The sequence below is a fragment of the Mesorhizobium sp. M2A.F.Ca.ET.042.01.1.1 genome (assembly GCF_003997405.1).
In the GTDB taxonomy this organism is placed as follows: Bacteria; Pseudomonadota; Alphaproteobacteria; order Rhizobiales; family Rhizobiaceae; genus Mesorhizobium.
The window spans coordinates 1-42,020 of sequence record NZ_RZRX01000020.1 but is presented as its reverse complement, the minus strand read 5'-3'; the positions used below and the strand labels follow the sequence as shown (position 1 = coordinate 42,020).

Here is a 42,020-nt window from a genome sequence, read left to right as displayed (position 1 = left end):
GCTTCGAGCTGATGACTGAACGTGCCGAGACCTTGGCCGCGTTGATTTCGCTGGAGAACGGCAAGGCCCTGCGCGACGCGCGCGGCGAAATTGCCTATGCTGCCGAGTTCTTCCGCTGGAACGCGGAGGAAGCGGTTCGCATCAGCGGCGAGTTCGGCCTTGCGCCGTCCGGCGCGAACCGGATCGTGGTCGACTACCAGCCCATCGGCATTTGCGTTCTGATCACGCCGTGGAATTTCCCGGCGGCGATGGCCACGCGCAAGATCGCGCCGGCGCTTGCCGCCGGCTGCACGGTCATCCTGAAGCCGGCCAGCGAGACGCCGCTGACGGCCTACGCGCTTGCGGCTCTCTATGAGGAGGCCGGCGTGCCGCCGGGCGTCGTCAACGTCATCACCACTTCGAATCCAGGGCCGGTGACTGCGGCCATGCTGGCCGACGCGCGGGTGCGCAAGCTCTCCTTCACCGGCTCGACCGGCATCGGCCGCGTGCTTCTTGCCGAGGCGGCGAAACACGTCATTTCCTGCTCGATGGAGCTTGGCGGCAATGCGCCATTCATCGTGCTCGACGACGCCGACCTGGAAGCGGCGCTCGACGGCGCGATGATCGCCAAGATGCGCAACGCCGGAGAGGCCTGCACGGCGGCCAACAGGCTCTACGTCCAGGCGGGCATCCATGACGCATTCGCCGAAGGCCTGCGCAAACGCATGGCGGCGCTCGCCATCGGCCCGGGCACGGATTCGGAAACCGAATGCGGGCCGATGATCACCAGGAAGGCCGTGGACAAGATCGACCGGCTCGTCCAGGACGCGGTCGCGCGCGGCGCGAAGATTCTGTGCGGCGGCGCGGTCGCCGAGGGCCGAGGATTTTTCTATCCGCCCACGGTGCTGAGCGACGTGCCGGCCGACGCCGCCATGGCCCATGAGGAGATATTCGGTCCCGTGGCACCAATCAGTCGCTTCGAGGACGAGGCCGAGGTCATCGCAAAGGCGAACGCTACCGAATACGGCCTTGCCGCCTATATCTACACGCGCGATCTTGCGAAAGGCATGCGCATGGCGTCGAAGATCGAGTCCGGCATGATCGCGCTCAATCGCGGCCTGATGTCGGACCCTGCCGCGCCCTTCGGCGGCGTCAAGCAGAGCGGGCTTGGGCGCGAGGGCGGCCAGAAACACGGCATCGCCGAGTTCATGGAGGCGAAATACATCGCCGTGACGATCTGATGAGACAGATGGCGAAAGATCCATTCCGTATTCGCGACCATGTCCCCGAGTTCGACGACATCGTCGCCGAGATCGTCCGGCGCAGCGCCGAGACCAGGGCCAAGGTCCTGATGGCCGCCGACGTGCCTTACGGACCGGACGGCACGGAAACCGTCGACCTGTTCTTCCCGCAGGGCAAACGCGATCGCCTGCCGGTGCACATGTTCATTCATGGCGGCTACTGGCGCATGTTCTCCAAGCGCGACTATTCCTACGTAGCGGACACCGTCACCAACGCCGGAGCGATTGCCGTCATCGCGGATTACGCACTGATGCCGAGCGTGAGAATGGCGACGATCGTCGATCAAATACGCCGCGCGAGGCAATGGATACATGACCACATCGCGAGCTATGGCGGCGATCCCGACCACCTGACGGTAAGCGGCCATTCCGCGGGGGCGCATCTCGCGACAATGCTCTTTGACGACAACACCCGGCCTTCAGGCATCAAAGGCGCGCTCCTGCTCGGCGGTATCTACGATCTAAGACCGTTGCAGGAGTCGTTTCTCGCGGCCGAGATCGCGATCACCGACGACGAGGTTGAGCGGTTCTCGCCGATAAATCATCGCTTCGATCCGGGCGTGGCGGTCGAGATATCGGTCGGCGCCGAGGAAACGCCGCCCTTCCACAGCCAGGCCGCCACGCTTGCGGAGCGTTTCGAAGGGCAAGGGCTTGCCGTCTCGCGCACGAGCCTTGCAGGGGCCAACCACATGAGCAGCGTCCGCGACGTTGGCATCGCCGGCACCGGGGCCGCATCATCCCTGGCTCGCCTGCTGGGCGTATGAAGGCCATATCGCCTCCAGCGATAAGAGAGCTTCACGAACGTGATCCGTCAACGTTATGACGCGTCCTGCTCGAGAACTTCCATGGACGGCGAAATCCGGATCGAAAGGTGCGCGATCGCAGTAGGCCATTATGATGGAGGAGGAAGCAGCGACCAGAGCGCGCTCTTCGCGCGTTCGTCCCTACCATCCGTCCGCACCACAATAGGGAGCACAATTTGTGAGGCAAATCGCAAGCAGATGCGTAGCTTACGATCGAACCTTCCAATTTAAATCGAAAAATCAGTTACTTACGCGAGAGGGCGGTGGTACCGTTGGCTGGGCTCGAACCAGCGACCCCCAGATCCACAATCTGGTGCTCTAACCAACTGAGCTACAACGGCACATTCCAGGCGAGCGCTATCCAGAAATTCCGAGGATGCGCTCCATCGTTGGCGATGCGTCCAATACGGGCTATCGGATTCTAATTCAAGGCCCTTAATAAGGCAAAGGACGGGTTGTCCTCATCGCACCTTTCATAAGGCAAAAGAAAAGGCCGGCGGGAGGAGGTGCCGGCCTTTTCCTGTTACGAGCCAGCGGGAGGAGGTGCTGGCTGGTCACCCCGGAAACAGAGGGAGGAGGTTCCGCTTCCGGGTATCTGGTTACTCAACTCTATCGCATAACTATTTGTCTGACGAAATGCGACGTTTTGATGCAGCGCAGGGTTGTGCGCCAAAATTAGGCAGCCTTGACGTCCTTGATCGCCTTCTCGAAGGCGCTCTTGACCGGCTTGGAGACATCCTCGACCGCCTTGGTGGCGACGGCCTGGAACTCCTTGGCCTGCTCCACGGCCAATTCGGCGCGCTTGCGCAGGAAAGCGGTCTGCAGCTCGACGACTTCCGAAAGGGTCTTGGCGCCGACCAGGGCTTCAAGGTGCGAGAAGCCGGCTTCGGCATTGGCGCGCAGCGCGGCGATGGCCTTGAGCGAAACGTCACTGGAGACGGCCTTGGCGGTCTCGTAGGTCGACTCCAGAACCTTCTGGGTCTCCTCGGCCCCGGTCTTCAGCTTGGCATAGGCCTCCTTCGACTGCTCGACGCCCTTCTCGGCGAAGGCGCGGATCTGGTCGGTGGCCTTGGAAGCGTCGAAGCTCGGGAATTCAACGTTTTCGATGGTCTCGGCAGCGGTCTTAGAGGTGGTCTTGGACATTTTCCAACCTTTCGGGATAGCGGCTTTGACAGAAAGCCGTCTCGTTCATGTATGGTGGCAATATAGAGGTTCTTTTGTGCATTGCAACATGTTTGTTGCACCGCACCATAGAATCTTCCCTCACGTCAACCGTAACGTCAGCCGCTGGGCCGTTAACCAAGAGCCCAGAGATTTCGACCTATGCAAGCCAGGGCTTGTGGACCTTCGGACCGCGGGCTTTTATTAACAAAGCGTTAACTGAAATGCCCGCTCCGGAGGGTTGCCCAGCGCATGCCGCCTGAAAACTACTCCTTCCTCGACGTCGCCGTGCTCGATGCGGTGCGTCAGCGCTTTGCCACTGGCGACGCCCTGGCCATTTTGTCGGCCGACCTCGAGCAGGTGATCTGGGCGAACGGACCGGGGGCGTCGGTGTTCGGCTATCCGGATATCGAGGCCATCATCGGCGCATCGGCGCGGCTGCCGCTGATCGCCAGGCGGCAGATCATGGCGACCAGCGGCTTTCCCAAGATTGGCAGCGACCGTGCCATCACGGTGAGGTTGGCCACGGGCATGGTGAGCCGGGCCGTGGGCTTCCTGGCCAGCGCCGTAACGATGCCGGACGGCGAGAAGGCAATCATGCTGGCGGTGCCGGCGGCGCAGACCGGCTCACGCAGCGCCGGTGAAATCGCCGGCCGCGCCATCGGCGGTTTTACCGAGGCCGGGCATTTCATCGCCTTCGTCGACGCGCAAGGCAGCGTCGAAGCGGCCTCGGACGGCTTCGCGGCGCTCGGCATCGAGCCGCGGACCCTGGCTGCGCTGGTTGCGGATGTGGCAAGCAGCGGCGACCGTGTCGTCAAGCGCCTTGTGCCTGGCAGTGGCACTTCCTACCCGGCCGGTTTCGCGCGGCTCACGGACACACGGCATCTGCTGGTGGTGATCGATGAAGACCAGCTCGACGGCGACCAAGGGGAACAGCCGACCACCGGCCATCGGCCCGATGATGAGCAAGTCGCGGCGCCAAGCACCGTTGCGGCCGCGCTGTCGGGTGAAAGCCTGGCCGTCGAGCCCGAACCCCGGCCGGTCCAGGACAACAGCCCCGCGCCGGCCGTGACGGCTGGCGAACAGGCCGAGCTGGTCCCGGAGCCCTCTGAAGGCGATGCACAGACTGACGCTGGAAGCCGGACCAATCATCACGTGAATGCCGCCGAGCCCAGCCAACAGGACGCCGGCGCCGGCCAGCACGACCGTTGGTATTTCAACGCCGGCGACGATGACGCCGGGCAGGCTCAACCGGCAGCGCCGGCGCAGGATGAGCCGAAGCAAGCCGTCGCGGCCGAAGGCCTCCGGCCGGGTGCTGACGAGACGGCCGCGCGCGAAACCGTCATGCCGTCGCAGCCAGCCCTGCCCCGCGGCATCGACCGTTCGGCGCCACCCCTGCGCTTCGTCTGGCGCACCAACGCCGACGGCAAATTCAGCGCGTTGTCGCCCGAATTCGCAGACATCGTCGGCCAGCCCGCCGCCGATGTGATCGGCCGCCGCTTCAAGGACGTCGCCACCATCTTCGGCCTCGACACCTCGGGCGAGATCGCCGGTCTGCTCGAGCGGCGCGACACCTGGTCAGGCCGATCGGTGCTGTGGCCGGTGGCCGGAACCGATCTGAAGATACCGGTCGATCTGGCGGCGCTGCCCGTCTATGGCCGCAGCCGCGCCTTCGAGGGTTTTCGCGGCTTCGGTGTCGCGCGCGCGGCCGACGCCGTGGTCGATCCCGAAGCGCTCGGCATGGCGCTGGTGCCTAATGCCGCGCCTGCCGGGAGCGAGCCGTCGGTCGAGCAGCCAGCCGCGGAGCAGGCGCAGCCGGAACAGCCAAAGCCCGCAGATCCGTTCCAGGGCGAAGTGCCGGCGCTGAGCATCGTGCCGAAGCCGGAGCGGCGCTTCGCCGACAAGGTGATAAGGCTGGCCGAGCACCGCCAGCCGACCAGCGACAAGCAGCCGGGGAGCGACACGCCCGCAAGTCAGAAGAGCCTGTCGATCCTCGAGCGCAGCGCCTTCCGCGAGATCGGCGAGCGGCTGCGCAAGGACAATTCCCTGCCTGCCGAGCCGGGCGCCGCCGAAGCCGGCAAGCAGACCGATGCGGTTGTTGCCGGCAAGGACGAGGCAACAGCGAACGAGCCCGCCGTCGCAACGAAGGCCGAGGCAAACCAGCCAACGGCGCTTGAAGGGTCGGCGCACGAGAACCCCGCGCAGGAAGCGACGCCGGCACCCGCGCCGGAAGCCTCGGAAACCGTCGACGCGAAGGCCGATGCGGAGACCGCGGAAGCACAGACCGAGGCGGAAGACCAGGAAGACCTGGCGAGGCTCGACGGTATCGATGACGCCGCTGCGACGGGCGACGCCGGCAAGACGGTGACGTCGGCCGCTTCCGGCTCGCTGCTCAGCTACGCCGATGGTGAGAAATCCGGGGAAGAAGCCGGCGTCGAACCTGCTTCCGAGGACAACCGAGCAGCGGCCACCCGGCAGGCGGCCGAGCGTGCCGATTCCGAGGCGCGGCAGCCGGTCGAACGGCCAGCGACCGAGCCGGTCGCCGAAAAGCCGGCGCGCGATGCGACGGCGGATGATGACAGCAGGACCGCCGACGATTTCCGCGATGCGCAAGACAGCGAGGATTGGGCCGGCTCCGACGCCGACGCGGCGACGGCCGCGGAAGAACCGGTAACGCCGGCGCGGCCACGCCCGGACGTGCCGCCGCTGAAACTCGCAGGCTTTGTGCCCTCCGCCTTTTCGACCGGAGAGGAAGCCAAGGCGCCCGATACGTCCATCCTCGCCAGGCTGCCGGTGCCGCTGCTCATCCATTCGGGTGACGAGCTCCATTACGCCAATGACGCCTTCCTCGAGCTCACCGGCTACGATGTGTTGGAAGATCTCGCGGATGCGGGCGGCCTGGGCGCGTTGTTTGCCGATCCCTATGCCGAGGATGCCGCCGCGGACGAAAGCGACCACTCGCTGAAGCTCAAGAGCCGCCAGGGCCAGGAATTTCCCATCGAAGCCCTGCTTCGTTCGGTGCCATGGCGGGGCGGCAAGGCGCTGATGCTGGTGGTGCGGCGCTCCGGCGAGGACGATGCCGCGCATTTCACCGCCGCCAATGACGAGCCGGCGCTGCAGCCGGACGTGCCGGAATTGAAATCGCGCATCGCCGAGATGCGCACCATCATCGACACCGCCACGGACGGCGTCGTGCTGATCGGCCGCGACGGCAACATCCGCTCGATCAGCCGGCCGGCGGAAGCCCTTTTCGGCTTCGACAGCGACGAGGTCGCCGGCAAGCCCTTTGCCTCGCTGTTCGCCATCGAAAGCCAGCGCGCGGCGCGCGACTATCTCGCGGGCCTTTCGGAGCCGGGCGTGGCGAGTGTCTTGAATGACGGCCGCGAGGTCATCGGCCGCGAGGCGCAGGGACGTTTCATCCCGCTGTTCATGACCATCGGCAGGCTGCCGAACGACAGCGGCTTCTGCGCCGTGGTGCGCGACATCACGCAATGGAAGCGGGCCGAGGAAGACCTGACCCAGGCACGCGCGGTTGCCGAGCGCGCGTCCTCGCAGAAGACGGATTTCCTGGCCCGCATCAGCCATGAGATCCGCACGCCGCTCAACGCCATCATCGGCTTTTCCGAGCTGATGGTGGACGAGAAATTCGGTCCGATCGCCAACGACCGCTATCGCGACTACCTGCGCGACATCAACCGGTCAGGCAATCATGTGCTCGACCTCGTCAACGACCTGCTCGATATCTCGAAGATCGAGGCCGGCCAGCAGGAGATGGATTACGAGGCGGTGTCGCTCAACGACACGCTGGCCGAGACGGTGGCGATGATGCAGCCGCAGGCCAATCGTGAGCGCGTCATCATCCGGTCCAGCTTCGCCTCGCGGCTGCCGGAAGTGGTGGCGGATTTGCGAAGCGTGCGCCAGATCGCCCTCAACATCCTGTCCAACGCCATCCGCTACACCCAAGCCGGCGGCCAGGTGATCGTCTCGACCGCTTATGAAGCTTCAGGCGATGTCGTCATGCGCGTGCGCGATACCGGAATCGGCATGACCCCGGCCGAGATCGAGCAGGCGCTGAAGCCGTTCAAGCAGATCAATGCGCTGAAGCGCGGACGCGGCGACGGCACTGGCCTCGGCCTGCCTCTCACCAAGGCCATGGTGGAAGCGAACCGCGCCCGCTTCGCCATCACCTCGACGCCGGGCGAAGGAACCCTGGTCGAGGTCGCCTTCCCCTCGACCCGCGTGCTCGCCGAATAAGATCGTCCTCGGTTCCGGCCAAAGAAAAAGGCGTCCGGGAGGACGCCTTGAGAAATGGGATGCTGTCACAACGGGGGCTTGAGCTGAACCTCAGGGGACGAGGAACGGGATTTCTCCCTCAAGTTACACGCGACTATCGGGGTCGTCCCTTAACAAGTCCTTACCGGACCGCGGAAAAATTTACGAATGTGTACCACCCGTGAAATCTAGGTAAATTCGCCGTACCGATTTCGTTAACCATGCCACCCGTCAGCCCGCCAGCTGCGGCAGGTCGCGGAACAGCTCCAGCGCTTCCGGGTTTGCCAGCGCCTCCTTGTTCTTCACGGCACGGCCGTGAACCACGTCGCGCACCGCGAGCTCGGTGATCTTGCCGGACTTGGTGCGCGGGATGTCGGCGACAGCGACGATCCTGGCCGGCACGTGACGCGGGCTGGCGCCGGTGCGGATCCTGGCGCGGATGCGCTTTTCCAGATCCTCGTCCAGGCCAACGCCGGCGGCCAGCCGCACGAACAGCACGACACGGACATCATTGTCGAAATCCTGGCCAATGCAGAGCGCCTCGAGGATTTCCGGCATCTGTTCGACCTGGTTGTAGATCTCGGCCGTGCCGATCCGGACCCCGCCCGGATTGAGCGTCGCATCCGAACGGCCGTGGATGATCATGCCGCCATGCGCCGTCCATTCGGCGAAATCGCCATGGCACCAGACATTGTCGAAGCGCTCGAAATAAGCGGCGTGATACTTCTTGCCCTCGGGGTCATTCCAGAAGCCGATCGGCATCGAAGGGAAGGCTTTCGTGCAGACAAGCTCGCCCTTCTCCTGCCGGACAGGCTTGCCGTCGTCGTCCCAGACATCGACCGCCAGGCCGAGACCAGGTCCCTGGATTTCCCCGGTCCAGACAGGCTCGGTGGGAACGCCGAGCACGAAACAGGACACGATGTCGGTGCCACCCGAGATCGAGGCCAGATGCACGTCCTTCTTGATGCCGTCATAGACGAAGCGGAAATCCTCCGGCGACAGCGGCGAGCCGGTGGAGGAGATCGTGCGCACGCTGGACAGATCGTGGCTCGCGATCGGCTTGAGCCCTGCCTTGCGAACGGAATCGATGAACTTCGCCGAGGTGCCGAAATAGGTCATCTTCTCGGCGTCGGCGAAATCGAACAGCACATTGCCGTCGGGGTAGAAAGGCGAGCCGTCATAGAGCAAAAGCGAAGCGCCCGAGGCGAGACCCGAGACCAGCCAGTTCCACATCATCCAGCCGCAGGTGGTGAAATAGAACAGGCGATCGCCGTCGAGCAGGCCCGCGTGCAAACGGTGCTCCTTGACGTGCTGGATCAGCGTGCCGCCGGCCGAGTGCACGATGCATTTCGGGATGCCGGTCGTGCCCGAGGAAAACAGGATGTAGAGCGGATGCGCGAAAGGCAGCCGCTCGAAGCTGACCGTCCTGGCGGCGAATGGCGAGAGCGCTTCTTCGAGCGCCGTCGCCCCGTCGATGGTGGCGGCGACGTCGGCCGAGGTGCCTAGATAATCGACGATCAGCACCTTGCGCAGCGTGGTGAGCTTGGCCGCCACGGCGCGGATCTTGTCGGCCACCTCGATCGCCTTGCCGTTGTACCAATAGCCGTCCGGCGCGATGAACACGACCGGTTCGATCTGGCCGAAGCGGTCGAGCACGCCCTGCTCGCCGAAATCGGGAGAGCAGGACGACCAGACCGCGCCGATCGAGCTCGCCGCCAGCATCGCCGCGATCGTCTCGGGCATGTTCGGCATCATGGCGGCGATGCGGTCGCCGGCCTTGACGCCGAGCGACAGGAAAAGCTGCTGCAGCCGCGAGGTCAGAGCGTGAAGCTCGTTCCAGGAGAGCCGGCGCTCGACCTTGTCCTCGCCGCGAAAGACGATGGCCTCGCCGCCGCCGGTCTTCTGCAAAAGGTTCTCGGCGAAGTTCAACTTGGCGTCAGGAAAGAAAGCCGCGCCGGGCATCCGCTCGCCGTCGATGAGGCCCCGCTCGCCTTTGTCGCCGACAAGCCCGCAGAAATCCCAGACCAGGCTCCAGAAAGCTTCGCGATCCTCGGTCGACCAGCGGTGAAGGTCCGCATAGCTGGAGAAAGCCTCCCCGGCCTTCGCTGCCGCGGCCTTCATGAACGCGGTTAACGGCGCTGCGTCGATCCGCTCCTGCGTCGGGGTCCACAAAGGTGTGTCGGCGGCCATGATCGCTCCTCCCAAAGCGCGTCGCGAACGAGCCAGTTAAGCTCAACATCGCCTATGCCATCGTTCCAAAAACGGCGCGCAACCGTGGACCGGGGTCGTACGGTTCGCTTATGCATATTGCAGCGCAGCAGAGCAAGATTTTGTTCGCGCGACTCATGGCTGTCGCTGCGCAAATGCCATCGCAAGGCCATAAAGACTTGAAAAGCGTCGGCGCTCGGTTACACCCGTCGGGCGATTTGTCGGCAATAGAAGCATACGGGGCGAAATGCCATCATCTTTGATCCGGCGCGGGGTGTGGGCGATCGGCGTTGCCGTGCTCGTCATCGCGCTCGCGGTCGCGGCGTTGCCGCTGATTGCCTCGACCCGCATCGTGCGCGACCGCATCGCCTGGGAATTGAGCGCCTGGAGCGGCTTCAGGGTCACGATCGACGGCTCGCCGCGCATCGAGGTGTGGCCGAAGTTCCGGGCCGTTCTCAGCGACGTGACCCTGTCGCAATGGACAGAGACCGACGCGCCGCCGGTGGTCGAGGCCGATCGCGTGGAAGTCGATCTCTCGGCCATGGCCGCCCTGCAAGGCGACGTCGCCTTCTCGACCGCAAGGCTGGTGCGCCCGACGATCAGGGTGCAGCGCATGGCGAGCGGCTTCTATCTGCCACCCTTTCCGACCGGCGGGCGCATCACGCGCTCGATCGATACCGCGCGCGGTGTGGTCGCTGCCAACCCACAGAAGCCAGACCTCGGCAGATTGCCTTCCGATCCGTTCGGCACGGTCGAGTTCCGCGATGGCCGCGTCGTGACGACGGCCGATGGCAAGGACACCGAAATCCTGAGCAGCCTGAGCGGCCAGGTGAACTGGGAGGCGATGAACAGCGATGCATCGCTGACCGCGACCGGAATCTGGCGCGGCGAGACCGTGCAGCTCGATTTCTCCTCGGCGAAACCGCTGGTGCTGTTTGCCGGAGGCGCGGCGCCCGTCACCCTCTCCTTCAAGGCGGCACCAGCGACATTCTCCTTCGACGGAACGGCCTCGATGTCGGAAAATGCCTATCTGGACGGCCAGGCCAAGTTCGCCGCCCCGTCGCTGCGGCGCGTGCTGGAGTGGACGCAAGCCGGCCTCGCGCCGGGGGCCGCGATCGGTGCGGTCTCGGTCACCAGCAAGGTGAACGCCTCGGCGGGGCGCGCGAAATTCGAGAACACGACCGTCACCCTGAACAACAATCCGGGCATGGGAGCGCTGGATTTCTCCTTCGCCGAAGGGCGCCCGGTGATCGCCGGCACGCTCGCCTTCGATACGCTGGATCTGAGATCTTTTCTGTCGGCCTTCATGCCCGTCGCGCCCGCCGGCGAGGCCGGCCCAGGAGACATCGACACCAGCTTCGCCGACCGTATCAACCTCGACCTCAGGCTATCGGCGGCGCATGCCATGGCGGGACCGGTGCAGCTGGCCGACGTCGCCGCTACCGCGCAGGTCAAGAACGGCCTTGCCGTCTTCGACATATCCGACGCGTCGGCCTTCAACGGCACCATCCAGAGCAGCCTGCGCTTCGACCGCAAGCCGGAAGGCACGCAGGTGGAGCTGCGGCTCCTGGCGTCGGATGTGGATACGGGAGCCTTCGCCACGGCGGCGGGAATGACGCGGCTTACGCCCGCCGGCACCGGCACGGTGTCGGTCATCCTCAAGGGACCCGGCAAGGCCTGGAACTCGATTTTCGAGAATGCCGACGGATCGTTCTCGGCGACTTTCGGGCCGGGCACGCTCAACGGGCTCGACTTGCCGGCCTTCCTGAAGCGCAACCAGCAAGGCGGCTTCTTCGCGCTCGACGACGTCTCCAAAGGTTCGCTGCCGATCGATGGCGCCGAGATCAAGGCAAGCATCTCCAAGGGCGTGGCGCGACTCGACAAGGCCGAGATCAATGCGCAGAAATACAAGATCTGGCTGTCGGGTATTGCCTCCTATGCCGGACGCGGGCTGGCGCTCTCGGGCGGCGTGGTGCCCAGCGGACAGCCGGCACAGCAGCCCCAGCAGGCCAACGGTCAGGCAGCCAGTCCGCCTCCCGCTCAGCTGAACCAGTCGCTGTTCTTCGTCGGCGGCAACTGGAGCGCGCCGTTCATCTCGCCGATCGCTCCCGGCGTTTCGGGCCAGTAAGGCACGGCCCAAAGCGTCCCCGAACCCAACTGCTCAACCGCGTTGCGCGGCCTGCTCGTCGAGCTGGCGCTGGATCTCACGGCGCTTGTTGGCGATCGAGGCGATGATGACGCCGACAGCCACGACCGCGATCAGGATGGTGCAGGCAGCGTTGATTTCCGGCGTCACGCCGAGACGCACCTGGCTGTAGATCTTCATCGGCAGCGTGGTGGCGCCCGGACCCGAGGAGAAGCTCGCGATGACCAGATCGTCGAGCGAGAGCGTGAAAGCCAGCATCCAGCCGGAGATGATGGCCGGCAGGATGACGGGCAAGGTGATCTGGAAGAAGGTCTTCACCGGCGGCGCGCCGAGATCCATCGCCGCCTCCTCCAGCGAGCGATCGAACGAGACCAGCCGCGACTGCACGACGACGGCGACGAAGCACATGGTGAAGGTGATATGCGCGAGCGTGACCGTGAAGAAGCCGCGGTCGAGCCCGACGGCGACGAAGAGCAAGAGCAGCGACAGGCCCGTGATGACCTCCGGCATGACCAGCGGCGCGAAGACCATGCCCGAGAACAGCACCCGCCCTCTGAAGCGCGTGTAGCGCGTCAGCGTGATGGCGGCGAGCGTGCCGAGCACCGTCGCCACCGTCGCCGAGATGACGCCGACGCGCGCCGTCACCCAGGTGGCGTCCATCAGGCCCTGATTGTGGAACAGCGACACGTACCATTTGGTCGAGAAGCCGCCCCAGACGGTGACGAGCTTGGACTCGTTGAAGGAAAAGACGATCAAAAGCACGATCGGCAGATAGAGGAAGGCAAAGCCCAGCACGATCGAGGTGATGTTGAAGCGGCTCCAGGTCGAGTTCATCTGCCCTGCTCCTGTGCCTTTGCCTGCGCCTGCTGGAAGAACATGATCGGGATGGTCAGAACCAGAAGCAGGATGACGGCCACCGCCGAGGAGACCGGCCAGTCGCGGTTGGAGAAGAATTCGTTCCAGAGCGTCTTGCCGATCATCAGCGTCTGCGAGCCGCCGAGAAGGTCGGGAATGACGAACTCGCCGACGGCCGGGATGAACACCAGCAGGCAGCCGGCGACGACGCCGGGCAGCGACAGCGGGAAGGTAATCTTCCAGAAGGCGCCGATCGGCGGACAGCCAAGATCCTCCGCGGCCTCGACCAGCGAATAGTCCATCTTCTCAAGCGACGAATAGAGCGGCAGCACCATGAAGGGCAGGTAGGAATAGACGATGCCGATGAAGATCGCCGTGTAGGTGTTCAAGATCACCAGCGGCTGGCTGATGATGTGCAGCGACATCAGCAACTGATTGAGCAGCCCTTCGGGCTTGAGGATGCCGATCCAGGCGTAGACGCGGATCAGGAAGGAGGTCCAGAAGGGCAGGATCACCAGCATCAGCAAGGTCGGACGGATCGTCGCCGGGGCTCGTGCCATGCCATAGGCGATCGGATAGCCGACGATCAGGGTGAGCATCGTCGAGATCGCCGCGATGATCAGGCTCGTCACATAGGCGTTGAAATAGAGCGCATCCTGGGTGAGCCAGGTGTAGTTGTCGAAGTTGAGCTCGCGGAAGCCGGCGAGGAATCCCGAGATGCCGTCGCTGAAGTCTAGCACCGGCGTATAGGGTGGCATCGAGATCGCCGTCTGCGACAGCGATATCTTGAAGACGATGATGAACGGAATGAGGAAGAAGAACAGCAGCCAGAGATAGGGGATGATGATGACGAGGCGGTTGACGAAGCCTTTCGCCAGCCTCGCCGGCATTGTTGCGGTTTCCGTCGGTGGGGCGGCAGTCGCTGCGATATCGGTCATCTCAGCCTCCTACCTGGTCAACACGACGCCGGCATCAGGCCGGAAGGAGACCCAGGCGCGGTCGTTCCAGGTCAGCGGATCCTCGGTGACGCGCGAGGCGTTCAGCGCGCTCGCCCGCACGATCTGCCCGTCATCGAGCTTGATGTGATAGACGGTCATGTCGCCGAGATAGGCGACGTCATAGACCTCGCCTTCCAGCGCATTGACGGCATCAGCGGGCTTCTTCGAGGAGACCTTGATCTTTTCCGGCCGGATCGCGAAGACGATGTCGGAGCCGGCAGCGGCTTTGCCGCCATTGTCGACGACGATCTCAGCCCCGGTCGCGCCGGTGATGCGCGTCGCGTTTGCCGTATGCTCGGCAACCTTGCCCTCGAACATGTTCACGTTGCCGACGAAATGCGCCACGAAACGCGAGGTCGGCGCCTCATATATCTCGGCCGGCGTGGCGACCTGCATGACCTCGCCCTTGTCCATGATGGCGATGCGATCCGCCATGGTCATGGCTTCTTCCTGGTCGTGGGTGACGACGACGAAGGTGAGGCCGAGCTCCTGCTGCAGGTCCATCAGCTCGAACTGCGTTTCCTCGCGCAGCTTCTTGTCGAGCGCGCCGAGAGGTTCGTCAAGCAGCAGAACCTTCGGCCGCTTGGCGACCGAGCGGGCCAGCGCCACGCGCTGGCGCTGGCCGCCCGAGAGCTGGTGCGGCTTGCGCTTGGCGAACTGCTCGAGCTTGACCAGCTTCAGCATCTCGGCGACGCGCTTTTCGATATCGGGTCCCGGCATGCCTTCCTGCTTGAGGCCGAAGGCGATGTTCTTCTCCACCGTCATATGCGGGAACAGCGCGTAGGACTGGAACATCATGTTGACCGGCCGCTTGTAGGGCGGGATGCCGCGCAGGTCCTGCCCATCAAGCAGGATGCGGCCCGCCGTCGGCTCCTCGAAGCCGGCGAGCATCCTGAGCAGGGTCGACTTGCCGCAACCGGACGCGCCGAGCAGCGCGAAGAATTCGCGCTCGAAGATGGTCAGCGACAGATTGTTGACGGCGGTGAATTCACCGAACTTCTTGGTGACCTTGTCGAACTGGATATATGGCTTGGCGTTCGGGTCGTTCCATGGCGCGAAATCCCTGCGGATGCTGCCAAGCGATTTCATGATCCCCACTCCGTTACTTTTTGATTTCCCCAAAAGAAAGCGACCCCGGCAGTTGGCTGCCGGGGTCGTGTCTCAATGCCTACTGACCGGTGACGATCTTGGTCCAGGTGCGCGTGATGACGCGCTGTGTCTTTGGATCATATGGCTTAACGGTATAGAGCTTCTTGATCGTCTCGGCATCTGGATAGACCGAAGTATCTTCCAAGATCGCCTTGTCGATGAACTGCTGCGAAGCCTTGTTGCCGTTGGCGTAGAGCACGTAGTTCGACGACTTGGCGATGACTTCGGGAGTCATCATGTAGTTGATGAACTCGAGCGCTTCGGCGACATGCGGCGCGTCCGCCGGGATCGCCATCTGATCGAACCACATCTGGGCGCCTTCCTTCGGCACCGAATAGCCGATCTCGACGCCCTGCTTGGCTTCCTCGGCGCGGTTGCGCGCCTGGAAGACGTCGCCCGACCAGCCGATCGCCAGGCAGATGTCGCCATTGGCCAAGGCGTTGATGTATTCGGACGAATGGAACTTGCGGATGTAGGGGCGGACCTTGAGCAACGCTTCCTCGGCCTTGGCAATGTCATCCGGCGAGGTGCTGTTGGGATCGAGGCCGAGATATTTCAGCGCCGCCGGAATGATGTCGGCGGGAGAATCCAGCACATAGACGCCGCAATCCTTCAGCTTGGCCAGCTTGTCCGGATTGAAGAAAACATCCCAGCTGTCGATCTTGTCGGTGCCGAGCGCGGCCGTCACCTTCTTGACGTTATAGCCGAGGCCGACGGTGCCCCACATGTAGTTGACCGAATATTCGTTGCCCGGATCGTATTTGGCGGTGCGCTCGGAGATGACGTCCCACATGTTGGAGATGTTCGGCAGCTTCGACTTGTCGAGCTTCTGGAACACGCCCGCCTGGATCTGGCGCGCCAGGAAGTTCGCGCTCGGCACGACGACGTCGTAGCCGCTGCCGCCGGCCAGCAGCTTCGTTTCGAGGATCTCGTTGGAATCGAAGGTGTCGTAGACGACCTTGATGCCGGTCTTCTTGGTGAAGTCGTCGATGATCGAGCTGTCGATATAGTCCGACCAGTTGTAGACGTTGACAACGCGGTCCTCGGCATGGCCGCCCGCAGTGAAAAGCGTCAGAAATACCGACGTCGCCGAAAGCCAGAGCGCTTTACGGATCATGATGTTCTCCTTTGGTGAGTGTTCCCTTGCCGGCTCGTCGCGATATGGCGGCGCGGCATTGATTTCAGACTATTGGGCTTTCCGGAGGGCAACAAGCGCGACCTGTCGGCGCTGCGCCGGGTTGCCGGTCGGTGGTCAAAGACCTCCCGCAGGGTACCCCTGTAAGGTACCCGGGCGGCGTCAGCGGCGTTTGCCGTGGCGTGGGCAGAGATACGACGATGTGATCCGGCCCTGGTCAGGCCGGCAGAGACACTTGGCAAGATACGCCTGTCTTGTTGTTGCCGTGATCGCAGCCTGCCCGCCCGGCAGCGGGGTTGTCAATGGGGAAGGCTGCCTAAAGCGCGTCGCGCCGAGAGGGATTCAGGCGACGCGTTTTAAGTCTTGGTTTTGATGCATGTCGTTCTCTCAAAACCGCTGCACACTTCTGCGCGACATGCATTGGTCAATTGGGTGACGGCAGGCCGGTGATGCCGGGACGTGCCGGCCGCGCCTGACGTTTGAACTCCAGGCCGATATGGACGAGCAGCGCAGTGACCACGACCGTGCCGCCGATGATGGTGCGCACCGACGGCACCTCGGAATGGACGAGCCAGACCCAGATCGGCCCGAGAATCGGCTCGAAGGTGCCGAGCAGCGCCGCGATCGCCGCCGGCACCAGCCGGGCGCCCATGGCAAAAAAGGCGAGGCCGACGCCGAGATTGACGACGCCGAAGGCGAAGAGAAAGCCCATGTCGCGTGCGGACACCGCAAACTGCGAGGCCTGGGATGCCGCGAACGCACAAGCAAGCAACGCCGCGAGGCAATTGGCCGGCACCATGCGCACATGGGCAAAACGCCGGGTAATCACAGTCGCCACGGAAAACATCACCGCGATCAGCAGCGCAAGGCCGTCGCCGATCGGCGAGACGGCGCCGCCGAGGGATTCGGAGACCATGATCGCGACCCCGGCGATGACCGCGGCAATCGCGACCCAGGTCGCCGGCCTGACACGCTCGCGAAACAAAAGCCACGCAAGGAGCGCCGCCAGCAGCGGCACGCCAGCCTGCATCAGAAGGATATTGGCGACCGTGGTGTAGGCGAGCGCCACGACGAAGCTAGTGGATGCGGTGGCGAAGCAAAGGGCGACGCCAAGCCCGGGCAACCCCATATCGCGGAACAGCTTCAACGTGCCGCGCCAACCGTCGCGCCAGAGCATGAACGCGACGAGGAAGGCCACCGCCCAGAGCGAGCGCCAAAACACCACGGTCCAGCTGTCATTGATATGGATGAAGCGGGCGATGGTGCCGCCAAAACTCCACATCAGCGCCCAGAGGAAGACCAGCAGCATGCCGATCCGCTCCTCGCGCGGCGAGACGTCTGGCAGGGCGACGCGAGGCGATGCGGTATCGGTCATGGACATGAGTGTCAGCGAGTTATGTGCGCTATGGTGCACCAAAGACAACAGGAACTCTGCGTCTCAAACGACAGGACTGTGTCTCAATCGCGTAGCGCAAAGCAGAAAGCCGGGCGTGATCCAGCATTCACTGAAATGTGGGACAACGTCGCCGCGGTTTACTTCAGCACAGGTCGGACCTGCACCGACGCGCAGGTCCGGCGGCGTGTATCAACCCTGGAAATCGAAGGCGCTGAGGCCCGTCACCATCTCGTCAAGGCCGAGCGGGCGCGTCACCGGCGGCTCTGCGCGCGCCAGGCAGCCGGCGCGCTCGCAAAGCCTGCAGGCGGGGCCGACCGGAGTGGCGAAACCTTGCCCGGGCTTGCCGGAGGATCCGGCCGGCAGCGCCGCGCCATAGACGATCTCGTCGCGAAAGCCGATATCGCAACCAAGCAGGAGCGCGGTGCGGCGCGGCCGTTCGGAGAAGACGCCTTGCGGGCCTTCCAGCGTGCGGGCGATGCACAGGAACTCGGCGCCATCGGGCATTTCCACCGCCTCGACCAGGATCTGGCCCGGCTGCGAGAAGGCCGCGTGAATCGGAAGCTTGGGGCAGCCGCCGCCGAAGCGGCTTTGCGGATAACCCTGGCTGCCGGCCTTGCGGAAGCGGTTGCCGGCATTGTCGACTTCCAGCATGAAGAACGGCACGCCCGCCGCGCCCTGCCGCTGCAGCATGGTCAGGCGGTTGGCCGCCTGTTCGAAAGAGACGCCGAAGCGGGAACGCAGGACGTCGATGTCATAGCGGGCGCGAACGGCGGCGGCATGGAAAGCCTGATAGGGCATCATCAGGGCGTGCGCGGCATAGCGGCCGAGCTCGAAGCGGGCGAGCCGGCGGGCCTCGTCCGTGCCGAGCTTCAGCCCCTGGATCTCGCCCGCGACGGCCACCGACATGCGCATCAGGCTCGCCTCCATGGCGACTTCGCGCAGTTGATCGAAGGGCGACAGCCGCTCCGACAGGAACAGGCGCTGCGAATGGCGATCATAGCGGCGGCGCCAGTTGGGCATGGTGGCGACCGGCAGCACCTTGACGACGATACCGTGCTCGCGCCTCAACCAGGCCTTCAGCGCGCCGAACAGATCGTCGCCGGGCTCGAGGAGCGATGTGAAAGCCTCCGCCTCCTCCTCCAGCGCAGCAAAGTGGTTCGGACGGCGTTCGAACACTTCGTGGACTTCGTCGGCGGGCAGGCGCGCGCCGGACAGCGCGGTCGCCCTGCCCTCCTTGGCCAGCAGCTGGTTGAGGTCGGACAGGCGCTCGGCCTGCTCGCGATAGGCGCGAAAGAGTTTTATCATCGCGGCCGAAGCGTTCGGCGCCGTCTCGGCGAGGTCGATCAACTCCTGATCGCCTGGAAGTTCACCAGCCAGCAGCGGGTCGCCAAACACCTCCTTCAGTGCTGCGACCGATCCTCTGGCCTCACCTTGTAATTCGTGCGGATCCACCTTGTAGACAGAGGCCAGCTTAAGGATGAGTTGCACCGTCAGCGGCCGCTGGTTGCGCTCGATAAGGTTGAGGTAGGAAGGCGAGATGCCCAGCCCTTCGGCCATCGCCGTCTGGGTCAGCCCCCTGGCGTTGCGCAGCCGGCGCAGCCGAGGCCCGGCAAAGATCTTCTGGTCGGCCATCGCTTCCACCCTTGACAAGAATTTACAGGCGCATCGAACCCAGCGCCCGGTTTGCCGCTTTTACAATCATGACAAATTTACAGAGCGGACTTGTCAATGGCAACACAGCTTTTCCTATATTTTCGGCGCGAAATGGCGGTTTCTCTGGTCTATTTCGCGCTGCAATGTAAATGATGTCATACACAGACGTCGCGGGATATGGATTTGCGATGCGGCGCTGAAGCAGTTTTCAAACGATCCGGAGTGACCAATGACCGATTTTTACAACCTCATTCCCTCCGCGCCGGAAGGCCGCTTCGACGGCATCGAGCGCCCCTACTCGCCAGAGGATGTGAAGCGGCTGCGCGGCTCCGTGCAAATCCGCCAGACGCTGGCCGAGATGGGCGCGAACCGGCTGTGGAAGCTCATCCACGAGGAGGATTTCGTCAACGCGCTCGGCGCGATGTCCGGGAACCAGGCCATGCAGCAGGTTCGCGCCGGGCTGAAGGCGATCTATCTCTCGGGCTGGCAGGTGGCCGCGGACGCCAACACGGCTTCGGCCATGTATCCGGACCAGTCGCTTTATCCGGCCAATGCGGCGCCGGAACTCGTCAAGCGGATCAACCGTACCCTGCAGCGCGCCGACCAGATCGAGACATCCGAAGGCAACGGGCTGTCGGTAGAGACCTGGTTCGCGCCGATCGTCGCCGATGCCGAAGCCGGTTTCGGCGGTCCGCTCAATGCCTTCGAGATCATGAAGGCCTTCATCGAGGCGGGTGCCGCAGGCGTCCACTATGAGGACCAGCTGGCGTCGGAGAAGAAGTGCGGCCATCTCGGCGGCAAGGTGCTGATCCCGACGGCGGCGCATATCCGCAACCTCAACGCGGCGCGTCTGGCGGCCGACGTGATGGGCACGCCGACGCTGGTCGTGGCGCGCACGGACGCGGAAGCGGCGAAGCTCTTGACCTCCGATATCGACGAGCGCGACCGGGCTTTTGTCGACTACGACGCCGGCCGCACGGTCGAGGGCTTCTATTATGTGAGGAACGGCATCGAGCCTTGCATCGCGCGCGCCGTGGCCTATGCGCCGCATGCCGACCTGATCTGGTGCGAGACCTCGAAGCCGGATCTGGCGCAAGCCAGGAAGTTCGCCGAAGGCGTGCACAAGCATCATCCGGGCAAGCTGCTCGCCTACAATTGCTCGCCGTCGTTCAACTGGAAGAAGAACCTCGACGACGCAACGATCGCGAAGTTCCAGAAGGAGCTTGGCGCGATGGGCTACAAGTTCCAGTTCATCACGCTGGCCGGCTTCCACCAGTTGAACTTCGGCATGTTCGAGCTGGCGCGCGGCTACAAGGACCGCCAGATGGCGGCCTATTCGGAACTGCAGGAGGCCGAGTTCGCGGCGGAAGCCAACGGCTATACCGCGACCAAGCACCAGCGCGAGGTCGGCACCGGCTATTTCGACGCCGTGTCGATGGCGATCACCGGCGGCCAGTCTTCGACCACCGCCATGCATGAATCGACCGAGCACGCCCAGTTCAGGCCGGCGGCCGAGTAACGGATAACGACCAGAGGAAACGCCCGCAGGGCATCTACATCGAGGAGAAGACCAATGGCATCGATAAGCCGCGTCAAGGAAAGGGCGGAAGAGCAATCCAGCGCGATGAGCGTCGACCAGCAGGCGACGATCCGCATGCTTGCCAACGATCTGCACAGGCTCAACCAGTCGGTCATGAAGGCAGTCGAGGCCGGCGTCTCGGTGGAGCTGGTGCGCTCGGCCCGGCACCATGGCGGCGACGGCAACTGGGGTGACCTGCTGATCCCCGTCATCGTCACCCATCAGAGCCATACTTGACGTTACGTCAACAGTCTCGGCGACAGTCTCCCGCGCGTTATACGTTCGGGAGACTGTCGCATTTTTTCGATTTGTCTCGCCGCTGAGAGGCACGACTTGCGCTGAATTCAGGATTTTCTTGCTATATTCTCAGCCTCGACCGTTTCAGCTTGACACCGGCCGCGATCTCACTCAATTCTGCCTCAGGTTTCAACCCTGCATTGAACCAGAGTGCCTGCCCGCCGATGTGTCCCGCCGACCGTGACGACCACTCCGAAAGACATCCAAGACCGGCAGCCCGCGCCGGTGCGATGGCGGCGGACTTTTCGAAGGTGCTGGTCGTCGGAAAATCATCGATCAACAGGGTGGTGGTGTCGAAAATCGTCGAAAAATCGGGCCTGAAGCCGATCTCGGAATCGCCCGAGGCCGCCGAGAAGACACTGGCCGGCCAACTGCCCGGCGCGGTCATCCTCGACGGTGGCCCCGACAACAAGGATTGCGACCGGCTGATGTCGGCCATCGACGCGCTGCGGCGCGTCTCCGGCAAGCCGCTGCCCGCGGTTATCCTGCTCTCAACCAGGAATGGCACACCGGAGAGCCTTGGCCTGTCGAGCGCGGTCGATGCGGTCGTTGCCAAGCCGATCACGCCAGAGAGGCTGCAACCGGTGGTCGATCGTCTGACAGGGCGCGGCTAAGTTAGAGCGTTCAACCGGCCTTTGCGATAGCCTCGACAAGGCGCGGCAACTCGCCGAGATGAGCAATCTGGCGGAAACGCGGCGCCTCGACAGGCGCCTCGGCATATTCGACCGCCCAGGTCAATTCGTGCGGCACATGGATGCCCCAACCGCCGGCCTCGATGGCGGGAACCACGTCGGACTTGAGGGAATTGCCAACCATCATGCTGCTCTGCGGACCACGGCCATGGCGGCTGAAGATGCGGGCATAGTTGGCGGCCGTCTTGTCGCTGACAATCTCCACCGCGTCGAAGAGGTCACCCATCCCCGACTGGGCAAGCTTGCGTTCCTGATCGAAGAGGTCGCCCTTGGTGATCAGCACCAGATGATAGGAGCCCGACAGCGCCTCGACCGTCTCGCGCGCATGCGGCAGCGGCTCGATCGGGTGGCTGAGCATCTCGCGGCCGGCGGCCAGGATCTCGCCGATGATCGAACCAGGCACCTCACCACCGGTGATCTCGACCGCCGTCTCGATCATCGACAAGGTAAAACCCTTGATGCCGAAGCCGTAGAGGGCGAGGTTGCGCCTTTCCGCCTCGAGCAGCCTTGCCGCAATATGCTCATGGTCGCCGTGCTCCGCCAGCATTTCGGCAAAGCGCTTCTCGGTCATGCGGAAGAACTGCTCATTCTGCCACAGCGTGTCGTCGGCATCGAAGCCGATCGTGGTCAAATGAGAGGCGGGCCCGTTCTTCATGACGGCCGGTGTACCTGCTGTTGCGGCGCGCCGCCAGCCTGAAGACGGATGGGTGGTTGTCCCGCCTCCCCTTTCCTTTCCCCGTGGTGCCCGGCTATAGTCCGAAATCCGCAACACAATCTGGTGAATGATGCCGCCTGAGAAAAAGGAAGTCCGTCCGTCAAGCCGGGGGGGACGCGCCCGCACGCCTGCCTTCCTGAAAAACGAACGCGGTGTGAAGAACTGGAAGGAAGCCAGCGCCTGGCTGGAGTGGCGCGGCATCGAGGACATCGAATGCATCACGCCGGACCAGGCCGGTGTTGCCCGCGGCAAGATGATGCCGTCGAAGAAATTCACCTCCAACACCTCGCTGGCGCTGCCGTCAGCCGTGTTCATGACGACGATCTCCGGCGGCTACCCGGAAGACGGCAACGGCTTCCACTATCCCGAAGACGACGGCGACCTGAAGCTCTTGCCCGATCTCTCGACGCTGACCGTCGTGCCCTGGGAAGAAGACCCGACGGCCGCGGTGATCTGCGACCTCGTGCACCAGGACGGCCGCTCGGTCGAGTTCACGCCGCGCAACGTATTGAAGCGCGTGCTTGCGGCCTATGACGAGCGCGGGCTCAAACCGGTCGTGGCGCCCGAGATCGAATTCTATCTGGTGCGCAAGAATCCCGACCCGGACTATCCGCTGACGCCGCCCGTCGGGCGTTCGGGGCGGCCGATCGGCGGCGGCGCCGGCTATTCGATCGCCGGCGTCAACGAGTTCGACGAGTTGATCGACGACATCTACCATTTCTCGGAGCGGCAGGGCTTGGAGATCGACACGCTGATCCATGAGGAAGGCGCCGGCCAGCTCGAGATCAATCTGCGGCACGGCAACCCGATCGAGCTCGCCGACCAGGTGTTCATGTTCAAGCGCACCATCCGCGAGGCGGCGCTGAAGCACGAGATCTACGCCACCTTCATGGCAAAGCCGATCCAGGGACAGCCGGGCTCGGCCATGCATATCCACCAGTCTGTGGTCGACAAGAAGACCGGCAAGAACATCTTCTCGGCCGAGGACGGCTCCGAGACAGACGCTTTCTTCCACTTCATCGGCGGCATGCAAAAGCATGTGCCGAATGCGCTGGTGATGTTCGCGCCTTACGTCAATTCCTACCGCCGGCTGACGCAACAGGCCTCGGCTCCGGTCAACAACAAATGGGGCTACGACAACCGCACCACCGCCTTCCGCGTGCCGCGCTCGGATCCGGCCGCGCGGCGCGTCGAAAACCGCATCCCGTCGTCGGACGCCAACCCCTATCTGGCGTTGGCCGCGTCGCTGGCCTGCGGGCTGATCGGCATGATCAAAAACGTCAAGGCTGAGCCGCCGGTGCTGACCACGGCCAATGCCGACGAGATCGACCTGCCGCGCAGCCTGCTGGAAGCGGTCGACCTGTTCGAAGGCGATCAGGAGCTCGCGGCCATCCTCGGCACATCCTTCGCCGCCACCTACGCAGCGATCAAACGGGCCGAATTCGAGACCTTCATGGAAGTGATCAGCCCGTGGGAGCGGGAATATCTGCTGCTCAATGTGTGAGTGGCGACTTCGTCGCGTGAATGGTGAGTGGTGAATGGTGAGTAGTTTCATCTTGGATGGTTGAACGCGGCCAGCAGGCTTGTCCGAGCTATTCACCATTCACTATTCACCATTCACTGGTTTCCCATGCCCTACCAATCCCCCATCTCTCCCGGCCGGTCCTGGTATGAGGATACGGTCGGCCCTCGCCCCGAATATCCTTCGCTCGACGGCGACCGGACCTGCGACGTCGTCATCGTCGGCGGCGGCTTTACCGGCCTCTCGGCTGCAGCCCATCTGGCCAAGGCAGGCGCAAATGTCGTGCTGATCGAGGCCTATCGTTTCGGCGACGGCGCATCCGGGCGCAATGGGGGCCAGCTCGGCACCGGGCAGCGTGCCTGGGCGGAAGAGTTGGAGGCCGAATACGGGCTTTCCCGCGCCAAGGCGCTGTTCGACATGGCGGAAGAGGCCAAGGCGCATCTGCTGGACTTCGCGGCCACCAACGCGATCGACATCGACTATATGCCGGGCCAGCTTTCCGTGGCGCACAAGAAACGTTACGTCGACGACTACAAGCGCCACGCCGAGATCATGGCGACCCGCTTCGGCTATCCGCATTTAAGCTTCATGGACCAGGCGGAGACGGCGCAGCGGTTGGGCTCGTCGCGCTATTTCGGCGGCACCCGCGACATCGGCACCGGTCACATCCATCCGCTGAAGCTGGTGATCGGCACGGCGAAAGTGGCGGCGGCCGCCGGCGCGCATCTCTTCGAGCAGACGCCCACCACCGGCATCGTTTCCAGCGGCGGCAAGGTGAAGGTCACGACGCCCAGGGGCACGATCACGGCCGACAAATGCCTGATCGGGGTCAATGCCTATGGCGGCAATCTCGAGCCGGTGAGCGCGGCGCATATCATGCCGATCGGCTCTTTCATCGGCGCGACCGTGCCGCTCGGCGCTGCTTCCAAAGTGCTGCCGGGCGGCGAGTCCGTCGACGATTCCCGTTTCGTGGTGCGCTATTTCCGCAAGTCGAAAGACGGCCGGCTGTTGTTCGGCGGCCGCGAGGTCTATGCCGTCAACGATCCAAAGGACATCCATATCCACATCCGCAGGCAGATCGCCGAGCTCTACCCGGACCTCAAGGATGTCGAGATCACGCATGGCTGGGGCGGCTATGTCGGCATCACCATGCCGAGAAAGCCGTTCGTGCGCGAAGTGATGCCGAATGTGATCTCGATCGGCGGCTATTCCGGCCACGGCGTCATGCTGTCGAACTTCTTCGGCAAGCTCTATGCCGAGACCGTTGCCGGCAATCGCGAGCGCCTGAAACTGATCGAGGACCTGAATATCCCCGCCTTCCCGGGCGGCCGCCGCTTTCGCGCGCCGCTCTTGTTTCTGGCGCTCAGCTGGTTTGCGCTGCGCGACAGGATTTGAGGCTGGCGCCCGGTCGAGGCGCCGATTCGACGATGGCGGCTTCCACGATGCAGGTTGTGGAAGTCTTAACGGACGCGCAGAATTTCGCAATTTGGCTCACTCATGCCATAATCAGCAGTAAAAGATGCGATCATGGGCGAAAATTCCGGGGATTTCGCGGGCCTTGTCCGCTGTGATTTCGGGACCGATGCCGATCGATGCCAACCCTCGCGGCAATGATCGAAAGAACGTCGGCCCGCTTGTTGGAGGTGGTTTGAGTGAACGAGCCCTTCAGTTTCGGCACGCCGGAACGGCAGCGCTTCACAATGCAGTTCGGCTATAACGTACGGCCATCCTTCTGGCAGAAGGTGCAGTCGAACGCGCATCTGGTCATTGCAGCGGTGGGCACGGTCGCGCTGCTCGGCGTAGCCGCGGTGGCGCTCTGGTTGTGCATTCCGGGCAGCGGCCGGCAGGTTGCCGCTGCCAGCGCCGAGCAGACCGTGCCGACAATCCCGGTGAAGACCACGAAGATCGCTCCGGCGGCAGCGGCGGTGACCGTGGCCCCGGCACCACAGGCCGCGCGCAAGGCGGATGCGGTTTCGTCGGCAACAGCGGCCCGCGAAGCCAACATTCCGGCGCTGGCGTCGAACAGCCCCCGCTGGACGGCCCCCGACTCCAAATCCCCATCGGAGCCGGCAGAGGATCAACCAGCTCCATCGAAGCAGGCCGCCGAGCCTGGCGCTGCGCAATCAACCGACACGGCCTTCGCCGAACCAGCCGCGGAGAACGACGCCTCGGACGCACTGTCGCAGGTTGCCGCACCCGCACCGGCTGGCGAGACGGCCGCGAAGACGCCAGGCGACAAGATGGACGGCGCCCAGACCGCCGCCATTCCAGAGGCCAAGCCACAGGCTCCCGATGCCGATCCGCCGGCAACCGACAACGCGGCGCAGTCCAAACCGAAACCTCAAAAGGTCGGCGCGGCCGCCAACGGACGCATTTTGAGATCTGTCACCATGCGTTCCGGCCCGAAGAAGGGCGCTGCCGCAATCGCCACGGTGCCCGCCAAGGCCTCGGTGCAGGTGATGAGTTGCAAGCAGTGGTGCGAGATCGTCTATAACGGCAAGCACGGCTGGGTCTACAAGAGCTACGTCAAGACGGGCGCGTGAGGCCGTTGTGCCGGCGGCGCCCGCGGCCGAACCGCGACGCCCGTCAGCCGCCGAAGAGGTGACGAAGTCGCTGCCGCCAGCGATCATGCCTGCGCTTTTTGACGAACTCCCGATGCTCCTCGAACGGCACTTTGAAAAGGCCGCAAGTCTGGCAGCCTTCCTTCTTCCCGCAAGCGGGGATCCAGCATTTTACATCATGTGTCCAGGCGAGCGCCAAACGTTCCAGGTGAAGACTGGAAGAACTCTTGAGAAGGATGAGTTCGCCTGGCGCGGCAGTGCGCCTGAGATGATCGGAAACCTCTTTCGGCGTCCGCAGTTCGACGAACCGGCCGCTGTCGCGATCGGCCTGGCTGGCTTTCGAGCGATGGGCATGCTCCCCGACATAGATCACCTGGTCGGCAATCTCGCGCGCACTTTCATAGGCGCGCGCATATTTCGCGTTCGAGCCGCCAAAGTCCGACAGCTGGCCAAGCACGATCCGCTTTCGCCCAGCCGTTGATCTTGCCATCATGTCGAAGGCGAGCGACAGCGAATGCCAAGGGGCCTTGGCGGTGTCGACGACGAAATGCGGTCCTCCATCGACGACCAGGACGCGACAGCGGTTCGCCAACGGCTCGAATGCCGCGATCCTGGCCTCCACCATTCGCGCTGGTACGCCAAGCTCGAGCGCGGTCGCGGCCGCGGCAGCCGTCGGCAGCCAGAAATGCTCTCCCGGAAACTGCGTCTCGAGCTTCAACACCCCGGCCCGCCAATGAAGCGTGAAGCTGAGCGTGCGCGGATAGGCAGCGCTGATATCGGCGACGCGATAGTCGGCCGTTTCCGACTCGCCGAACGTGACGAGGCGATGCGCACCGCCGGATGCCATGGCCAATACATTGGGATCGTCGGCGTTCAGTATCGCCAGCCCGTCAGGCCCCAGCGCCTCGACCAAAGCGCGTTTTTCCCGAGCGACGTTCTCCAAGGCCTTGAAACTGGAAAAATGCTCAAGCTGCACCATAGTGACAACAGCCACATGCGGCTTGAGCAGCTGTGCCATGGGCCTGATCGTATCGACGCCGGAGGCGCCCGCCTCGAAGACGACATAGTCGACCTCGCCGTGCTTGTTCATGTGCCTGTAGAGTGTGCTGACCAGTGAATTTATCGTGTTGGCCAGAACCCGCGTGTAGGTCCGCCCGTGGCCGGCCAGAATGTGCCCGAGCAGGCTCACGGCGGTCGACTTTCCCGAGCTGCCGGTTACGCCGATGAAGGTGGCCTTGCTCCGCGCCCTTGCGCGCCTGGCCCGGTAGATCTTGAGGCGTTGCCCCAGGTCCTTGCGAATTCTCCGCAGTCCGGCATTCATGGCACCCGCCTCATCCAGGCACCGTTATGCCTTTCGCCGGATCGTCAAGTCAAACTCAAGCCGCACGTGATCGACTAGACACAGCGGCCGCCATCGACCTCCAGCGCCACGCCGGTGATGAAGGCGGCCTCGTCCGAAGCCAGCCACAGTGCCGCATTGGCGACGTCGAGCGGTGTCGAGAGCCGGCCGAGCGGAATCGAGGCGCGGAACTTCTCGCGTATCTCCGGCGTGTCGGCGCCCATGAATTTCTCCAGCATGCCGGTCTCTCCGGCAACCGGGCAAAGGCAGTTGACACGAATGTTCTTCGGCGCCAGTTCGACGGCCATCGACTTGGTGGCGGTGATCGCCCAGCCCTTGGAAGCATTGTACCAGGTCAGTCCCGGCCGCGGCCGAAGCCCTGCGGTCGAGGCCGTGGTCAGAATGACGCCGCCGCCCTGCCGATCCATGATCGGCACGACGGCGAGCGCCGCATGATAGATCGCCTTCATGTTGACGGCGGTGATCAGGTCGAAGGTTTCCTCGTCGACGCCCAGCATATCGCCGTTGCGGTGGGTGAAGCCGGCATTGTTGACCATGATGTCGATGCGGCCGAACGCGCTCTTGGCGGCGTAGACCATCTCGTCGAATTCGGAGCGCAGGGACACGTCGGTCTGGGTCCAGATCGCGTTGGCGCCGATCTCGTCGGCCACCCGCTCCGCGCCCTTGGCGTTGAGATCGGCGACGACCACGCGCGCCCCCTCTTCGGCAAAGCGCCTGGCCATGCCCTCGCCGAAGCCCGACGCGGCACCCGTGATGATGGCGACCTTGTTTTCCAGACGCATGGCTTTCCCGCTCATTGGATTTCCGCAGCCATCTCCCTTAGCTTTCGTCACATTCACGTTCTATGGTGCAGGCGCGAACGCTGCCGGAGGCCATGGCTTGCCGACAAGCCTGCCGGCAGTGCGCGAGTGTCGGGAAACATGTGGACCGATGCAAGTGCAAGCGATTGGTCCTAGCCTGTGACACCATGGCACTGGAAAATTTAAATCGATTAGAATATACCAACCACGCTGCCGCCATCAGGCATCAAATCGGACTGACCATGACCAGCCAGATCATTCCTGTCGATCCCTTCGACTTCATCATCTTCGGCGGCACCGGCGACTTGTCGGAACGCAAGCTCCTGCCGTCGCTCTACCATCGCCAGCGCGACCATCAATTCTCCGAACCGACGCGCATCATCGGAACGTCGCGCGCGAAGATGAGCGACGCCGAATTCCGGACCTTCGCCAAGAAGGCGATATCCGAGCACGTGAAACCGGAGGATGTCGACGCCAAGGAGCTTGAGACTTTCTTGGCGCGGCTTTCCTACGTGTCGGCTGACGCGACCACAGGGGCCGGCTTCGGCGAGCTCAAGAAGGCGATCGGCGACAGCGACCGCATCCGCGCCTTCTACCTCGCGGTGGCACCGGCGCTGTTCGGCGACATCTCGCACAAGCTCAAGGAGCACAAGCTGATCACGCCGAATTCGCGCATCGTGCTGGAAAAGCCGATCGGCCGCGACCTCAGCTCGGCGCGCGCCCTCAACGACGCGGTCGGTGGCGATTTCGACGAAGGCCAGATCTTCCGCATCGACCACTATCTCGGCAAGGAAACGGTGCAGAACCTGATGGCGCTGCGCTTTGCCAATGCGCTCTATGAGCCGCTGTGGAATTCGGCGCATATCGACCATGTTCAGATCACCGTCGCCGAGACCGTCGGGCTCGAAGACCGCGTCACCTATTACGACAAGGCCGGCGCGCTGCGCGACATGGTGCAGAACCATATTCTGCAGCTGCTTTGCCTCGTCGCCATGGAAACGCCGTCGTCCATGGACGCCGATGCGGTGCGCGACGAGAAGCTGAAGGTGCTCAGGGCCCTGAAGCGCATCAACGGCAACGGGGCGCCCAAGCATACGGTGCGCGGCCAGTATCGCGCCGGCGCCTCGGCGGGCGGTCCCGTCAAGGGATATGTCGAGGAACTCGGCAAGGATAGCAACACCGAGACTTTCGTCGCCATCAAGGCCGAGATCGGCAACTGGCGCTGGGCCGGCGTTCCCTTCTATCTGAGGACCGGCAAACGGCTCGCAACCCGCGTCTCGGAAATCGTCATCGAGTTCAAGCCGATCCCCTATTCGATCTTCGGCGACAGCGCCGGACCGATCTTCGCCAACCAGCTGGTGATCCGTCTGCAGCCGAACGAGGGCGTCAAGCAATACATCATGATCAAGGATCCCGGCCCGGGCGGCATGCGCCTGCGCCAGATTTCGCTCGATATGAGCTTCGCTCAGTCCTTCGACACGCGCGCGCCGGACGCCTATGAGCGGCTGATCATGGATGTGGTGCGAGGCAACCAGACGCTGTTCATGCGCCGCGACGAGGTCGAGGCGGCCTGGAAATGGATCGATCCGATCCAGAACGCCTGGGAAAGCGCCAGGCAGGAAGCCCAGGGCTATACGGCCGGAACCTGGGGGCCGTCGGCCTCGATCGCGCTTATCGAACGTGACGGACGGACATGGCACGAGAGCAATTGAGCGAGGTCAGCTACGGCTGGAACGGCTTTGCCGATCGCCAGGATCTCGCGACGGCGCTTGCCGGTGAGATCGCGGACCGTTTGACCAGGGCCATCACAGAACGCGGCGCCGCGCTGCTCGCCGTCTCCGGCGGGACCACGCCGGCAAAGCTGTTCGCCGCGCTCTCGACCACGCCGATCGCCTGGGACAAGGTTATTGTGACGCTGGTCGACGAGCGCTTCGTGCCGCCGTCCTCGCCGCGATCGAATGCCGGGCTGGTGGCAGCGAACCTGCTGCAGAACAAGGCCGCGGCGGCGCGCTTCGTGCCGCTCTACCATGAGGCGGCAAGCATCGAGGACGCCGCGGCGGCGGATAGCGAAGCGCTGCGGTCGCTGCCCTGGCCGCTCGACGTGGTCATTCTCGGCATGGGCGGCGACGGCCATACGGCTTCGTTCTTTCCCGATGCCGGCAACCTCGAGGAGTTGCTCGACCCCGCGTCAAAGCGCATCGTGCTGCCGGTGCACGCGGCGAGCGGCGGCGAGCCGCGGCTGACACTGTCGATGGCGCGCATCGTCGCGGCCGGCTTCGTCGCGCTGCACATCGAAGGCGAGGACAAGCGCACAGCGTTCAACGGCGCGATGGGTCCAGGCGCGAAAAAGCCCATCCGCAGCGTGCTCGAGGCGGCGCCGGGACGGATAGAGGTGTTCTGGGCACCCTGATTTCATACGAGGACAGCCCGGCGGCAGGGGAGGACGCTTACCGGGCTCGAAAGGACGGACCATGACAGCCAGACGCGATATCGAAGCCATCACGGAACGCATCCGCCAACGTTCAAAAGCCGGGCGAGAAGCCTATCTCGGCCGCATCGCCGGAGCGTCAAGCAATACCGCCAATCGGGCGGTGCTGGGCTGCGGCAATCTCGCCCACGGTTTTGCCGTGTGCAGCCCGTCGGAAAAGATCGCGCTCGGCGGCGACCGCGTGCCGAATCTCGGCATCATCACCTCTTACAATGACATGCTGTCGGCGCATCAGCCGTTCGAGACGTTCCCGGCGCTGATCAAGGAAGCCGCGCGTGAAGCGGGCGGCATCGCTCAAGTCGCCGGCGGCGTGCCGGCGATGTGCGACGGCGTCACCCAAGGCCAGCCCGGCATGGAGCTGTCGCTGTTCTCGCGCGATGTCATCGCCATGGCGGCGGCGATCGGCCTGTCGCACAATATGTTCGACGCCGCCGTCTTCCTCGGCGTCTGCGACAAGATCGTGCCAGGACTGGTGATCGCGGCGCTCACCTTCGGGCACCTGCCGGCCGTCTTCATTCCGGCCGGGCCGATGACGACCGGCTTGGCGAATGACGAGAAGGCCAAGGTTCGCCAGCTCTATGCCGAAGGCAAAGTCGGCCGCGCCGAGCTGCTCGAGGCGGAATCCAAGTCCTATCACGGGCCTGGCACCTGCACCTTCTACGGCACGGCAAATTCCAACCAGATGCTGATGGAGATCATGGGCCTGCATACGCCGGGCGCCTCCTTCGTCAATCCAGGCACGCCGCTGCGCGATGCGCTGACCAGGGAAGCGGCCAAGCGGGCGCTGGCGATCACCGCGCTCGGCAATGCCTACACGCCGGTCGGGCGCATGATCGACGAGCGTTCGATCGTCAACGGCGTGGTCGGCCTGCACGCCACCGGCGGCTCGACCAACCATACGATCCACCTGATCGCCATGGCCGCGGCTGCCGGCATTGCGCTGACCTGGCAGGATATTTCGGACCTATCAGAAGCCGTGCCGTTGCTCGCGCGCGTCTATCCGAACGGGCTCGCCGACGTGAACCATTTCCATGCCGCCGGCGGGCTCGGCTTCCTGATCCGCGAGCTGCTCGACGAAGGCCTGCTGCATGAGGACGTGCAGACGGTGTGGGGCGAAGGCCTGCGGCCCTACGCGGTCGAGGCTAGACTTGGCGGGGACGGCAGCGTGGTGCGCGAAGCGGCGCCGCTCGTGAGCGGCGACGAGAAGGTGCTGGCGCCGGTCAAGAAAGCCTTCCAGCCGACCGGTGGCCTGAAAGTGCTTGGAGGCAATCTCGGCCATGCCGTCATCAAGACCTCCGCCGTCAAACCGGAACGCCGCATCATCGAGGCGCCGGCAAAAGTGTTCGACAGCCAGCAAGGCCTGAACGACGCCTTCAAGGCCGGCCAGCTTACCGGCGACTTTGTCGCCGTGATCCGCTTCCAGGGCCCGAAGGCGAACGGCATGCCGGAGCTGCACAAGCTGACCACCGTGCTCGGCATCCTGCAGGATCGCGGCCAGCGCGTGGCGCTGGTGACCGACGGACGCATGTCGGGCGCTTCCGGCAAGGTGCCGGCGGCGATCCATGTGACTCCGGAAGCGGTCGAGGACGGCCCGATCGCCAGGATCCATGACGGCGACGTCATCCGCCTCGACGCCGATGCCGGCACACTCGAGGTGCTGGTGCCGGGAACGGAGTTCGCGCTGCGCCGCACCGCGGACGCCGATCTCATCGGCAACGAGTTCGGCTTCGGCCGCGAGCTGTTCGCGGGGTTCCGGCAACTGGTCGGCCGCGCCGACCATGGGGCGGCGGCGTTCGGAAGCGCCTGATCTCGTTTCGTGTGAGAAGCTACTTGCGCCAACTATACAAAATTTTGTATAGTTGCTGGCGTGAAGACGCTTAAGTTCTAACGCTGCGGCGCTACAGCAATCTCATGAAGGACTGAAGGCTCCTGAACCTCGTCATTCCAGGGCGGAGCAAGGAGCGTAGCGACGCGCGCAGACCCTGGAATCCATGCGTTACCTAAACCGAAATGTGCAACGGTGCAGAATTCTGGACCGCCGCGACGCTTCCAGGTCACGGAATGGATCCTCGGGTCTGCGCGCGTCGCTACGCTCCTTGCTCCGCCCGTGGATGACGACCGCGATAGGCGTCTCGGCCAATCGCCAAGGCATGGAACGCACACCAACCAACCCGGTCAAAACGTCAGTGTTAAGGTACTAGGCCAGTGAGCAAAGAAACGTTTGCAAGTGTGTGGGACGCCATCGAAGACACTCCCGCCGAAGCCGGGAACATGAAGCTCCGCTCCACGCTCATGATGGCCCTGGAGAAGCACATTCGAGCAAGGGGCTGGACGCAGGCCGAAGCCGCGCAGCGGCTTGGCGTGACGCAGCCGCGCGTATCCGATCTCCTGCGCGGGAAGATCAACCTGTTTGCCCTCGACACTCTCGTCAATATGGCGGTCGCGGCCGGGCTTCATGTCGAAGTGCGCGTCTCGGAAGCTGCCTGATCGGCGCCATGTGCACCGTGTTGCCGAGACGGCATTCCGCGATCCGTTCGCGGAATGCCAGGGCAGCCAGACCGGAAGGCAGGCAGGCTGCGGTTACTACTGAACGGTGATCTCGCTCCGTTCGCCGGCCTTGATCGTCACTGGCATTTCCTTGTCCTGGCCCTGGTCGGAGGCGTGCCGCACGACGACATAATCGCCGGCGGGAATCGTCTGCTGCCAGCTGTCGCCATAGCTCAAGCCCAGCGACTTGCGCTTGCCCTCTATGTCCTTCTTCGACGAGAACACCTCGATCGAGTAAGCGCCGGGCGCCGACATCGCCAGCACGCCGGCGTCGAGCGTGACCTTGATGTCCTGATTGTCGCCGGCCTTGATGGTGAAGGGCTGCTCGGCAACGGCAAGATCGAGCGTGGTGAGCGCGACATAGTCGTCCGGCGGCAGCCAGAACTTGCTGTCGGGACCATAGGAGTGCTCGACGCTCTCGCGGCTGCCGTCGATCTTCTTCTTCGCCTTGACGATTTCGAAGCTAATGCCGGAATTGTCGGCCTTGTCGCCGCCTGCCGTATAGAAGGCATTGAGCACGGCGTGCCCGACGCCGACGACGACATCCTTCTCGACCGTCTGTCCGGCAGCAAGCTGGATGGTCTCGGTTACCGTGCCGGCGCCGATCTGCACCGTCACCTTCTGCTCGCCGGCGGGGACAGTCGCCTTGGCGTCGCCATAGTGGGTGGTGCTGCCGCCGGGATAGGCGAAGTCGACACGCGCCTCGCCGCTGATCTCCGATCCCCGGCTCGCATGCGGATGGATAACCAGCGTACCGCCGTTGAGCGTGAACAGCGGCTTGTAAACCTGGCCGGCCTCTATTTTGATCTTCTGCTCGCTTCTTGCCTCGTCGTCGCGGCCGACGACGATATAGTCGCCCGGTTCGAGATTGGTTTTCAGCTCGCCATACTCGGTCATGACCTGATCGCCGCGCGATCCGTCCGCATTGGCCTTGTAGATTTCCCAGGCATTGCTGTTGTCGGAGATCTCGGGACCCCCCTCGGCCATGACCACACTCGGCATGAAATTGAATTCAGGCTTGGCGGGCTCGGGCGCTGGCGCGGGTGCCGGAGCCGGCTCTGGCGCCGGCGCCGGAGCCGCCACGGTCTCGACCAGCGCGTCCTGCAGCGCCTTCTCGTCGGAGGCCTGGATGTATTTTCCGCCGGTGTTTTCGGCGAGGCAGGCGATCTGCTTGCCTTCGTCGGCGGTCAGGCCGAAGCCGACGACATCGGCGGTGAAATCAACGCCGCTTTCCTTCAGCTCCTTGCCGAGCGCGCAGGGATCGCCGCCGCAGGTCTCCAGCCCGTCGGTGATCAGCACCACCGTTGCCTTGTCCTCGGTGTATTTCAGCGCCTCGGCGGCCTGCTTGACGGCGGCCGTGAGCGGCGTCTTGCCCAGGAATTTCATGCTGTCGGCGGCCGCCGAAATGGCGCTGGCGGATCCGGCCTGCGGCGGCACGATCAGCTCGATGTCGTCGCAGCTGCCCTTGGTGCGATGGCCATAGGCCATGAAGCCGATCTCGTCGTCTGCCGGAACCGATTGCAGCACCGTGCGCAGCGATTCACGCGCGATCTCCAGCTTCGGCTTGCCATCGATCTGGGCCCACATCGAGCCTGAAGCGTCCAGAATGATGATGACCTTGTTGGCGGCAAAGCCGAAACTGGTCATCGACAAAAGGAGGGCCGCCGCAGCGACGCTCCGTATCAGTCCCGCCATGGATGTCTCCTGATTGTTCCCTCGTCCGCGCCCGGAAAGCTATTTTAGGTGGCGCCGGGGGACAAGCCCAGCCGTTGCATCCGCCCCTCTGCCGGGTTTTGAGCGCATCACGATAGCGCCGGGCGGCCTTCGATCTTGGCGGCATGGCCGCGACGGCGCGTGGATTCCTCGGCTGGCGCCATGCCTTCGGCGACGCCGCACCGACGATCGGCGTGGCCTTTGCCGGCCAGGACCCGTTCACCATCGCCGGGACGCCGATCGTGCGTGACGCCGCTCTGATCGACCTTGGCCTCGACATCCAGACCAGCGCGGCCGCGCGGCTCGGCATCAGCTATTTCGGGCAATTCGGCGGCGGCACGACCAGCCAAGCCTTCAAGGCCGGGCTGCATGTCGCCTTCTAAAACTCAGTAGGTGGTGCGGCGCTCTTCCGATGGCGGGCGGCCGAACTGCAGCCGGTAGCTCTGCGCGAAATAGGAGTGCGAGGTGAAGCCGGTGGCGATCGCCACGTCGAGGATCGGCATGTTGGTCTGGCGCAGCAACTCGCGCGCCCGTTCGAGCCTCAGCCGCATGTAATAGCGACCCGGCGTCACGCTGAGATGGCGCAGGAACAAGCGCTCGACCTGACGCACCGACAGGCCCGCCGACTTGGCGAGCTGCACGGCGGACAGCGGCTCGTCGAGATGGTCGGCCATCAGCTCGACGATGCGCCTGAGCTTCTCCGACTTGCCGGTGAGATCGCGCTCCGGTCCGACGCGCTGGCGGTCGCCGGCCGAGCGGATGCGCTCGTGCTGGAATTGATTGGCGACGCCATTGGCCAGGTTGGAGCCGAAGTCACCGCGGACGATCTCCAGCATCAGGTCGATCGACGTGGTGCCGCCGGCGCAGGTGTAGCGCTTGCGATCGATCTCGAAGACATTGCCGGTGCAGTTGATGTCTGGAAAACGCTCCATGAAGCCGGCGCGGTTCTCCCAATGGATGGTGCAGCGATAGCCGTCGAGCTGCCCGGCCTCGGCCAGCAGATAGGAGCCGACCGACAGCGCGCCGAGCGCATTGCCGCGCCGGCCCCAGCTGCGCAAAGCCGCCAGCACCTTGCTCTTGCCGGGGAATTCCGTGGTGAGCCCGACCGAGACGAACAGGATGTCGACCGGCGGCATGTCGGCGACCGAATAGTCGATCTTCAGCGGCAGGCCGTTCGAGGCCATGACCGCGTCGCCGTCAGCCGAAATCGTCGTCCAGCCGTAGAAGTCGCGGCCGAGCAGGCGGTTGGCCGAGCGGAAGCAGTCGATTGCCGCGGCCAGCGAGAACATCGAGAACTTGTCGACGAGCAGGAAGCCGAACTGACGGCCGCCCTGAACGGGATCGTTCGTGATCGGCCGTTCGACAGGAGCAGTAAGGTTCGGCAAGGATCTGCTTTCGATCAGAAGGACGGCCGCTTCAGCCCGGCCGCGAGGTAGGCGGAAGCTACAGTGTTCGCCATCAGCATGGCAATGGTCATCGGCCCGACGCCGCCGGGGACCGGCGTGATGGCGCCGGCGACCTTGGCCGCCTCGGCATAGGCGACGTCGCCGACCAGGCGGCTTTTGCCCTCGCCCTTCTCGGGCGCCGGGATGCGGTTGATCCCGACGTCGATCACGGTCGCGCCGGGCTTCACCCAATCGCCCTTGACCATTTCCGGGCGACCGACGGCGGCGACCAGGATGTCGGCGGTGCGTGCCAGCGCCGGCAGGTCCCTGGTGCGGCTGTGGGCGATGGTGACGGTGCAGTTGGCGGCGAGCAGCAGATTGGCCATCGGCTTGCCGACGATGTTGGAACGGCCGACGACAACGGCGTTGAGGCCGGAAAGATCCTTGCCGCGCACGCGTTCGATCAAAAGCATGGAGCCCGCCGGCGTGCAGGGCACGAAGGCCGTGTCAAGCTCGCCGGTGCCGAGCTTGCCGACATTGATGAAGTGGAAGCCGTCGACATCCTTCTCCGGCGCGATCGTTTGGATCACCTTGCCGGCGTCGATATGGCCTGGAAGCGGCAGTTGCACGAGGATGCCGTGGATCGACTTGTCGGCGTTGAGATCGCCGATGATCTTCAGCAACTGTTCCTCGCTGGTGTCGGTCGGCAGCGTATGCTGGAGCGAATGGAAGCCGCATTCCTTGGCGGTGCGCGATTTCGAAGCGACATAGACCTGGCTTGCCGGGTCTTCGCCGACGATCACCACGGCAAGGCCAGGCTTGGTGGCTCCCTTGGCCGACAGCTCCGCGGTCAAAGCCTTGACCTTCGAAACCACATCCTCGGCGACACTCTTTCCGTCAATCACTTCGGCCATCACCAACCCTCAGCTTCGCTACGAGGCCGGTGCATGGCCTCATTCCTCGATCGGCATTGTCGATCCGCCAAAGCGAGACGCTTGCGGCCGCAATGCAGCGCGGCATTTTCACGAAAATTCGACAGGGCAATCCCGTCAAAGCGTCGTCGGATGCCGTAAACCCGAAACCGGCAGCTTTTATCGAACCGCAAGCGGTCAAGAAATATGGGGTGTCAATAATGTGACGCTTCAGAAATAGCGACGGCGCGAGCGGCTTTCGGTCAGCTCGCGCACCGCCTCGCGGAATTCGCGCAGGCTGGCGCGGATCTCGTCGATCTCACCCTGGTCGGCCGACGACTGGCGGGCGTCGCCCGGGACTGGCGGTTGCGGATCGTAGGAGGCGGGCGATGCCGAATATCGATCTTCGTACGGATCGGTCCGGCCATGGGCCGGCCGATAGGAATAGCCCTGCCCGTATGGCGGCTGAATATTCTGCCGCGCCGAGGGTTCAGCCCCAGGGTAGCGTTCCTCCCGGCTGGGCACGCGCCAGGCGCTTTCGGGCGGCACAGTGTCCAAATCCACCGTTTCAGCCGGCTCGCGGCGCACGACATAGCGGAGCGCCGAGGCAAGCGACCCGAAAAGCCCGGGACGGACGGCGTCATTGTCCGGCATCGGTGGCGGTGTGACGGGTTGGACCGCGGGCTGCGCAGCCACCGACGCAGGCTGAGGGGCCGGAGGCGAGGCAGGCGGCGGTGTGAAAGACGCGGCTGGCGACGGCGTGAATGCCGGAGCCGGAGGCGGCGTAAATGATTTGGCCGGAGGTGGCGTGAAAGGGGGAGCGGGAGGCTCCGACGTGAAAGACGCGGCCGGCGGTCGAGTGACTGGCGGGGCCGGTGGCGGCGTAACTAGCGGCGGCGCCAGCGGAGCGGCACGGTTGGAAACGTTCCCCACCGTTGGAGCACGATCCCCGGCCCGGCGTCGCGAGCGCGTGTCGGCCGTCTCGCGCAGGCTCGCATAGACCCCGCGCAAACCGCCAAGGCCGATGCCGGCGAACAGGCCGGCAAACAGACCGGCCAAGGCCATCACGGCGCGCGACGGACCCTTGGCTTGCAGCGGCGCATAGGCCTCCGAAATGACGCTGATGTTGGCGGTGTTGATGTCCTTCTGCTCGCCGGTTTCCTTGGCCCGCAGCAGGAACTGCTCATAGACGGAACGCTTGGCGGCCGCCTCGCGCTCCAGCTCGCGCAGCGAGACGAGGTTGTTGTTGACGTCGCCGCTCTGCACCTTGGCCTGCGCCAGGCGCGAGGAAAGGTCCTGCTCGAGCTGGACGGAGCGCTTGAGGTCGACCTGCAGCGAGGATGCGATGCGCTGCAGCTCGGCGCTGATGCGCTCGCGCGCGCCGGCAAGCTGGGCATTCAGCGCCTCGATTTCCGGATGGCGCGGCCCGAGCTTGACCTCGGCGCGGTCGGCTTCCTGCTTCAGCGCGGCATATTGCGAGCGCAGCTCGCTCATCATGTTCGAGTTGATTTCCTCCGGCAACGTGCCACTGAGGATCGAATTGACGTTCAGCGAGCGTGCCGAGGCGGCGCGTGCGTTGAGCTCCAGCGTGCGGGCGCGGGCGACGGAAAGCTGCTCGTTGAGCTTGAGCATCTGGTCGTCGCTGATCAGGTGACCCTGCGCGTCGACGAGATCGTGCGTCGCCCGGAAATCCTCGACGTTGCGTTCGGCCGTCTCGACGCCCTTGCGCAATTCGTCGAGCCTGGCGGTAAGCTCGTCATTGGCGCGGCCCGCGGTGCTCGACTGGATCTCGCTGGAAATCTGCTTGAAAGCCTTGACCATGGTGTTGGCGATCAGGGCGGATTTCTCGGCGTTCTGCGTCGTGGCGCTGACTGAGACCACGAAGGTCTTGCCGCCACGCTCGACATCGAGGCTGTCATACAGTTTGCCGACCGCCAGCGCGCGCTTGCGCGCTTCGTCCGCAGCACCCGCATCCTGCCGCGACAGGATCGAGCGGAGCGTCGACATCAGGCCGAAGCCGCCATTGCCCTGGCCGTTGAACTCAGGATCATTGGTAAGGTTGAGATCGGTGACGACCTTGTTGAGGACAGTGCCCGACGTCAGGATGCGGACCTGGTTCTCGACGATGGCAAGCGTCGCATCCGAGGCGACCACGTTCTGTGTCAGGTCGCGGTCGGTGAGCTTGAGGTCGCGCGGGTCGACGATGACGTCGGTGGTGGCCTCATATTTCTTCGGCGTCGACAAGGCGATAGCGACACCAAGCGCGGCGCCCAGGATGGTCGTCGACAGGATCAGCGCCTTGGATCGCGTGATGCCGTGCACGACCTGCATCGGGTCGACCAGCGGCTTCCATTCCTCGGAAACGTCGCCGGCAGATGGCCGGCTCGACTGAGGTTCGGGGGCAGCTTGCGGTTGCTGGCTCTCCGCAGGAGCTTCATGGAGCGGCTCGGGCGACGCAGACCGATTTCCTCCGCGCCAGTCATGTTCGGTCTCGACCGGCTGGGATTGCGCTTGTCCCTGATCGCGGCCAAACTCGCCGGTATCATCGGGCCGCGGATTCAACTTCCCTTCGCGTTCGGAACGCGCGGCGCGGTGGCGCGCTGCGGCGTCCTCGCGCCATGAGGAGTCGGCCCTGTCGCCAATCGAAACGGTGTTGTCCTCGCCGCGCATAGCCTGGCCGAGCGCCAGCAGGGAACGCTCGCGCCTCCAGTCATCACGGTTATCCCTGTCGACCATTGTCCTGGAACTTGCTCTCTGGCGGCGCGGGCGCGGCGGATGGGCCAATCGTTAAGTCACGCTAAACGGGCATAGGAAACAAACGGTTAATTTCGCACCCGGGCTCGCACGGTTTCTTGCCTTGTTCGCGGCATTTCGGCGCCGCCGGGGCCGCCGCCAGAACGCCGCGTTAAACTTTCCAGCCTATCTATCGCCCCCGACATGACCCAGGCCAGCGACATGCCGCAGAGGCGGAGCTTCGCGCGGATCGGCCACTTCGTGGCCAGCCGCCGGAAGCTGGTATTCGACTATTTCTCGGCAATCAGCGGCGCCGGCGGCCGCTTGGTGTTTTCGCTCGCCTATTTCATCGCTCTGGCCAACACGCTCTCGATCGCCGAGTTCGGCATGTTCGCGACTGCCTCTGCCGCCGGCATCATGCTGTCGCGCATCCTGGCCTTCGGCTTCATCTCGGCGCTCTACCGCACCGCCACGATCCGCCCCAACCTGATCGGCACCTTCACCGCCGGTTTCCTGCTTCTCGGTGTCTTGTCGCTGCCGTTCCTCGCCGCAGCCTCCTACATCGTCTACCTGATCTTCTTTTCAGGAACCGTGCCGCTGTCGGCCTTCGCGGCGGTCGTCTTCGCCGAGGCGCTGTTGTGGCGGCCGGTCGAAGTGGCGCTGATCGTCAACAACGGGCTCGGCAAGTTCGGGCGCGCTGCGGTGCTTGCCATCCTGGCGACGGCGCTCAGGGCCGTCGGCGCGGTGCTGTTCATGCTCGGCGCGCAGCATACGATCGGCGTCTGGTCGCTGTTCTACATCGGCGCCAACGCCGCTTCGCTGATCGTCGCCTTCGTCTTCTTCTATCCGCGCCAGCGGCTGAGGCTGCGCGCCGAGCTCTATTTCAGGCGGCTCGCCGATTCCATCTATGTCGCCGGTTCCGAAGTGCTGTTCTACCTGCAGATGGAGTTCGACAAGCTGCTGGTGCTGTCGATCGGAGGGCCGCATCTCGCCGGCATCTATGCCATCATCATGCGGCTGGTCGATCTCACCGCGATCCCGATCCGCACCTTCTCAATGATGCTGGTGCAGCGCATGATGCGGGCGCCGGAGCTGCTGTCGCGGCTGGCGGTGAAGAGCGGCATCGAAGGCGGCGTGTTCCTGGTCTCAACGCTGGCGCTGGCGTCGCTCGGCATCGTGCTGCACTTCTTCCCGAATGCGCTCGGCAAGAATGTCGCCGAGGCGGCACCGCTGGTGGCGCTGGCGGTCTGCGTGCCGGGACTGCGCAACCTCGTCGAATACCAGGCCGAGCTTCTCTTCGCGCGCGGCCAGACGGCGGTGAGGGCAATCAATCTTGGCCTGCTCGCCGGATTGAAGGCGGTTTTGCTCACCTATGTGCTGACGACGATCCCCGACACGGCCAATCTGGTCCTGTCGCTCAACATCGTCTTCCTGCTGCTCTATCTCGCCTCGATGCTGCTGACCTATTCGGCGATGCGCCGGCCGGCCAAGGCGATCTGATTCAGGTGAGGCCGGCCTGCAAATGGCGGCTTCCTGCGCTTCCGGTGCTCATATGTGGACGGCCCCCTGCTTGCAAGGCTTTGGCTGGAGATGATTTGACCTGATCGCTTGCGCTCATATGTCCGGCCTTTTGCGCGCGGATTTGTGAGCGCTGGCCTAGA

At 64.1% G+C, this 42,020-nt stretch carries 30 protein-coding genes, 1 tRNA gene and 1 pseudogene; 16 read left to right on the top strand and 16 right to left on the bottom strand.

The window, feature by feature from the left end:
- Together EOA23_RS05335 and EOA23_RS05330 are read left to right on the top strand one after the other, a co-directional pair.
- The coding region (locus EOA23_RS05335) for an NAD-dependent succinate-semialdehyde dehydrogenase (RefSeq protein ID WP_145966401.1) at positions 1-1,220 on the top strand (1,220 nt) is incomplete at its 5' end.
- 8 nt (positions 1,221-1,228) lie between these two features.
- Positions 1,229-2,044, top strand: coding sequence for an alpha/beta hydrolase (locus EOA23_RS05330; RefSeq protein WP_127303134.1), 816 nt, complete (start codon positions 1,229-1,231; stop codon positions 2,042-2,044).
- Positions 2,045-2,347: 303 nt separating this feature from the next.
- On the opposite strand, the gene EOA23_RS05325 is transcribed toward EOA23_RS05330, so the two are convergent.
- A tRNA-His gene (locus tag EOA23_RS05325) sits at positions 2,348-2,424 on the bottom strand.
- Between the two features lie 334 nt (positions 2,425-2,758).
- Positions 2,759-3,226, bottom strand: coding sequence for a phasin (locus EOA23_RS05320; RefSeq protein WP_126062501.1), 468 nt, complete (start codon positions 3,224-3,226; stop codon positions 2,759-2,761).
- Between the two features lie 270 nt (positions 3,227-3,496).
- On the opposite strand from EOA23_RS05320, the gene EOA23_RS05315 reads away from it, so the two are divergent.
- Complete coding sequence (locus EOA23_RS05315; protein ID WP_127303133.1) at positions 3,497-7,498, top strand: PAS domain S-box protein; 4,002 nt, start codon at positions 3,497-3,499, stop codon at positions 7,496-7,498.
- Between the two features lie 249 nt (positions 7,499-7,747).
- On the opposite strand, the gene EOA23_RS05310 is transcribed toward EOA23_RS05315, so the two are convergent.
- Positions 7,748-9,706, bottom strand: coding sequence for an acetoacetate--CoA ligase (locus EOA23_RS05310; protein WP_127303132.1), 1,959 nt, complete (start codon positions 9,704-9,706; stop codon positions 7,748-7,750).
- A gap of 265 nt (positions 9,707-9,971) precedes the next feature.
- Between EOA23_RS05310 and EOA23_RS05305 the strand changes: the two genes are divergently transcribed.
- Entirely contained in the window at positions 9,972-11,852 is a 1,881-nt protein-coding gene (locus EOA23_RS05305) for an AsmA family protein (RefSeq protein ID WP_127303131.1), read from the top strand.
- Positions 11,853-11,885: 33 nt separating this feature from the next.
- On the opposite strand, the gene EOA23_RS05300 is transcribed toward EOA23_RS05305, so the two are convergent.
- The 6 genes from EOA23_RS05300 to EOA23_RS05275 all read right to left on the bottom strand — a co-directional run bounded on the left by EOA23_RS05300 (position 11,886) and on the right by EOA23_RS05275 (position 19,035).
- On the bottom strand, positions 11,886-12,704 hold the full coding sequence (locus EOA23_RS05300; protein WP_042640957.1) for an ABC transporter permease subunit: 819 nt from the start codon (positions 12,702-12,704) through the stop codon (positions 11,886-11,888).
- Positions 12,701-13,663, bottom strand: a complete 963-nt coding sequence (locus EOA23_RS05295) for an ABC transporter permease subunit (RefSeq protein ID WP_127303130.1) — start codon at positions 13,661-13,663, stop codon at positions 12,701-12,703. Before EOA23_RS05295 ends, EOA23_RS05300 begins: the two co-directional genes overlap by 4 nt.
- Before the next feature lie 9 nt (positions 13,664-13,672).
- Positions 13,673-14,812 carry an ABC transporter ATP-binding protein gene (locus tag EOA23_RS05290; protein ID WP_127303129.1) on the bottom strand — a complete coding sequence of 380 codons (1,140 nt, stop codon included), beginning with the start codon at positions 14,810-14,812 and terminating at the stop codon, positions 13,673-13,675.
- 79 nt (positions 14,813-14,891) lie between these two features.
- A complete protein-coding gene (locus EOA23_RS05285) occupies positions 14,892-15,989 on the bottom strand; it encodes a polyamine ABC transporter substrate-binding protein (RefSeq protein ID WP_126062507.1) in 1,098 nt (365 codons plus the stop codon).
- Positions 15,990-16,431: 442 nt separating this feature from the next.
- Complete coding sequence (locus tag EOA23_RS05280) at positions 16,432-17,382, bottom strand: DMT family transporter (protein WP_127303128.1); 951 nt, start codon at positions 17,380-17,382, stop codon at positions 16,432-16,434.
- 210 nt (positions 17,383-17,592) lie between these two features.
- Positions 17,593-19,035: an XRE family transcriptional regulator gene (locus tag EOA23_RS05275; RefSeq protein WP_127303127.1), complete on the bottom strand. Its 1,443-nt coding sequence runs from the start codon at positions 19,033-19,035 to the stop codon at positions 17,593-17,595.
- Positions 19,036-19,285: 250 nt separating this feature from the next.
- Between EOA23_RS05275 and aceA the strand changes: the two genes are divergently transcribed.
- The 3 genes from aceA (at position 19,286) to EOA23_RS05260 (ending at position 21,546) form a co-directional block, all read left to right on the top strand.
- Positions 19,286-20,575 carry an isocitrate lyase gene (gene aceA / locus EOA23_RS05270; protein ID WP_127303126.1) on the top strand — a complete coding sequence of 430 codons (1,290 nt, stop codon included), beginning with the start codon at positions 19,286-19,288 and terminating at the stop codon, positions 20,573-20,575.
- Positions 20,576-20,629: 54 nt separating this feature from the next.
- Positions 20,630-20,872, top strand: coding sequence for a hypothetical protein (locus tag EOA23_RS05265; RefSeq protein WP_042640947.1), 243 nt, complete (start codon positions 20,630-20,632; stop codon positions 20,870-20,872).
- Between the two features lie 290 nt (positions 20,873-21,162).
- Positions 21,163-21,546: a response regulator gene (locus tag EOA23_RS05260; RefSeq protein ID WP_245473998.1), complete on the top strand. Its 384-nt coding sequence runs from the start codon at positions 21,163-21,165 to the stop codon at positions 21,544-21,546.
- A 10-nt stretch (positions 21,547-21,556) separates the two neighbouring features.
- Here the strand turns inward: EOA23_RS05260 and EOA23_RS05255 are convergent, their stop codons facing one another.
- Positions 21,557-22,279, bottom strand: a complete 723-nt coding sequence (locus EOA23_RS05255) for an HAD family hydrolase (protein ID WP_127303125.1) — start codon at positions 22,277-22,279, stop codon at positions 21,557-21,559.
- Positions 22,280-22,409: 130 nt separating this feature from the next.
- On the opposite strand from EOA23_RS05255, the gene EOA23_RS05250 reads away from it, so the two are divergent.
- From EOA23_RS05250 to EOA23_RS05240, 3 genes are all read left to right on the top strand, one after another.
- Positions 22,410-23,843 carry a glutamine synthetase family protein gene (locus EOA23_RS05250; protein WP_127303124.1) on the top strand — a complete coding sequence of 478 codons (1,434 nt, stop codon included), beginning with the start codon at positions 22,410-22,412 and terminating at the stop codon, positions 23,841-23,843.
- A 126-nt stretch (positions 23,844-23,969) separates the two neighbouring features.
- Positions 23,970-25,256, top strand: a complete 1,287-nt coding sequence (locus EOA23_RS05245; protein ID WP_127303123.1) for an FAD-binding oxidoreductase — start codon at positions 23,970-23,972, stop codon at positions 25,254-25,256.
- 257 nt (positions 25,257-25,513) lie between these two features.
- A complete protein-coding gene (locus tag EOA23_RS05240) occupies positions 25,514-26,404 on the top strand; it encodes an SH3 domain-containing protein (RefSeq protein WP_189341506.1) in 891 nt (296 codons plus the stop codon).
- Positions 26,405-26,447: 43 nt separating this feature from the next.
- Here the strand turns inward: EOA23_RS05240 and EOA23_RS05235 are convergent, their stop codons facing one another.
- A complete protein-coding gene (locus tag EOA23_RS05235) occupies positions 26,448-27,743 on the bottom strand; it encodes a Mur ligase family protein (protein ID WP_127303122.1) in 1,296 nt (431 codons plus the stop codon).
- A 74-nt stretch (positions 27,744-27,817) separates the two neighbouring features.
- A complete protein-coding gene (locus tag EOA23_RS05230) occupies positions 27,818-28,564 on the bottom strand; it encodes an SDR family oxidoreductase (RefSeq protein ID WP_127303135.1) in 747 nt (248 codons plus the stop codon).
- A gap of 260 nt (positions 28,565-28,824) precedes the next feature.
- On the opposite strand from EOA23_RS05230, the gene zwf reads away from it, so the two are divergent.
- The 4 genes from zwf to EOA23_RS05210 all read left to right on the top strand — a co-directional run bounded on the left by zwf (position 28,825) and on the right by EOA23_RS05210 (position 33,557).
- Positions 28,825-30,294 (top strand): glucose-6-phosphate dehydrogenase, encoded by a 1,470-nt coding sequence (gene zwf, locus EOA23_RS05225; protein WP_126079091.1) that lies wholly within the window; start codon positions 28,825-28,827, stop codon positions 30,292-30,294.
- Positions 30,276-30,992 carry a 6-phosphogluconolactonase gene (gene pgl / locus EOA23_RS05220; protein ID WP_127303121.1) on the top strand — a complete coding sequence of 239 codons (717 nt, stop codon included), beginning with the start codon at positions 30,276-30,278 and terminating at the stop codon, positions 30,990-30,992. The genes zwf and pgl overlap by 19 nt, the downstream gene beginning before the upstream one ends.
- Before the next feature lie 61 nt (positions 30,993-31,053).
- Positions 31,054-32,877 (top strand): phosphogluconate dehydratase, encoded by a 1,824-nt coding sequence (gene edd, locus EOA23_RS05215; protein WP_127303120.1) that lies wholly within the window; start codon positions 31,054-31,056, stop codon positions 32,875-32,877.
- A gap of 398 nt (positions 32,878-33,275) precedes the next feature.
- The gene (locus EOA23_RS05210) at positions 33,276-33,557 is read left to right on the top strand and encodes an XRE family transcriptional regulator (protein ID WP_127303119.1); all 282 of its coding nucleotides are present in this window, start codon (positions 33,276-33,278) and stop codon (positions 33,555-33,557) included.
- Between the two features lie 96 nt (positions 33,558-33,653).
- On the opposite strand, the gene EOA23_RS05205 is transcribed toward EOA23_RS05210, so the two are convergent.
- The gene (locus EOA23_RS05205; RefSeq protein ID WP_127303118.1) at positions 33,654-35,312 is read right to left on the bottom strand and encodes a VWA domain-containing protein; all 1,659 of its coding nucleotides are present in this window, start codon (positions 35,310-35,312) and stop codon (positions 33,654-33,656) included.
- A gap of 137 nt (positions 35,313-35,449) precedes the next feature.
- On the opposite strand from EOA23_RS05205, the pseudogene EOA23_RS05200 reads away from it, so the two are divergent.
- Positions 35,450-35,713, top strand: a pseudogene (locus EOA23_RS05200) (autotransporter domain-containing protein); the annotation flags it as partial.
- Positions 35,714-35,716: 3 nt separating this feature from the next.
- Here the strand turns inward: EOA23_RS05200 and EOA23_RS05195 are convergent.
- From EOA23_RS05195 to EOA23_RS05185, 3 genes are all read right to left on the bottom strand, one after another.
- Positions 35,717-36,715: a GlxA family transcriptional regulator gene (locus EOA23_RS05195; protein WP_095819786.1), complete on the bottom strand. Its 999-nt coding sequence runs from the start codon at positions 36,713-36,715 to the stop codon at positions 35,717-35,719.
- 14 nt (positions 36,716-36,729) lie between these two features.
- Complete coding sequence (gene folD / locus EOA23_RS05190; protein ID WP_127303116.1) at positions 36,730-37,629, bottom strand: bifunctional methylenetetrahydrofolate dehydrogenase/methenyltetrahydrofolate cyclohydrolase FolD; 900 nt, start codon at positions 37,627-37,629, stop codon at positions 36,730-36,732.
- 228 nt (positions 37,630-37,857) lie between these two features.
- Positions 37,858-40,362, bottom strand: a complete 2,505-nt coding sequence (locus EOA23_RS05185) for a GumC family protein (protein WP_127303115.1) — start codon at positions 40,360-40,362, stop codon at positions 37,858-37,860.
- Between the two features lie 201 nt (positions 40,363-40,563).
- Here EOA23_RS05185 and EOA23_RS05180 point away from each other — a divergent pair, with 201 nt between their 5' ends.
- Positions 40,564-41,859 (top strand): lipopolysaccharide biosynthesis protein, encoded by a 1,296-nt coding sequence (locus EOA23_RS05180; protein ID WP_127303114.1) that lies wholly within the window; start codon positions 40,564-40,566, stop codon positions 41,857-41,859.
- The last annotated feature ends 161 nt before the right edge of the window (positions 41,860-42,020 follow it).

Coding starts and splice junctions, on each gene's coding strand:
- EOA23_RS05330 (WP_127303134.1), top strand. CDS start 1,229: ATGGCGAAAGATCCATTCCGTATTCGCGACCATGTCCCCGAGTTCGAC.
- EOA23_RS05320 (WP_126062501.1), bottom strand. CDS start 3,226: ATGTCCAAGACCACCTCTAAGACCGCTGCCGAGACCATCGAAAACGTT.
- EOA23_RS05315 (WP_127303133.1), top strand. CDS start 3,497: ATGCCGCCTGAAAACTACTCCTTCCTCGACGTCGCCGTGCTCGATGCG.
- EOA23_RS05310 (WP_127303132.1), bottom strand. CDS start 9,706: ATGGCCGCCGACACACCTTTGTGGACCCCGACGCAGGAGCGGATCGAC.
- EOA23_RS05305 (WP_127303131.1), top strand. CDS start 9,972: ATGCCATCATCTTTGATCCGGCGCGGGGTGTGGGCGATCGGCGTTGCC.
- EOA23_RS05300 (WP_042640957.1), bottom strand. CDS start 12,704: ATGAACTCGACCTGGAGCCGCTTCAACATCACCTCGATCGTGCTGGGC.
- EOA23_RS05295 (WP_127303130.1), bottom strand. CDS start 13,663: ATGACCGATATCGCAGCGACTGCCGCCCCACCGACGGAAACCGCAACA.
- EOA23_RS05290 (WP_127303129.1), bottom strand. CDS start 14,812: ATGAAATCGCTTGGCAGCATCCGCAGGGATTTCGCGCCATGGAACGAC.
- EOA23_RS05285 (WP_126062507.1), bottom strand. CDS start 15,989: ATGATCCGTAAAGCGCTCTGGCTTTCGGCGACGTCGGTATTTCTGACG.
- EOA23_RS05280 (WP_127303128.1), bottom strand. CDS start 17,382: ATGACCGATACCGCATCGCCTCGCGTCGCCCTGCCAGACGTCTCGCCG.
- EOA23_RS05275 (WP_127303127.1), bottom strand. CDS start 19,035: ATGGCCGACCAGAAGATCTTTGCCGGGCCTCGGCTGCGCCGGCTGCGC.
- aceA (WP_127303126.1), top strand. CDS start 19,286: ATGACCGATTTTTACAACCTCATTCCCTCCGCGCCGGAAGGCCGCTTC.
- EOA23_RS05265 (WP_042640947.1), top strand. CDS start 20,630: ATGGCATCGATAAGCCGCGTCAAGGAAAGGGCGGAAGAGCAATCCAGC.
- EOA23_RS05260 (WP_245473998.1), top strand. CDS start 21,163: ATGGCGGCGGACTTTTCGAAGGTGCTGGTCGTCGGAAAATCATCGATC.
- EOA23_RS05255 (WP_127303125.1), bottom strand. CDS start 22,279: ATGAAGAACGGGCCCGCCTCTCATTTGACCACGATCGGCTTCGATGCC.
- EOA23_RS05250 (WP_127303124.1), top strand. CDS start 22,410: ATGCCGCCTGAGAAAAAGGAAGTCCGTCCGTCAAGCCGGGGGGGACGC.
- EOA23_RS05245 (WP_127303123.1), top strand. CDS start 23,970: ATGCCCTACCAATCCCCCATCTCTCCCGGCCGGTCCTGGTATGAGGAT.
- EOA23_RS05235 (WP_127303122.1), bottom strand. CDS start 27,743: ATGAATGCCGGACTGCGGAGAATTCGCAAGGACCTGGGGCAACGCCTC.
- EOA23_RS05230 (WP_127303135.1), bottom strand. CDS start 28,564: ATGCGTCTGGAAAACAAGGTCGCCATCATCACGGGTGCCGCGTCGGGC.
- zwf (WP_126079091.1), top strand. CDS start 28,825: ATGACCAGCCAGATCATTCCTGTCGATCCCTTCGACTTCATCATCTTC.
- pgl (WP_127303121.1), top strand. CDS start 30,276: ATGGCACGAGAGCAATTGAGCGAGGTCAGCTACGGCTGGAACGGCTTT.
- edd (WP_127303120.1), top strand. CDS start 31,054: ATGACAGCCAGACGCGATATCGAAGCCATCACGGAACGCATCCGCCAA.
- EOA23_RS05205 (WP_127303118.1), bottom strand. CDS start 35,312: ATGGCGGGACTGATACGGAGCGTCGCTGCGGCGGCCCTCCTTTTGTCG.
- folD (WP_127303116.1), bottom strand. CDS start 37,629: ATGGCCGAAGTGATTGACGGAAAGAGTGTCGCCGAGGATGTGGTTTCG.
- EOA23_RS05185 (WP_127303115.1), bottom strand. CDS start 40,362: ATGGTCGACAGGGATAACCGTGATGACTGGAGGCGCGAGCGTTCCCTG.
- EOA23_RS05180 (WP_127303114.1), top strand. CDS start 40,564: ATGACCCAGGCCAGCGACATGCCGCAGAGGCGGAGCTTCGCGCGGATC.